Annotated in this window: 45 protein-coding genes and 1 riboswitch (2 of these 46 running past the window's edge); of the genes, 29 read left to right on the forward strand and 16 right to left on the reverse strand. The window is 55.3% G+C overall.

Annotation, left to right across the window (positions count from 1 at the left end):
* From MKX42_RS02740 to pgmB, 5 genes are all read left to right on the forward strand, one after another.
* Positions 1–677, forward strand: the 3' portion of a protein-coding gene (locus tag MKX42_RS02740; RefSeq protein ID WP_340751057.1) for a LacI family DNA-binding transcriptional regulator. 328 nt of this gene lie to the left of the window's left edge; only the last 677 of its 1005 coding nucleotides appear in the window; the start codon falls outside the window, past its left edge; its stop codon occupies positions 675–677.
* 357 nt (positions 678–1034) lie between these two features.
* Positions 1035–2465 (forward strand): ABC transporter substrate-binding protein, encoded by a 1431-nt coding sequence (locus MKX42_RS02745; RefSeq protein WP_340751058.1) that lies wholly within the window; start codon positions 1035–1037, stop codon positions 2463–2465.
* Between the two features lie 136 nt (positions 2466–2601).
* The gene (locus MKX42_RS02750; protein WP_076074754.1) at positions 2602–3717 is read left to right on the forward strand and encodes a carbohydrate ABC transporter permease; all 1116 of its coding nucleotides are present in this window, start codon (positions 2602–2604) and stop codon (positions 3715–3717) included.
* On the forward strand, positions 3717–4808 hold the full coding sequence (locus MKX42_RS02755; RefSeq protein ID WP_340751059.1) for a carbohydrate ABC transporter permease: 1092 nt from the start codon (positions 3717–3719) through the stop codon (positions 4806–4808). Before MKX42_RS02750 ends, MKX42_RS02755 begins: the two co-directional genes overlap by 1 nt.
* A 48-nt stretch (positions 4809–4856) precedes the next feature.
* Positions 4857–7910, forward strand: coding sequence for a beta-phosphoglucomutase (gene pgmB / locus MKX42_RS02760; RefSeq protein WP_340751060.1), 3054 nt, complete (start codon positions 4857–4859; stop codon positions 7908–7910).
* A 367-nt stretch (positions 7911–8277) separates the two neighbouring features.
* Here pgmB and MKX42_RS02765 read toward each other — a convergent pair whose 3' ends face one another.
* On the reverse strand, positions 8278–8649 hold the full coding sequence (locus tag MKX42_RS02765) for a hypothetical protein (protein ID WP_340751061.1): 372 nt from the start codon (positions 8647–8649) through the stop codon (positions 8278–8280).
* A 250-nt stretch (positions 8650–8899) separates the two neighbouring features.
* Complete coding sequence (locus MKX42_RS02770; RefSeq protein ID WP_340751062.1) at positions 8900–9877, reverse strand: LacI family DNA-binding transcriptional regulator; 978 nt, start codon at positions 9875–9877, stop codon at positions 8900–8902.
* 219 nt (positions 9878–10096) lie between these two features.
* Between MKX42_RS02770 and MKX42_RS02775 the strand changes: the two genes are divergently transcribed.
* Positions 10097–13060, forward strand: a complete 2964-nt coding sequence (locus tag MKX42_RS02775; protein WP_340751063.1) for an ABC transporter substrate binding protein — start codon at positions 10097–10099, stop codon at positions 13058–13060.
* Positions 13061–13072: 12 nt separating this feature from the next.
* Here the strand turns inward: MKX42_RS02775 and MKX42_RS02780 are convergent, their stop codons facing one another.
* Positions 13073–14464, reverse strand: a complete 1392-nt coding sequence (locus MKX42_RS02780; protein ID WP_340751064.1) for an aldehyde dehydrogenase — start codon at positions 14462–14464, stop codon at positions 13073–13075.
* Positions 14465–14494: 30 nt separating this feature from the next.
* On the reverse strand, positions 14495–15199 hold the full coding sequence (locus MKX42_RS02785) for a Crp/Fnr family transcriptional regulator (protein WP_340751065.1): 705 nt from the start codon (positions 15197–15199) through the stop codon (positions 14495–14497).
* A 132-nt stretch (positions 15200–15331) separates the two neighbouring features.
* Here MKX42_RS02785 and hcp point away from each other — a divergent pair, with 132 nt between their 5' ends.
* A complete protein-coding gene (gene hcp, locus MKX42_RS02790) occupies positions 15332–16984 on the forward strand; it encodes a hydroxylamine reductase (protein WP_340751066.1) in 1653 nt (550 codons plus the stop codon).
* A 92-nt stretch (positions 16985–17076) separates the two neighbouring features.
* Here hcp and MKX42_RS02795 read toward each other — a convergent pair whose 3' ends face one another.
* Complete coding sequence (locus tag MKX42_RS02795) at positions 17077–18051, reverse strand: aldo/keto reductase (protein WP_340751067.1); 975 nt, start codon at positions 18049–18051, stop codon at positions 17077–17079.
* 30 nt (positions 18052–18081) lie between these two features.
* Complete coding sequence (locus MKX42_RS02800; protein WP_340751068.1) at positions 18082–19701, reverse strand: flagellar assembly protein A; 1620 nt, start codon at positions 19699–19701, stop codon at positions 18082–18084.
* Positions 19702–19807: 106 nt separating this feature from the next.
* Positions 19808–19900: riboswitch (cyclic di-GMP riboswitch) on the reverse strand.
* 505 nt (positions 19901–20405) lie between these two features.
* On the opposite strand from MKX42_RS02800, the gene biuH reads away from it, so the two are divergent.
* The 8 genes from biuH to MKX42_RS02840 all read left to right on the forward strand — a co-directional run bounded on the left by biuH (position 20406) and on the right by MKX42_RS02840 (position 28909).
* Positions 20406–21089, forward strand: a complete 684-nt coding sequence (gene biuH, locus MKX42_RS02805; RefSeq protein WP_340751069.1) for a biuret amidohydrolase — start codon at positions 20406–20408, stop codon at positions 21087–21089.
* A 25-nt stretch (positions 21090–21114) separates the two neighbouring features.
* Positions 21115–22128 carry an ABC transporter substrate-binding protein gene (locus tag MKX42_RS02810; protein WP_340751070.1) on the forward strand — a complete coding sequence of 338 codons (1014 nt, stop codon included), beginning with the start codon at positions 21115–21117 and terminating at the stop codon, positions 22126–22128.
* 14 nt (positions 22129–22142) lie between these two features.
* A complete protein-coding gene (locus tag MKX42_RS02815) occupies positions 22143–22952 on the forward strand; it encodes an ABC transporter ATP-binding protein (RefSeq protein ID WP_340751071.1) in 810 nt (269 codons plus the stop codon).
* Positions 22949–23701, forward strand: coding sequence for an ABC transporter permease (locus tag MKX42_RS02820; protein WP_340751072.1), 753 nt, complete (start codon positions 22949–22951; stop codon positions 23699–23701). The genes MKX42_RS02815 and MKX42_RS02820 overlap by 4 nt, the downstream gene beginning before the upstream one ends.
* Positions 23698–24768 (forward strand): ring-opening amidohydrolase, encoded by a 1071-nt coding sequence (locus MKX42_RS02825; RefSeq protein WP_340751073.1) that lies wholly within the window; start codon positions 23698–23700, stop codon positions 24766–24768. The genes MKX42_RS02820 and MKX42_RS02825 overlap by 4 nt, the downstream gene beginning before the upstream one ends.
* Before the next feature lie 99 nt (positions 24769–24867).
* Complete coding sequence (locus tag MKX42_RS02830) at positions 24868–25296, forward strand: cupin domain-containing protein (protein ID WP_340751074.1); 429 nt, start codon at positions 24868–24870, stop codon at positions 25294–25296.
* Positions 25297–25312: 16 nt separating this feature from the next.
* The gene (locus MKX42_RS02835; RefSeq protein WP_340751075.1) at positions 25313–26950 is read left to right on the forward strand and encodes a PucR family transcriptional regulator; all 1638 of its coding nucleotides are present in this window, start codon (positions 25313–25315) and stop codon (positions 26948–26950) included.
* A gap of 6 nt (positions 26951–26956) precedes the next feature.
* Positions 26957–28909 carry an allophanate hydrolase gene (locus tag MKX42_RS02840; protein ID WP_340751076.1) on the forward strand — a complete coding sequence of 651 codons (1953 nt, stop codon included), beginning with the start codon at positions 26957–26959 and terminating at the stop codon, positions 28907–28909.
* A gap of 526 nt (positions 28910–29435) precedes the next feature.
* Here MKX42_RS02840 and MKX42_RS02845 read toward each other — a convergent pair.
* A complete protein-coding gene (locus MKX42_RS02845; protein WP_051478252.1) occupies positions 29436–30539 on the reverse strand; it encodes an FUSC family protein in 1104 nt (367 codons plus the stop codon).
* A 293-nt stretch (positions 30540–30832) separates the two neighbouring features.
* On the opposite strand from MKX42_RS02845, the gene MKX42_RS02850 reads away from it, so the two are divergent.
* Genes MKX42_RS02850 through MKX42_RS02865 form a run of 4 tightly spaced genes read left to right on the forward strand, consistent with a single transcriptional unit; the run spans position 30833 to position 34665 of the window.
* Positions 30833–31957 (forward strand): ABC transporter ATP-binding protein, encoded by a 1125-nt coding sequence (locus MKX42_RS02850; protein ID WP_340751077.1) that lies wholly within the window; start codon positions 30833–30835, stop codon positions 31955–31957.
* Complete coding sequence (locus MKX42_RS02855; protein ID WP_340751078.1) at positions 31947–32753, forward strand: ABC transporter permease; 807 nt, start codon at positions 31947–31949, stop codon at positions 32751–32753. The genes MKX42_RS02850 and MKX42_RS02855 overlap by 11 nt, the downstream gene beginning before the upstream one ends.
* Positions 32750–33595 (forward strand): ABC transporter permease, encoded by an 846-nt coding sequence (locus MKX42_RS02860; protein WP_340751079.1) that lies wholly within the window; start codon positions 32750–32752, stop codon positions 33593–33595. The genes MKX42_RS02855 and MKX42_RS02860 overlap by 4 nt, the downstream gene beginning before the upstream one ends.
* The gene (locus MKX42_RS02865) at positions 33592–34665 is read left to right on the forward strand and encodes an ABC transporter substrate-binding protein (RefSeq protein WP_340751080.1); all 1074 of its coding nucleotides are present in this window, start codon (positions 33592–33594) and stop codon (positions 34663–34665) included. Before MKX42_RS02860 ends, MKX42_RS02865 begins: the two co-directional genes overlap by 4 nt.
* Positions 34666–35236: 571 nt before the next feature.
* On the opposite strand, the gene MKX42_RS02870 is transcribed toward MKX42_RS02865, so the two are convergent.
* From MKX42_RS02870 to MKX42_RS02890, 5 genes are all read right to left on the reverse strand, one after another.
* Positions 35237–35911 carry a hypothetical protein gene (locus tag MKX42_RS02870; RefSeq protein ID WP_340751081.1) on the reverse strand — a complete coding sequence of 225 codons (675 nt, stop codon included), beginning with the start codon at positions 35909–35911 and terminating at the stop codon, positions 35237–35239.
* A 346-nt stretch (positions 35912–36257) separates the two neighbouring features.
* Complete coding sequence (locus MKX42_RS02875) at positions 36258–37652, reverse strand: transcriptional regulator (protein WP_340751082.1); 1395 nt, start codon at positions 37650–37652, stop codon at positions 36258–36260.
* A gap of 252 nt (positions 37653–37904) precedes the next feature.
* The gene (locus MKX42_RS02880) at positions 37905–38729 is read right to left on the reverse strand and encodes a class I SAM-dependent methyltransferase (RefSeq protein ID WP_340757602.1); all 825 of its coding nucleotides are present in this window, start codon (positions 38727–38729) and stop codon (positions 37905–37907) included.
* Between the two features lie 79 nt (positions 38730–38808).
* On the reverse strand, positions 38809–39660 hold the full coding sequence (locus MKX42_RS02885) for a 1,4-dihydroxy-6-naphthoate synthase (protein WP_340751083.1): 852 nt from the start codon (positions 39658–39660) through the stop codon (positions 38809–38811).
* Positions 39660–40337: a futalosine hydrolase gene (locus MKX42_RS02890; RefSeq protein ID WP_340751084.1), complete on the reverse strand. Its 678-nt coding sequence runs from the start codon at positions 40335–40337 to the stop codon at positions 39660–39662. Before MKX42_RS02890 ends, MKX42_RS02885 begins: the two co-directional genes overlap by 1 nt.
* A 561-nt stretch (positions 40338–40898) precedes the next feature.
* On the opposite strand from MKX42_RS02890, the gene MKX42_RS02895 reads away from it, so the two are divergent.
* The 9 genes from MKX42_RS02895 (at position 40899) to MKX42_RS02935 (ending at position 50800) form a co-directional block, all read left to right on the forward strand.
* Positions 40899–41372 carry a MarR family winged helix-turn-helix transcriptional regulator gene (locus MKX42_RS02895; protein WP_340751085.1) on the forward strand — a complete coding sequence of 158 codons (474 nt, stop codon included), beginning with the start codon at positions 40899–40901 and terminating at the stop codon, positions 41370–41372.
* 147 nt (positions 41373–41519) lie between these two features.
* Complete coding sequence (locus tag MKX42_RS02900) at positions 41520–41921, forward strand: DoxX family protein (protein ID WP_340751086.1); 402 nt, start codon at positions 41520–41522, stop codon at positions 41919–41921.
* 47 nt (positions 41922–41968) lie between these two features.
* On the forward strand, positions 41969–42919 hold the full coding sequence (locus MKX42_RS02905; protein WP_340751087.1) for a ring-cleaving dioxygenase: 951 nt from the start codon (positions 41969–41971) through the stop codon (positions 42917–42919).
* Positions 42916–43533: an alpha/beta hydrolase gene (locus MKX42_RS02910; protein WP_340751088.1), complete on the forward strand. Its 618-nt coding sequence runs from the start codon at positions 42916–42918 to the stop codon at positions 43531–43533. Before MKX42_RS02905 ends, MKX42_RS02910 begins: the two co-directional genes overlap by 4 nt.
* Positions 43534–44072: 539 nt before the next feature.
* The gene (locus tag MKX42_RS02915) at positions 44073–45302 is read left to right on the forward strand and encodes a multidrug effflux MFS transporter (protein WP_340751089.1); all 1230 of its coding nucleotides are present in this window, start codon (positions 44073–44075) and stop codon (positions 45300–45302) included.
* The gene (locus tag MKX42_RS02920; RefSeq protein WP_340751090.1) at positions 45299–46165 is read left to right on the forward strand and encodes a DMT family transporter; all 867 of its coding nucleotides are present in this window, start codon (positions 45299–45301) and stop codon (positions 46163–46165) included. Before MKX42_RS02915 ends, MKX42_RS02920 begins: the two co-directional genes overlap by 4 nt.
* A gap of 88 nt (positions 46166–46253) precedes the next feature.
* Positions 46254–46601 (forward strand): FlxA-like family protein, encoded by a 348-nt coding sequence (locus MKX42_RS02925; RefSeq protein WP_340751091.1) that lies wholly within the window; start codon positions 46254–46256, stop codon positions 46599–46601.
* 319 nt (positions 46602–46920) lie between these two features.
* Entirely contained in the window at positions 46921–49584 is a 2664-nt protein-coding gene (mprF, locus tag MKX42_RS02930; protein ID WP_340757603.1) for a bifunctional lysylphosphatidylglycerol flippase/synthetase MprF, read from the forward strand.
* A 151-nt stretch (positions 49585–49735) separates the two neighbouring features.
* Positions 49736–50800: a hypothetical protein gene (locus MKX42_RS02935; RefSeq protein ID WP_340751092.1), complete on the forward strand. Its 1065-nt coding sequence runs from the start codon at positions 49736–49738 to the stop codon at positions 50798–50800.
* Positions 50801–51202: 402 nt separating this feature from the next.
* Here MKX42_RS02935 and MKX42_RS02940 read toward each other — a convergent pair whose 3' ends face one another.
* The gene (locus tag MKX42_RS02940) at positions 51203–52993 is read right to left on the reverse strand and encodes an ATP-binding cassette domain-containing protein (protein ID WP_340751093.1); all 1791 of its coding nucleotides are present in this window, start codon (positions 52991–52993) and stop codon (positions 51203–51205) included.
* Complete coding sequence (locus tag MKX42_RS02945) at positions 52990–53802, reverse strand: ATP-binding cassette domain-containing protein (protein WP_340751094.1); 813 nt, start codon at positions 53800–53802, stop codon at positions 52990–52992. Before MKX42_RS02945 ends, MKX42_RS02940 begins: the two co-directional genes overlap by 4 nt.
* A 222-nt stretch (positions 53803–54024) precedes the next feature.
* On the opposite strand from MKX42_RS02945, the gene MKX42_RS02950 reads away from it, so the two are divergent.
* Positions 54025–54633, forward strand: a complete 609-nt coding sequence (locus tag MKX42_RS02950; RefSeq protein WP_340751095.1) for a biotin transporter BioY — start codon at positions 54025–54027, stop codon at positions 54631–54633.
* Positions 54634–55393: 760 nt separating this feature from the next.
* On the opposite strand, the gene MKX42_RS02955 is transcribed toward MKX42_RS02950, so the two are convergent.
* Entirely contained in the window at positions 55394–56878 is a 1485-nt protein-coding gene (locus MKX42_RS02955) for an alpha-amylase (RefSeq protein ID WP_340751096.1), read from the reverse strand.
* Positions 56879–56995: 117 nt separating this feature from the next.
* Positions 56996–57671, reverse strand: partial view of a DUF72 domain-containing protein gene (locus MKX42_RS02960; RefSeq protein WP_340751097.1) — the 3' portion only. 170 nt of this gene lie beyond the right edge of the window; the window shows 676 of its 846 coding nt (coding positions 171–846); the start codon falls outside the window, past its right edge; its stop codon occupies positions 56996–56998.

Genomic DNA, 57671 nt, shown 5'->3' on the forward strand with positions numbered 1-57671 from the left:
ATACTTTTCATGAGAAGCAAGTGGATGGTGTTGTGTTCGCCAGTGATATTCTGCACCCTGAGTATTATGAGAAGCTGGTGGGCTGCAGAATTCCATTCGTGCTGGTCTCCTCCCATTCCGATGAGTACGAGGTAGCGTCGGTGGAGGTGGATGATGAGAAGGCGGCGTATGATGCTGTGAAATTCCTGATTGAGCTGGGGCACCAAGAGATTGGGATGATTGGTTTCAATCATGATAATTCGGTGTCCGGGCCACCGCGGATGGCGGGGTTCGTGAGAGCCTTGAGCGAATCGGGGCTGGAGCGTAATATCGGGAAAATCAAGTACGCCAACCACCGCTTTGAGCATGCTTATCAGGCAACGCACGAGCTGTTCACTGAATATCCGGAGCTAACCGCAGTATTCTGTGTAGCGGATGAGTTCGCTATGGGAACGATCTCTTACTTAAAGGACCGCAATATTCTGGTTCCCGGTCAAGTGTCGGTCATCGGCTTCGATAATCTGCGGATGTCGGGGATGTTCATTCCGAAGCTGACAACAATCGCACAGCCTATCTATCAGCTGGGATACCGGGCGGCCGAGAAGCTGCATGAATTGTTGACCACGGGCAATGTGGCTGTCATGAAAGAGAAGATGGAACATAAGCTAATCGTAAGAGAATCCTCGCGTGAGAAATGAGATGTAGTTCCTGCGTGAAGCACGGCTGCCTGGGGATAGGGCAGCACGGTTTCATCGCATTATTCTGAAAAGCTTTTCAGAGTGGCGGGTTACAGGAATGTGAGCGAATCGTTTCGGGGACCGTTTCGGGAACTGTTTCAGGAAAGGTGCCCACAGCAGAAGGTACTAACGCACTATTGGAAGCGCATACATTAAAGTGGGATAAAGGAAATGTACGTTTGAATTAGCGGTATTAAAGCAGCCTATGGTCCGTGAATTACTATAAGGGGGTGAGTTGCTGCGCTGCCGGAAGGGGTTCCGGTAATGAAGCTGGCTTGATGCAGTCTCTAAAAACAATTAAAGGGGATGTATGAAACAATGAAGAAAGCTCCAGCACGTAAACTGTCACTTGCGATGGTGCTGTGTCTATCCTTCACCATGATGCTCAGCGGCTGCGGCGGCAATAACAACGCTGCACCAACGCAGGCCCCGGCGGCTACAGAAGCGCCAACAGCAGCACCTTCGGCAGATAACAACGCAGCATCAACGGATAGTCCAGATCCCGCTGCGGCAGGCAGCCCGTTGGACTTGGCGATGAAGGGTGAATACAAAGGCACAAAGGTCACGATGTTCGGACCGTTTGTCGATGCGGACCAGGTGAAGTTTGAGAGCAGCATTAAGGAATTCGAAGAGAAAACCGGCATTGATATTCAATATGAAGGCTCCAAGGAATTCGAAGCCACGATTAATATCCGGGTCGATGGCGGCAATGCGCCGGATATCGCGGACTTCCCGCAGCCAGGCCTGCTGGCCTCTATTGCCAAGACTGGCAAGGTCATCGATCTGACCGGGGTGCTGGATCAGGCGAAGCTGACGGCCAATTACAATAAGAGCTGGCTGGATATGTCCACCATGGACGGCAAGGATGGCAAGATTATGGCCGGGATCTGGAACCGCAGCAACGTGAAGAGCCTGGTCTGGTATCCGAAGAAGCAATTTGACGAAGCGGGATATACCGTTCCGCAGACTTGGGATGAAATGATGGCCTTGACGGAGCAAATCGCCAAAGACGGTGATCCTGCCTGGGCAATTGGTATCGAGAGCGGTGCGGCAACCGGTTGGGCGGCAACCGACTGGGTGGAGAACATCATGCTGCGGACGACGACGCCTGAGAATTATGACAAGTGGGTAAGCGGGGAGCTGCCGTTCACTTCGCCGGAAGTGAAGAACGCAGTGGAAGTAATGTCCAAGATCTGGCTGAACAAGGATTATGTCTACGGCGGTGCTAAATCCATTGTCACTACTGCCTTCGGAGATGCTCCGAAGCCGATGTTCGAGAATCCGCCCAAAGCCTGGTTCAACCTGATGGGGAACTTCATTACCAGCTTCTTCCCGGAAACGGCCAAGGTGGATACAGACTATGACTGGTTCTATCTCCCGCCGATTGATGAGCAGTACGGCAAGCCGGTCCTGGTGGCAGGCGACATCTACGCTATGTTCAATGACCGCCCGGAGGTGCGCGCGGTAATGGAATTCTTCACCACTGGCGAATCGATCAAAAGCTGGGTGCAATCCGGCGGTGTCATTGCCCCTATGAATGATGCTTCCCTGGACTGGTACCAGTCCGAATCCGACCGCCGGATGGCGAAGCTGGTACAGGATGCCTCGACCCTGCGCTTCGACGGCTCGGACCTGATGCCGGGCAAGGTGGGTGCGGGTACCTTCTGGAAAGGCATGACTGACTATGTGAGTGGAACCGCTACGCTGGATCAGGCCCTGGAGCAGATTCAGTCAGGCTGGAAGAACTAAGGACCAGGCAGCACGGGATTTAGACGCCAATAGGTTGAAGGGGCGGTCTTGAGCAATCAGACCCGCCCCTCAGCGGGTGTTAACGGGTGCTTATGAAGAGGGCTCTGCTCTAACGGAGCCTATAGGAGGAACCGATATGGATGCACAAATAAGGCCGGAGCCGGGTGCCGCCGGGGCGCAGGCCAGTCAGAGAATCAGCGGCAGGGCAGTGCTGCTGTCGCTGGGCGTCTTGCTTGCGAATATTGTGGTCAACGGGCTGATTTTCCTGTTTTTCCGCGATTCAACGCTTCAACCGCTGCTGACTGCGGTGCTCGCAGTGTTGTGGGGCGTGCTGGGCGTATATCTGATCTACTACACCTTGACCTGGGCAGTGGAGCAGTACCCGGACCATGTCCGCAGGAAGGTGCTGCCTTATGTTTTTGTCGGACCGGCTGTCCTTATTCTCGGGTGGCTGCTGATTCTGCCTGCCCTGCGGACGCTGTACTTAAGCTTCTTCAACGCGTCCTCCGAGAAGTTCGTCGGACTCAGCAATTACGCCGCGATCTTCAGCGATCGTCTGATGGCCACGGCTCTGCGCAACAACCTGCTCTGGGTGTTCGTGGGCACGCTGGCCTGTGTCTGCTTCGGGCTGCTGATTGCCATTCTTGCCGACCGGAGCAGCTATGAGCGGATCGCCAAATCTATTATTTTCATGCCGATGGCTATTTCCTTTGTTGCTGCCGGGGTCATCTGGAAGTTCGTCTATTATTATCAGCCGGGTGATGAGCAGATTGGACTCTTGAATGCGATTGTCACCTATTTCGGGGGTGAACCGCAGGCCTGGACGAGTATGCTGCAGCCGTGGAACAACTTCTTCCTGATTATCATTCTGATCTGGATGCAGACGGGGTTTGCGATGGTTATTTTCTCAGCGGCCATCAAAGGAGTACCCGAGGATATTCTGGAGGCTGCACGGGTGGATGGCGCGGGTGAGGTGAAGATCTTTTTTGGCATCATGATTCCTTACATCTCCACCACGATTCTGACGGTAACCACCACGATTATTGTCTTTACGCTGAAAATATTTGACGTTGTCATGGTGATGACAGGAGGTCAATACGATACAGAAGTTGTAGCGACGCAGTTCTACCGGCAGTTCTTCATGTACCGCAACTTCGGCTACGGCTCTACGCTGGCTATCGTGCTCCTGATCGCGGTATTGCCTGTTATTCTTATTAATCTGCGGCAGTTCCGCAAGCAGGGGGGATTCTAATGGTGGGCACCAAGAAAAAAAAGGGCAGCAAAACGGCCGTCAATCTGATTCTGGGCGTCATCTGCTTCCTCTGGATTCTGCCGACGTTCGGACTCTTCGCCTCCTCCTTCCGTCCTGCAGCGGATATTCTGCAGACGGGCTGGTGGAAGGTGTTCCCCCATCAGGAATGGAAAGCGGGCGGGACGGTGCAGCTCTCCAAGGAGGTGGATCTGCGGGAGCCCATTGAGGTGAATGGCAAGACCTATACGGATGAACAGCTCAAGGCAGGTGTGAAGGCGGATGGCAGCCGCCTGATGTGGGAGAACCGCAGGGCACGTACGGTTAATATGCAGGAGCAGGGCTGGCAGGCGGTGCCTGACCTTACGCTCGACAACTACAAGAATGTGCTGTCCGGCAAGGAGTATACACTCAAGGAAGCAGACGGCAGTGAAACGGTACAGAAGGGGAGCGGATTGTCGCAGGCGTTCTGGAATACACTTACGATTGCTGTTCCGGCGACGGTGATTCCGGTGCTGATCGCCTCTTTTGCCGCCTATGCCTTCGCCTGGTTACGGTTCCCCGGCCGCAAGACGCTGTTCGTCATCATTATTGCGATGCTGGTCATTCCGATTCAGGTTGCGCTAATTCCGGTACTCAAGGATTACACGGCGCTTGGGCTGAACGGCAGTTATCTTGGAATCTGGCTGGCACATACGGCCTTCGGGCTGCCGCTGGTTACGTACTTCATGTACAACTTCATCAGCCAGCTGCCGAAGGATCTGTTTGAATCAGCTTTTATTGACGGCGCGAGCCACTTTACTATTTTCAGCAGACTGATTCTGCCGCTGTCCGTGCCCGCGCTCGCTTCCATCGGGATCTTCCAGTTCCTCTGGGTATGGAATGATTATCTGGTGTCGCTGATCTTCATCGGGAACCAGCCGTCGGTGCAGGTCATGTCGATGAAGATCGCCGATCTGGTCGGCTCCCGTGGCAATGACTGGCATCTGCTGACCTCGGCAGCCTTTATCTCAATGCTGATGCCGCTGGCGATCTTCTTCCTGCTGCAAAAGTATTTCGTCCGGGGTCTGATGGGTGGCTCAGTCAAGGGCTGATCTACGGCTGGGACAAGAGAAGTCCGCAATCAGGAGGAGAATACGAAGATGAGACCGGAGACAAGTACGGAGATACGCACGGAGATGAAAATAAAGATGAAGTCCTGTGAGCATCCTCCCGCCTTATACCCTTACAGGGAGTGGAGTATTGAAGAGGAACACTACGAGGATGAATTCAATCAGCGGAGCGAGAGTGTCTTCGCACTCGGCAACGGCTATATCGGCATGCGCGGCAATTTCGAGGAAGGCTATCACGGTAAGGCGGGGACTTCGGTCGCAGGAAATTATCTGAACGGCTTCTTTGATTCTGAGCCGGTTGTCTATCCTGAGGGGGCCTTCGGGTACCCCTCCCGCAACCAGGCCATGCTGAATGTGACCGATGCCCGTATCCTCAGGCTCAGCATTGAAGGCCATGAATTCCGGCTGGATCAGGGAAAACTGCACCGGTATAAGCGCCGGCTGGATATGCGCAGCGGTATGCTGCACCGGGAGCTGGAGTGGGAATCTCCAGCCGGGCACCGGGTGCTGCTGGTGGTCCGCCGGATGGTTGCCTTGGCGCACAAGCATCTGGCCGCTATCGACTATGCCGTGACGGCGCTGAACTTCTCCGGGACACTGAAGTTCGATTCTGTGGTGGACGGCGAGATCCGGCGGCCGGAGGCGACGGATGATCCAAGGCTGGGAGCGGGCAGCCCGGTGCCCAGCCTGCTGCTGGAGGATACCGGTTATGACCAAGTCACCGGGGATCTGTGGATGAAGCAGCGGACCCGGCATACAAGATTCGCGCTGCTGACCGCAGTCGGCCATGCGCTGCGGGCGAAGTCCGGGCGGGAGATGAGCCGCCAATTGACCGGTCAGCGCATCTCGGTCTGTTATGCCGCTGCTGTGCGCAGCGGGGAGACTGTGACGCTTACCAAATATATAACGTATCATACCTCCAGAGATTACGGGGAGGAGGAGCTGCCCGGCCGGAGTGCTGAAGTCTTGGCGCTGGCCAAGGAGCTGGGCTTCGCCGGTCTTGCCGGGGAGCAGCAGGCGTATCTGGACAGATTCTGGGCACAGGCTGATGTGGAGATTAGCGGTGATCCTGCACTCCAGCAGGGCATCCGCTTCAATGCTTATCAGCTGCTGCAATCCGTGGGCCGGGACGGAGCAACGAATATCGGAGCCAAGGGCTTAACCGGTGAAGGCTATGAAGGGCATTATTTCTGGGACACGGAGATGTACATGCTGCCGTTCTTCACCTTCACGCAGCCGGAGATTGCCCGTGCGCTGCTGGAATTCCGTTATGCAACGCTCGGCAAGGCCAGGGAGCGGGCAGCGGTTATGTCGCAGAAGGGGGCGTTGTACCCGTGGCGGACGATTGACGGCGAGGAGAACTCCGCCTACTTCCCCGCAGGCACTGCCCAGGCGCATATCAATGCCGACATCGCCTACGGCCTGAAGCAGTATGTCCAGGCCACCGGAGATATGGAATTTCTGGTTAGCCGGGGGGCGGAGATGCTGTTCGAGACCTCAAGGTTCTGGGCCGATCTGGGCCACTATAACCCCGCGCGCGGAGGTGCCTTCTGCATTGATGCAGTAACAGGGCCGGATGAATATACGGCGATTGTCAACAATAACGCCTACACCAATCTCATGGTGCAGGATCAACTCCAGTATGCCTATGAGACGGCTCTGCTGCTTCAGCGTGAATATCCGGCGGAATACGAACGGTTGCGGCAAGCGCTCGGATTAACTATCGAAGAGGCTGAAGGCTGGAGAGCTGCCGCCGCAGGTATGTTCATTCCTTTTGACGAACCGCTCGGCATTTATGCCCAGGATGACACGTTCCTGACGAAGGAGAAGTGGGATTTCGAGCATACGCCTGCGGATCAGTATCCGCTGCTGCTCCATTATCATCCGCTGGTCATCTACCGGCATCAGGTGCTGAAGCAGGCCGATCTGGTCATGGCCCTGTTCCTGCTCGGGGACAAGTTCAGCCTCGCGGATAAGCTCCGCAACTATCATTATTATGAACCGCTGACGACCCATGACTCCTCGTTATCCCCTTGTATCCACAGTATTATGTCTGCGGAGATCGGAGACCTGGCCGGAGCATACCGTTATTTCGGCCGTACGGTGCGGATGGATCTGGACGATATCAACCGCAATGCCAAGGACGGGCTGCATATGGCGGCAATGGCCGGGTCATGGATGTCGATTGTGAACGGCTTCGGCGGCATGCGGCTGTCTCAGGGAGAGCTGGATTTTGCCCCTGTCCTGCCGGAGCAGTGGGAGAGCTACCGCTTCAAGGTTACAGTAGGCGGTCAGCTGCTGGATATCTTCGTTGAACGGGAGGCGGTAGTGTATACGCTGCTGGAGGGGACAGCGCTTGAGATCAGGCATAGGAAGCAGCCGCTGCGGCTGCTTCCGCAGGAGCCGGTGAGGGTTTCGCTGGCGCAGCGGCTGGAGGCTGTAATCTTCGATCTTGACGGTGTGATTACAGATTCCGCCGAGGCTCATTATCTTGCCTGGCAGGCCCTCGCGGATGAGCTGGGCGTGTCCTTCAGCCGGGAAAAGAATGAACGGCTGAAGGGCGTCAGCCGGATGGAATCGCTGGAGATCGTTCTGGAGGGCAGCAGCCTTGCGAAGCTGCCGGAAGCCGGGAAGCTCCGGCTGGCGGAGAAGAAGAACGATCATTACCGGCAGATGATCGGCCGGATCACCCCGGCGGATCTCCTGCCGGGGATCCGGGAGCTGCTCGATTCCCTGCGCGAGCGGGGAATCTCCGTGGGGCTGGCCTCGGCCAGCCTGAATGCGCCGCTGATTCTGGAGCGCCTCGGCGCAGCCCGGTGGTTCCAGGCCGTTGCCGACCCGGCTGTGCTCCGGAAGGGCAAGCCCGATCCGGAGATCTTCCTGCAGGCGGCAGAGCGGCTGGGTGTTCCGCCGGGCAACTGCATCGGCGTGGAGGATGCAGCTGCAGGCGTGGCCGCGATCCGGGCGGCGGGCATGAAGGCTGTGGGCATCGGCGCGGCCGGGCAGCTTGGCATGGCTGACCTGGTGTTGCCTTCTACGGCGGAGCTGGATGCCGGGAAGCTGCTGGAGCTGTTCGCGCGTTAGCCGCTTGCGGAAGGCGGCATCGGACAGCGAGATTGCTGTCCGTACAGTAAGGGAGCAGGGCGTGGCCGGATGTATGCGGAAAACCGCATACAATGTGTTGAGGAGAAATGGAACGTTATTTACTTAAAAGCTGATGTCGTTCATACAACACACCATTTACTAGAAAATTAAAAAGCCTCTGCAGCTATGCAGAGGTTTCCTTCGGTATACGCCGCGAGGCGGAATCTGAATGAAGCTGGAGGCAAATGCACGATCCAAGGTATACGAACTCAATTTGAGGCAGGGATAGTCGGATGAGTCATCACAATATGACTAAATCCTAGTCAGCAGAGGCCATAGTACGGGAGTGCTGGAGTACTATACTTGTTCAACTATCATTCGACGTTAATTCAACTCTTTCGGAAATGTTTTTACTTATTTCTTCAGGATTTTTAATGCCAATGATCAACTTTGATATTTTGAACTTACCAACTTTAAAGCTATCCAAATCGAAATGAAGAGTTTCTGGCTCATTCTCAAAAAAGTGCAGTTGATAGCCACCTTTTGATCTGAATAACCCATTTCTCTTTTCTCCTAATAAAGCACCATATAGTTTAAAAGCATTTGGTATCGGTCTGCCTGTTGTTATTCCCTTGATTGAAGAGTATGGAATTTGCAACCCTTTATCTAATTTTAAAAAGGGTGAGTTTCCAAGGTCGATATCTACGTAGGTTTCCATTAGTTGAATTGTACGTTCCATATTTTAAATCCCTCATTCCATTTATTTCACAACTCATAATTACATATAATACCACAAAACCCTCTTTTCATGAAAAAGTCTAAGCTCTGCCTGCTAGCTTAACGCATGCCGCCAGTCCACAACTTTAATTTTCAGTCTAATAGATGCATTCGGGAAGGAAGGTGTGTGTGCAACAAGGTGAACTAAACACATAAACGCGGTGACGTATGGGGGTTTGTTCGATAGTAGCCCTCTCAGGTATTGGCTCGCCTCAAGTAGTAGCCCCCTCCTCCAGCGCCACGGGCAGAATGTGCGCAGCGGCCACGCTGTGGCCCTGCACCTGCTGCAGGATCAGGTCCACGGCCAGCTGGCCCATCGCTTCCATCGGCTGGCGGATGGTGGTGATATGCGGGTCGAGCAGGCTGCGGAGCGCGATGCCGTCATAGCCGACGATCTTCACATCCTCCGGGACGCGCCGGCCTCTGATGCGGCAGGCCTTCAGGGCATAGGCGGCGATGATATCGCTGCCCGCAAAAATCCCGTCCACCTCAGGATGCTCCAGGAAGAGCTGCCCTAGCAGCTGCTCGTAAGCTTCGAAGTCGAAGCTGTTGTTGTCGGTATGGAGGGTAATGTACTCCAGGCTGTGCTGCTTCGCCATATCCTCGAAGGCCACGCAGCGCAGATGGGATAAGATATTCAGCTTGGGATGCCCGCCGATATGAGCGAGGTGCCGGCAGCCTTTTTGGATCAGAAGAGTGGTAGCCAGCTTGCCTCCCTCATAATTATCCGAGCAGACATAAGGGATATCCGGTGAGATCTGCCGGTCAAACGTCACCAGCGGCAGATTCATCTGCCGGTAGGCATCAACCTCCAGCGTATGGCTGCCCATAATAATGCCGTCCACCCGGCTTGCCCGCAGCATGTGGATGTATTCCTGTTCCTTCTGCTTGTCCTGCCACGAATTGCAGAGCAGCAGCTTATAGCCTTCGCGGTAGGCATGTTCTTCAATATGACTGGTCAATTCGCCGAAAAAAGGCAGAGATACATGCGGAATAATCAGTCCGATGATGTTGGATTTCGAGCGGCTAAGGGAGCGGGCCAGTTCGTTCGGCCGGTAATTCAGCTCCTCCATCGCCTGGTGCACCTTGTGCTTTAATTCCTCGCTTAAGTAACCCCTGTTGTTCAGTACCCGGGATACGGTGGTTGCCGATACGCCAGCCTTCAGCGCAACGTCTTTGATGGTCGGCATGGCCAGGCCTCCTGTCTGAGCGGTCAACTGCAGATTCATTCTAACGTGAGAGGCCGGCTCTGTCCAATATCGACGCCTGCTGTCGCTTTTTGTTGTTTCTAAAAACATCTTTTCCCCCTATAATTGTATCAAAGCAGTCCCCGTAATGAAGCCCCATGTATACATTATCCTTCAACTTGTCAGATTCCGATTATGAGATAGATGAACGGGAGTGTGCGAATGAGTGTAGATCATATTCATCTCAGGTTGTTAAGAAGCTTGCTTGTGCCTCTGCTGATCTTCCTGTGTACATCAGGCCCGGCAGGAGCTGCATTCGCCACAGCCGAGGAGCTTCCCGCCCGGAACGTGCTGGTGCTGCATTCCTATCAGAAGGGCTTCGCCTGGACCGATGACCAAAGTGCCGGAATAGAGGAACGTCTCAAGGGCACAGCTAATCCTCCCGTCATCTACACTGAATATATGGACTGGAAAAGGTACCCCACGCAGGGGAACCTCGAACATTTCTACGAAACCATCCGCTTCAAGTATCAGAACATCCCTATTCATACGATCATCACAACGGACGATGCGGCGCTGGGCTTCGCGATGAAGTACCGCCATGAGCTTCTGAACGATGCTCCGATTGTTTTCAGCGGGGTCAACGAGCTGGGGGTGGACAGCCTGCCGGATAAGCGCAGCATGACAGGCGTTATTGAGAAAATCAATGCAGCGCCCACCATCCGCATGGGCATGGACCTTAACCCTTCGCTGAAAAAGGTGTATGTCGTCTTCGATAATTCGGAGAGCGGACTGTCAACCGGCCGGATGGTGATGGATCAGATTAGCTCCTTGAATCCGGGGCTTGCGCTGTTCCCGATGAACCGCATGTCCATGGAACAGATCAAAGCTACGGCATCGGCATTATCCCCGGACAGCATTGTGCTGATGACTACATATTATAGTGACTCTACCGGAAGAATTGTGGAGTTCGACAGGTTCGCAAGCGAGCTGGGCAAGAGCAGCAGTGTTCCGGTGTACCATATCTATGATTTTGCATTGAACCATGGCGCCTTCGGCGGGAGCCTGATCAGCGGCAGAATGCAGGGGCAGACGGCAGCCGACCTGGCGCTGCGTATCCTGAAGGGGGAGCGTGCCGGGGATATCCCGGTGGTGACCGACAGTCATGTACGCAAGGTGTTTGATTACAATGAGCTGCAGCGGTTCAAGATATCACCGGATCAGCTGCCGAAGGGCAGCGAAGTGATTAACGAGCCGTTCTCCTTCTATCAGACCTATAAGGTGCTGGTGCTGAGCATTGTGGCTGCTTTTGCGGTGCTGGTGACCTTCATTATGGTGTTGTTATTCTATGTGCAGCTGGTCAGAAGGATTAGAAGCAACCTGGAAAAAAGCAATGAACGCTTTAGCCTGGCAACCTACGGCTCGGATGCGGTAATCTGGGACGTTGATATGTCTACGATGATTTACTATTTCTCGGACAGCTGGTATGAGGTGCTCGGATATGCCCGGGATGAGCTGAATGAGAGCCGCGGCGGCTGGCGGGATATCCTCCATCCGGAGGATGCCGAGCAGGAGAACCGGCTGCGTATCCAGCATCTGGAGGGTCGTTCTTCTTACTACTACGCTGAATACCGGATGCGCAGCAAGGCAGGCGAATACAAGTGGTTTCAGGCGCGGGGCAAGGTGCTGCGTAATGCGGGCGGCGGATATATCCGTTTTGCCGGGTCGATGGTGGATGTAACGGACCGTAAAGGCTATGAGAGCAAGCTGCAGACGAGCTATCAGGAGCTGGAATCGACCTATGAGGAGCTGACCGCCCTGCAGGATGAGCTGCTGGAGCAGTATAACAAGGTGGTGGAGAATCAGGCGCTGCTGCAGACCAGTGAGGAGAAATACCGGCTGCTCGCTTATAATGACGTACTTAGCGGTCTGCCCAACCGACTGTCGTTATCCGAGGAGCTGGAGCGGTTCATTGAAGAGCATTCCGGCGGTCATGCGGCGCTGTTCTTCCTGGATCTTGATAACTTCAAGTACATTAATGACTCCATGGGCCATACCTTCGGGGATGAGCTGCTGGTGCAGGTCGGCGAACGGCTGCTTAGCCGCGCTGACGGGCGCAGTAAGCATTTCCGCTTCGGCGGCGATGAGTTTGTGATTCTGTTCAAGGATATAGCTGAGGCGGGTGAGGTGATCCGTTATGCGGATTCCCTGGTACAGGGCTTCAAGGAGCCGTTCCAGTTACATGCGAGTGTGGTGCATATCTCCGCGAGCATCGGAATTGCCCAATACCCGGAGAACGGGAAGAATGCGGAAGAGCTGCTGAAGAATGCCGACATTGCCATGTATAAGGCCAAAGAAGCGGGCAAGGGCAGCTATATGATCTATGGGCAGGAGATGCAGCAGTATTTTGACGAACGGATGATTATTGAGAACCACTTAAGAAGCGCGATCTCCAATAATGAGCTGTCGCTGCATTACCAGCCGCTGGTGGATACCGGCACAGGTGAGATCTGGGGCTTCGAGGCGCTGATCCGCTGGAACAGCCCGGTGCTCGGCTTCGTCTCCCCCTTATCCTTCATCCGAATTGCCGAGGACTGCCGCCTGATCGTGCCCATAGGTGAGTGGGTGCTGCGCTCCGCCTGCCGGTTCACCAAGGATCTGCAGAATCAGGGCTATGAGGGCTATCATATCTCGGTCAATATCTCCGTCATTCAGCTGATGCTGGATGACTTCACAGACATGGTGCTGAGCGTGCTGGTGGATACCGGGCTTGCTCCGGAGTATCTGGAGCTGGAGATTACGGAATCGATCTTCATGGAATCCTTCGAGTCGATCAGCTCCAAGCTGGAAGCGCTCAAGGAGAGGGGCATTGGCATTGCGCTGGATGACTTCGGAACGGGCTATTCCTCACTTAGCTATCTGAAGCAACTCCCGATTACTACCCTGAAGATCGACAAGTCCTTCATTGACAGCATCGATACCCCGAACAATAGGTCACTGGCCAGCTCCATCGTCACCATCGGCCATGATATGGGACTGAATGTTACCGCTGAAGGGGTGGAGACCCCGGAGCAGCTTGCTTTTCTGGAGCGGACCCGCTGTGACAAGATTCAGGGCTACTATATCAGCAAGCCTATTCCGGAGAAAGAGGTCGCGGGCTGGGTCGCTGGGCGGATAGCGGGTTGAGGTGGGTTAGCGCTATTTCAGCAGCTTCCGCGCCAGCTTGACCTTGTTGCCGTAGGGCGGGTAGACAATGCCGAGGTCCAGGCGGGTGCCCCGCTTAACAATGCTTTTATGATGGGAGAAGAGGTCGAAGCTGTATTTGCCGTGGTAGCCGCCAATCCCGGAGTTCCCGACACCGCCGAACGGCAGCCTGGTGCTGGCTACATGGGAGATAGTATCGTTAATGCAGCCGCCGCCGAAGGACACCTCGGTCATCACCTGCTGCTCCACCTGCTTATCGCGGGTGAACAGATAGAGGGCGAGCGGCTTCGGACGGGCATTGATGCTCCGGATGGCCTCCTCCAGCCGGGTATACTCCAGTATCGGCAGCACAGGCCCGAAGATCTCATCCTCCATGGAAGCGTCACTCCAATCCGCCGGATAGATCAGGGACGGCTCGATATACAGCTCCTCTGGGATCACTGTCCCGCCCAGTATCAGCTTATCACGGTCCCGCTCCAGCATCCCCCCGATCCGCCGCAGCTGGCGCTCATTCACGATCCGTCCATAGTCTGTGTTACGCCGGATGTCGGTGCCATAGAAATCGGTGACGCAGCGTTTCATCCGCTCAATCAGCTCCGCTGCCACCTCGCTGTGGACCAGCAGATAATCAGGCGCAATACAGGTCTGCCCCACATTGATCAGCTTCCCCCAGACAATCCGTTTCGCGGCGGTTTCCAGGTCGGCGCTCCGGTCGACGATTACGGGGCTTTTGCCGCCCAGCTCAAGGGTGACGGGCACCAGGTTCTTCGCCGCCGCTTCCATGACAATTCTGCCTACAGGCACGCTGCCAGTGAAAAAAATATAATCGAACGCCGCATGAATCAGCAGATTCGTCGTTTCCTTCTCGCCCTGTACTACCCGGATATAGGCGGGATCAAAGGTCTCCCGGATCATATCCTCGATGACAGCGGAGGTAGCGGGTGTACTCTCGGAAGGCTTCAGTACGGCGCAGTTACCGGCGGCGATAGCGCCGATTAACGGCTCGATCAGAAGCTGGAACGGGTAGTTAAACGGCCCGATAATTAGCACCGTCCCGTAAGGCTCGGCTATGATTCTGCTCCGCGCCGGGAACAGATGCAGCGGTGAGCCTACCTTCACCGGCTTCATCCAGCGCCGCAGGTGCTTCATCATATAGCCGATGCTGTCCAGCGTGAATCCGATCTCTGTGGCATAAGCCTCGAACTCGCTTTTATGCAGATCCTGGTTCAGTGCAGCAATAATCCGGGCTTCGTTCCGTGTGATGGCATCCTTCAGCTTCCGAAGCTGCTCCAGCCGGAAGGCGGCGCTTCTCGTGGCTCCGCTGGCGAACCATTGTCTGTGCTCAGCCAGCAGCTGTTCGATCTGTTGTGCAGTGTATGGTGGCATGCTTGTATCCTCCTTGGTGATTTAGGGTTCCTATAGATTGCCTGCCGAAGAGGGCAGAGTCTGGATGTAATCCTGCATCCGGCTCCGGTTCAGCAGGGTGATTTCATTGCCCTTGAATTCGATCCAGCCCTGGTCGCGCAGGAATCCCAGCTCCCGCGACAAGGAAGGACGGGCGGTATTCATATGCTCGGCCCATTCCTTCCGGCTGAAAGGGAGCTTCAGCCGATCTGACTCCTGCTGCTCTCCCTGCTCCAGCAGGAAGTCTACGATACGGCGGCGCAGCGGTCCGGCGGACAGGTTCTCGATCTTCCGGTTCACGAGCACCAGCCGCTCGGACAGATTCTCGATGAAGCGGGTGAGGATATCGGTGTCGGCCGCGAATAATCTCAGCAGCTCCTGCTTGCTGATGAACATCACCTTGCAGGGGCCAGTGGCTGTGACGGTGGCGGGCACGGTGTTATTCCTGCGGAACAATACGGCTTCGCCGATGGTCTGCCCTTCCTTCAGATGCGCGATGGTCACACTGCTGCCGGTGGGATGTGTCTTCTGCACTTCAATGCGGCCTGAGAGCAGAATCCCAAGCCGGTCGGCCGGGTCACCCTCTGCCAGAATAATCGCATTCTTATGGTAGGAGCTGACCGCATAGGCCAGCGTATGCAGCAGCTGTTCGATCTCATCTGCGGATTTTCCGCGAAATAGCAGGCAGGCTTGCAGCGAAGCAGGCTCTGGTCTCATACTTTTCCTCCCGATGTGTAGTGATTGGTAACATTCGTTACCGATTGATAGACGAAAGTCTACTACAATTATTGGTAACTGTAAAGGCGAGGCACAGAGCGGTTCCATTAATGATAAGGAGTGATTCAGGTAATGAGCGAAATGTTTTGTTTCCAGTGTCAGGAGGCAGCTAAGGGGACCGGGTGTACGATTCAGGGGGTGTGCGGCAAGACGAGTGAGGTAGCGAATCTGCAGGATCTTCTGGTGTATACACTCAAGGGCATTGCCATCTTCGCGCGCAGCGGGCGTGAGCTGGGGATTACCGATCCGGTGACGGAGAAATTTATCATAGAGAGCTTGTTCGCTACGATTACCAATGCCAACTTCGTGCCGGAATACTTCACAGCGAAGATCCGGGAAGGACTGGCCCTGCGGGATCTGTGGCGCAGCAGAGTGGCTGATGCCGGAGTGATGGCCTATTTGTCGGAGCATGACGCGGCGAACTGGAGTGCGGTGACGGATGAAGAACTGACGGACAAGGCGAGAGCGGTGGGTGTGCTTGCTACAGAGCATGAGGATATCCGTTCCTTGCGCGAGCTGCTGACCTATGGTCTGAAGGGAATGGCTGCTTACATGGAGCATGCTGCGGTACTGGGCTTCTATGAAGCAGGAGCCCATGCTTTTATGGAAAAAGGTTTGGCAGCTGCGCTGGATAACGATCTGAGCGGCGGTGAGCTGACGGCTCTTGTGCTGGAATGCGGCAAGTTCGGCGTGGATGTGATGGCGCTGCTGGACCGGGCCAACACCGCAGCCTACGGTAATCCGGAGATCACCAAAGTCAATATTGGAGTAGGTACGAACCCTGGTATTCTGATCAGCGGTCATGACCTCAAGGACATGGAGGCGCTGCTGAAGCAGACCGAGGGTACCGGAGTGGATGTGTATACGCACAGTGAGATGCTGCCGGCCCACTACTATCCGGCCTTCAAGAAATATAGCCACTTCGTAGGCAACTACGGCAATGCATGGTGGAAGCAGAATGAGGAATTTGCCAGCTTCAATGGTCCGATTCTGATGACAACGAACTGTATTGTACCGCCAAAGGACAGCTACAAAGACCGGCTGTACACGACAGGCAACACCGGTTATCCGGGAATTCAGCATATCGCGGCAGGCGCGGACGGAGAGAAGGATTTCTCAGCTCTGATCGAGCAGGCCAAGAGCTGCAGTGCTCCGGTAGAGATTGAGACAGGCGAGATTATCGGCGGCTTCGCCCATGCAGCTGTAATGAACGTGGCGGATCAGGTGGTTGGAGCAGTAGAGAGCGGCGCCATCAAGCAATTCTTCGTCATGGCCGGCTGTGACGGACGGATGAAGAGCCGGAATTATTACACTGACTTTGCGGCAGAACTGCCGGGTGATACGGTGATCCTTACCGCAGGCTGTGCCAAATACAAATATAACAAGCTGGCGCTGGGCGATATCGGCGGAATTCCGCGCGTACTTGATGCCGGCCAGTGCAATGACTCCTATTCTCTTGTGGTTATAGCGCTTAAGCTGAAGGAAGTCTTCGGTCTTGCGGATATTAACGATCTTCCAATCTCCTATAACATTGCCTGGTATGAGCAAAAAGCGGTGATTGTACTGCTGGCCCTGCTGCATCTGGGCGTGAAGAACATTCATCTGGGTCCTACACTTCCGGCCTTCCTGTCGCCTAATGTAGCTAAGGTTCTGGTAGATACCTTCGGTATCGGCGGTATTACTACCGTCCAGGAAGACATGGAGCGGTTTATCGCTGCGGTATAATACAAATTCATCATGAGCCAAAAAACACAAAAGCGAGTCTCCGTATACAGGGGCTCGCTTTTGTGTATGGATATGAACGTCACTGTCAGCGCTTACGGCAGCCGGTAGACTGCAAACGGCTCGCCGGTGCGGAAGGCGGCACTGGCCTGGTCGAGCTGCTCAATTATCCCTGCATCCGGCGAAGCAGAGAGGCTCTGCAGATTATGCTGTACCTGCTCTACTGTAGTTGCGCCGACAATCACCGTGGAGACGGCGGGCCGGTTCATCAGCCAGGCCAGGGATAGTGCCGCAGATGAAGTGCCCAGCCCCTCCGCAATGGCCTGAACCTGTTCCCCAAGCGAGATGCGCTCCGGGGTAAGGAAGCGGCGGAAGTTCGGATCGGTCTCTGCTCTGGAGCCGGCAGGGGCCTTGCTGCTGCCGGCATATTTGCCGGTAAGAATGCCGCCCGCCAGAGGGAAGTAAGGGATGATGCCCAGACCCTGATCCAGGCAGAGTGGAAGCAGCTCGGCTTCGGGCGTGCGGTCAGCCAGTGAATAGCTGCACTGAATGGAGATGTATTTCGCGAAGTGCCGGGCTTCGCTGATCCCGAGCGCCTTCATCAGCTCCCAAGCGGCATAATTGGAGGCTCCGATATAGCGCACCTTGCCACTTGAGATCAGGTCATCCAGCGTACGCAGGGTTTCCTCTAGCGGTGTGTAGGGATCGAAGGTGTGAATCTGGTAGAGATCCACATAATCAGTCTTCAGCTTGCGCAGGCTGCCCTCCAGCTCCTGCATCAGATGATGGCGCGAAGAGCCGCTGCCGCCCGGCCCTTCATGCTTCGGCAATCCGGCTTTGGTCGCCAGCACTACGCTCTGGCGTCTGCCTTCAAGTGCAAGGCCAATGATCCGCTCTGATTCCGAGTCGGCATAGATATTGGCTGTGTCGATGAAGTTGATTCCTTGGTCCAAGGCGGCGTGAATAATGCGGACCGAGGTCTCCTGATCTGCCCGTTTGCCGAAGGAATTAGTTCCAAGACCCAGGGCGGACACCTGCAGGCCGCTATTGCCCAGACGGTTATATCGCATGCGCTCACTTCTCCTTATATAGTAGTAGTCTTAGCAGGAATCACGCACAAGCAGCTTGCCGCCGGACTCCAGGCGGCTCTCCTGTGACCGGGCAAGATTAATCACCGCATGCTCCTCCTGGAGCAGCTCAATCTCCTCGCCCAGCTTGAGGAGCAGCCTGGAGAAGCGGCTTAGGACACTGTCTGTGATGTAGCCGGTGAATTGTCCCGGATGGGCGAATACCTCGAGTATATGCCAGAGCTGGTCCGTGCAGGAACCGAACGCTCCGTTCATACGGCTCAGCGCAGCCTGGAGATCGCGGATCAGGCTGCCCAAATGGCTGTATTTATCCTCCAGCAGCAGCATGACTACCAGACCATAATTCACGGATTGCTGGCGGGATTCCACATTCTTGGCCAGCTGGCGCGCTGCCTCAAGCAGTCCGTCTGTCTCTGTCCGCAGCAGGCTTGCCAGGCTATGCAGGCGATGCTGCATTACCCCGGCATATCCTGCGTACAGGCCGCTGCCGGTAACCTGGCCGCTAACATAAATACTGCCGGTGGCTATAATGGTAGATTGGAGGATATCGCCATAGACGTACACATTCCCAAGGGCTTCGATCCGTACAGGTCCTTCCAGATCTCCCGGTACAACGATGTCGCCTGCGAACATAACATCGCCCGCAGGGTCTGTCAGCTCCCTGGTCAGCAGATAGACCGGAGGGAAGTCACAGATCCGGACGCTGCCGCTTCCTCCGCAGATCCGGGGCCTGCCGGTGTGCCGGGCTACGATTTTACCACAGGGAAGGAGCTTGGCATGATTACCGGCAGCAAAGTAGATATCTTGCGGCGGGGGAGGGGGCAGGACCCTTCCGTCTGTGTCGAGGCCGGGAATGCCTTCTTCCGGCGGCAGCTTGCGTGCGAAGACTTCGCCTGCAAAGGTAAAGGGGGCTCCGGGGAAACGGAGGTACTCCAAGGAATCCGCTGGCTCCTGAGCCGAAGCTCCCTGTCCCCGAAGCATTCTGTTCCCCTCCAGTGTATGCTCCGGCAGCTGGAATTCCAGCCGGGCTTCCTTGCCGGGCAGCGGGGCTCTTCCTTCAGCGATGCATACGGGAAGATATGTAGGATTCTCCAGCTCCGCGTACAGGGCGGGAATGTTCAGGTTGCGTAGAATGAAACGGTTGTCCAGTGAGGAAATAATCTGTTCTATGGTGAGCGTGGACAGCAGCATCGCCGGGTTGGGCTGGGCACGGACGACCGCCTCAAAGGCGGCGGGACAGTTGACCAGGTTCCAGGCGTACTTCTCTGCACGGTATAAAGTGAAGTGGACCTTGAGCTTGTCAGGCGATACGGTAATTTCGTACTGCGGCTTCTCGCAGATCTCCCAGGTAATATAATCTGCCTTGGTCACCTCAGTTGGCTCTGTAACGGTCTTCCAGTTGATCTTCAGGACAACAGGGTGGATCGCAGAAATGCGGGCGGGAGCGCCTCCGGGGAGCGGGGGAGTAATGAATATCTGGTTGTCCTGCACGAGGATAATTCCATTCTTATCTCCAGTTGTCCCGTCAGAAGTCCGGCCCTCCACAGAGAATGAATCCAGGAGACCTTTACGTTCGAGCATCAGGGACTCTACGAATTCATATCGGCTTGGTTCGATATCCTGCTGCGGCATGGTTGTAACCTCACTTTTCGTATGATCAATGGCAATTCGTACAGAAAAAGAACATCATCAAGCCTCGGAGGCTTCCCCTCCTGAACAGCTGGCTTAAGTGGTCTCTATTGGCAGCCTGGCAACCGTAAACGCGGATTCTGGCGTTCTTAGGCCCATAGCTTTGCGTCCTGCCCTTTCGGGGAGTTTGCCTTTAGAAATAGATCAATGATATACATCCTGTAGAGGCGATGAATTGTGGTCGACTGTAATCGACAAAAAGAATCATGAATAGTTCTTATGTGTCATTAACTTCTGCAAACAAGCTTAATTCTAGTACTTAAAGAGCTATTTTTCAACTATATTATGCCTATTTATCAAAAAACTCGAAATATGCAGCTCTATTTCGACAAAAAAACTGGTTTCCCAGCACTTACAGCTTATGGAAGAGGAAGATGAGAGGAAGTGTGGGTATTCAACTGTTGGGACACCCTGGGCTTGGCAAAACTCGGAGTGTTCCTTTTTCGATAAGCAGTGTTGTAAGTGTTTGTGTTATGTATGTGTTAACTATGTGAATAAACACAAACATTCAGTACATTATTTCGTAATAAAACCGAAGACATCCCAAATTCATTGTAATATAATCTAACTCATACCAAGGGAACGCGGATTAATGTTAACTAAATTAACATTAATAGAGATAGCGCATCAGGAGAGGAGCATAAACCATGCAGATTGCAGCAACACCTTACATCTGGCCTTATGACGGGGCTGTGGACCCGGCGAAGACAGCGCTGATGATTATCGACATGCAGACGGATTTTTGCGGCAAGGGCGGTTACGTCGAGAGAATGGGTTATGACCTCTCATTAACGGCGAGGGCGATTCAGCCCATTCAGCGGCTGCTGGCACGTATCCGGGAGATTGAAGGGTTCACCGTGATCCATACCCGCGAGGGACATAAGCCGGATCTGTCGGATCTGCCGGCGAACAAACGGTGGCGCAGCCGCCAGATCGGGGCCGAGATCGGCTCCGAAGGACCGGCGGGACGAATTCTCGTGCGGGGGGAGCGCGGCTGGCAGATCATCGAGGAGCTGGCGCCTGCCCACGGAGAGTACATTATAGACAAGCCGGGCAAAGGGAGCTTTTACGCAACGGACCTGGACCTGATCCTGAAGAATAAAGGAATTACCCATCTGATTCTGACCGGTATTACGACCGATGTCTGTGTACACACCACGATGCGGGAAGCCAATGACCGCGGGTACGAGTGCCTGATTCTTGCAGATTGTACGGGAGCGACGGATGAAGCGAATCACCTGGCGGCACTGAGTATGGTTCAAATGCAGGGCGGGGTGTTCGGCAGTGTAAGTGATTCACAAGCGGTGCTGCGTGCGCTGGAGCAATACTAAATCATTCATAAACGGGGGAATAACCATGTGGAACAAGTCCAGAACGAAAGCGCTGATGCTGTTAACCTCGCTGATGCTGCTCCTGACCGCCTGCGGTAACAATACGGAAGCCGGGAAGGCTGAAGGCCAGGGGGCGGAAGGCCCGGGCGAGCTGAAAAAGGTGGTGCTCCGGCTGAAGTGGATTCACCAGGCGCAGTTTGCCGGTTTTTATACCGCGGTGGAAAAAGGCTTCTATAAAGAAGCGGGGCTGGATGTTGAGATTCGCCCGGGGGGCTCGGATTTCCCGGCTGTGCAGATGGTAGCTTCCGGCAGTGAGGAGTTCGGAGTTACGGGTGCCGACCAGGTCGTCATCGCCAGAGAGAAAGGCGTTCCGGTCAAAGCGTTGTCCGCGATCTACCGCAAAACCCCGTTCGTCATGTTCACGCTCAAGGAGTCCGGGATCCAGACGATGGAGGATCTTGTCGGGCAAAAGGTAGGCATTAAGCTGGGCGGCAACGAGGAACTGACCTTCCGGGCCATGGAGAAAAGCGCGGGCATCGACCCTTCGCAAATCGAAGAGATGCCGGTCAAATATGATCTGAGTCCGCTGTTAACCGGTCAGGTCAAGGCCTGGCCCGGCTATGTCATTAATGAAGTGCTGGCTGTAGAGGAGCAGGGCAAGGAAGTGAATATTATCGACCCGAACGACTATGGCATCAATTTCTATGCCGATACCTTGTTCACTACGGAGTCTATCATCAAGAAGGACCCGGAGATGGTCGCAAGCTTCGTGCAGGCATCTATGCAGGGCTGGGATTATGCGGTCAAGCATCCGGAGGAGGCGGCGGAATTCGGTCTGAAGTATGGCGAGAAGCTTGATCTGAAGCATGAGGTCAATATGATGAAGGCCAGCATTCCGCTGCTTGATCCGGAGAAGCTTCCGCTGGGCTCGATGGACGAGGCGTCCTGGGAGACCCTGCAGAAGAATCTGGTCGAGCTGGGCTTTGTGAAAAAGGAACAGGATATCGGCGGATTGTTCACCAACGAGTTTTTGAAATAAGGAGGGACCCGATAATGACAACAGCGATCAAAGAACAGCTGGATGCTGCCGCCGCGCAGCATCCCGGTACCCGGGAAACGATGCTCTCCCTGCGCAATTGCTCTCTTTCTTTCGGCAAAGTGCCTGTGCTGGATCAGGTCAGTCTTGACGTCTACCGCAATGAGTTCATTTCGATTCTCGGACCGAGCGGCTGCGGGAAATCTACAACACTCCGGCTGATGCTGCGATTGTTAAGCCCGGAGGCCGGTGGAGAGGTGGCGTATGCCTCACCTGATCTGTCCCTGGGCATGGTCTTCCAGAAGCCGGTACTGATGCCGTGGCTCAGTACGCTGCAGAATGTAATGCTGCCGCTTGAACTGGGCGAAAAGAAGAAGTTCAGCAAAGCCGAGGCACGTGAAAAAGCGGAAAGTGCCCTGCGCCTGGTCGGCCTCCAGGATTATCTGAACCACTTCCCGCATCAGCTCAGCGGCGGGATGCAGCAGCGGGCAGCGATTGCCCGGGCTCTGGCGGCCGATCCGACGGTGCTGCTGATGGACGAACCGTTCGGCGCGCTGGATGAGCTGACACGCGAGAAGCTGAATTTCGAGCTGCTGCGGCTGTGGGAGAGCCCGGAGACCAGTCTAAGCAGCATTGTGATGGTCACCCATTCCATTCATGAATCCGCGCTGCTGTCAGACCGGGTCGTCATGATGTCTCCCCGGCCCGCCGGTGTGACGGATATCATTCCGGTGACGCTGCCCTCCCCGCGTGAGGCGGGCATGGAAGAGCTGCCGGAATTCCACCGGATTGTCAAGGAACTGAGAAAGCGGGTGAAGCATCTATGACGGTCAAAATCAAAGACACCCTGTACCCGGTCACGTTTGCGCTCGGCTTCCTGCTCCTATGGGAGCTGGCTGTACGTGTCCTGTCGGTTCCTATGTATCTGCTGCCTGCACCTACGCAGGTAGTCTCGGCTATTAATGGCTCGCTCTGGTCGCATACGCTGGTTACGCTGGGCGAAGCTCTGACCGGGTTCATTCTCGCCAATATCCTCGGCCTCGCTACCGCAGTGATTTTCGTGCATTCCAAGCCGATTGAGAAGGGGATGTTCCCGCTCGCCATCGCCCTTAAGACTACGCCGCTGGTGGCGCTGGCCCCGCTGCTGGTCGTTTGGCTGGGGACCGGATATACCTCGAAGGTAATCGCTTCGATGCTGATCTGCTTTTTCCCGATTCTGGTGAACAGTGTTAAGGGTCTTAAGGCCATTGAATACGAAGCCTGGGAGCTGTTCTCGACCTACAAAGGGACGAAGAGCGAAATCTTCTGGAAGCTGCGCCTGCCGACGAGTCTGCCTTATATCTTCTCTGCCCTCAAAATCTCCACCTCGCTGGCCATAGTCGGTGCCATAGTCGGCGAATTTGTCGGAGCCAATAAGGGACTCGGTTATGTAGTGCTTGTCTCTTCCTATCATATGGATACGCCGGTGATGTTCTCGGCTATTATTGCTTCGGCGGTGTGCGGCCTGCTGCTGTTCTGGTGTATCGGGCTGCTGGAGAAACGGGTTATTTTCTGGACAAGGAGCGATGATCTATGATGAACTGCTCGGTCATTCGAATCCCAGCAGGCGCGCCGCATGATATGTCGGGATTAAGCGCAGCGGTGGAAGCAGGCCTGTTCCGGCCGGAGGAAGTGGTCGCGGTGCTGGGGAAGACGGAGGGCAACGGCTGTGTGAATGATTTTACGCGGGGTTATGCTGTGATGGCCTTGAAAGGATTCTTTGCTGAAGCGGCAAAAGGAGGAGCTGCCGGCATCTCTTATGTGATGTCCGGCGGTACGGAAGGGGTGCTCAGCCCGCACTTCACGGTCATCAGCCGCAGCGGACAGGGGGAGCCGGGGGTGGCCGGTGATGGCCTGAAGTCGCTCGCCATTGGTGTGGCAAGAACCCGGGGCTTCCGGCCGGAGGAGCTGGGACGGCTCCCTCAGGTGGACGCCGTGGCGGATGCCGTGGACCGTGCGGTTAAGGAGGCGGGCATCACCTCACCGGAGGATGTGCATTTTGTACAGATCAAATGTCCGCTGCTTACCGCTGAACAGATCTATGAGGCACACAGCCGTCAGGCGTCCCTGGTGACAGAGGATACGTACAAATCGATGGGGTATTCCAGAGGCGCTTCTGCACTGGGTGCCGGGGTCGCGCTGGGTGAGGTGGATCGTGCGTCTCTACAGGAGGAAGATATCTGTACAGACTGGAGTCGATTTAGCGCGGTAGCCTCCACTTCGGCGGGCAGTGAGCTGTCCTGCTGCGAAGTGATTGTGTTCGGGAACTCGCTGTCTGCGGACGGCCCGTACCATATCGACCATGCCGTGATGCAGGATGCAGTGGATGGCGCTGCACTTCAGGGCCTGCTGGACCGGTATCCGGGTGAAGAGCTGGTGCAGGTGCTGGCCAAAGCTGAAGCTGATCCCGATGGTATCATCCGCGGACGCCGCCATATCATGCTGGATGACTCGGATATCAATCATACGCGCCATGCACGGGCTGTAGTCGGGGGTGTGCTGGCCTATGTCGGCGGCGACCCGATGATCTACGTCTCCGGCGGAGGCGAGCATCAGGGGCCGAAGGGCGGAGGGCCGGTGGCGGCTGTGTTCCGCCGCAGGTAGCAGAGCTATATAGATTGAACTAAAAATTTAAGTTAAGGAAAAGTGGCGGAGGGGAATATAGGATACTACTACATTTTATCCATCATGGGGGAATCGAATATGCATACACAGGAAACGAAAGTGCTGAGCGCAGCAGATATGACATGGGAGCTTATGCCGAATCACATAGAACTGTATCACCGGGAGATTGTCTCTGCAAAGGAGGCGGACCGCCTGGGTATCCGGATGAGTTCGATTCTGTGGGAAAAGCTGGGGATCGGCGGTCAGGTCTTGCCGCACTATCATGATGTAGTCGAAATCATTCATATTACCGTAGGAGAGGTCAAGCTGCTATGTGACGGGGAGTGGTACAGCTACCGGGCCGGAGATACGTTCCATGTGCCTGCGGGCGTAGTCCATTCTGTTCGGAATACAGGGGATTCTCCTTCGGAGCAGATCAGTATTTTTGTACCGGGGGAGGCGGAGGTGCCGGCTAACAGCTTCTTCGGCACTACACTAATCGAGGATATCTATTCTTCCAAGCTATAGTAAAGGCGGCGGAGCCATGGGCAGCAATGTAATTACCGGTTTGACCTGCAGCGATATTCTGCTGATACCCGACTTGAAGGAAGCGGCCCTGCTGGCCGGAGCCGGCGGCCTTGGGCGTTATATTAACCGGGTCAATGTAATGGAGGTTCCCGATGTTATTGACTGGGTCCGTCCGGGAGAGTTCCTGATTACGAGCGGCTTCCCCTTTCATAACCGGCCGGAGCTGATCGCAGAGATTATTCCGCAGTTGAACCAGAAGGGAGTGTCCGCGCTCGGGATCAAAACCAAGCGTTATATCGATGAGATTCCGCCGCGGGCGCTGGAGCTGGCGGATCAGCTGGGCTTCCCGATCTTCGAGCTGCCCGCCTCCACCTCCTTCTCCGATGTGGTCCGCGACATTATGGAGCGGGTGCTGGTGCAGGAGGCGCGGGAACTCTCGCAGCTGCAGAGCCGGTTCCAGAAGCTGTCGAAGCAGCTTCTCCATGGCGACGGGATTGAGGATTTCCTGCTGACCCTCGACGGGATGCTGCATAATCCGGTCGTCCTGCTGGATGATACGGATCAGGTCTTCTGTTCTCCGCAGGCGGAAGCGCTACAGCTGGAGGAGCAGCTTCCGGCCTGGATACAGCTTCTCCAGGAAGGCAGTCTCGGCATTACTTTCCTCACAGTTGGAGAACGGCGCATCCGTGCCTATGTCTCGGCCGTCAATGACAAGGGAGCAGATCCGTGTCTGCTGGTGCTGCTGGAGTGGAACAGCGAGCTGTCGGTAGTGGATCAGTTAACGATTGACCGGGTCGGTGTGCTCGTCGGCCTGGAGATGATCAACGCCGGGGCCCGCCGGGAAGTGGAGCTGAAGTATGTGGACCAGTTCCTGCAGGACTGGATCAGCGGGCGGATTGCCGCTGCCGAGGATCTGAAGCTGCGCGGCGCGGCCTGCGGCTGCCCGCTCCCGGAGCGCCCGCTGCGTGCTGTAACCGCCGGATGGCTGGAAGATAAGCCGGAGCTTAAGCAGCTGCAGCAGGTAGTGAAGCGGGTTCGTGCCCGGGCAGACCTTCAGCATGTGAAGCTGACCATCCTTGAAGGGGAACTGGTCCTGACCGTGCCGGAGCAGCCGGAGCTTCCGCTGGAGGAGACATTGGGGCGTCTGCTGGCCGAGATGAACCGGGTGTTCGTCAGCGGGACCTGCGCTTTCTGTATTGGCGATCTTGCGGACGGCCCCGATCAGGTGCGGTTCAGCTATGAATCCTCCCGCAAAATCGCCCGCATCCGCCAAATCAGCGGCTACAGCGGGTCTTATGTGGATTACCGGAAGCTGGGCGTCTTCCGGCTGCTGTACCATCTGCCCGAGCTGGACGAGATCAGCGAGTACAGGGATCAGTATATTGCTCCGTTGCTGGAGTATGACCGCAAGCATAACGCTTCGCTGCTCCAGACGCTCCAGCTGTATTTCAAGTGCAACCGCAACGTCAAGCGGACCTCCGGCGAGCTGTTCACTCATTATAATACGGTCACCTACCGGATTGACCGGGCCTGTGAGCTGCTGGGACTCGGCCAGGATGACGGTGACGATATGCTGGAGCTGCAGCTCGCGCTGAAGCTGCATGAGATGGGCAAGGGCCGCAGGTCCGGCACCGATACGCAAAGAAGGAGATGAAGCCTGATGACAGCAACAACAGAATGGCCCGTGAAGCTGACTGCCGGTTGGCTGCGGGAGCAGTATTTGAGCGGCACGCTGGACCCGGAGGAGGTCATCCGGGAGGTCATCCGCCGCGCTGAGCGGGACAAGGACATGAACATCTGGATTGAACCGCCCGCCGAGGCACAGATCGCTCCCTACCTGGCAGCGCTCCGAGAGCTGAATCCGCAGGAGCATCCCCTGTGGGGCGTTCCGTTCGCGGTGAAGGATAACATCGATGTCAAGGGGCTGCCCACGACGGCGGCATGTCCTGAATTCGCTTATCAGCCGGAAGCGGATGCGGCAGTTGTGGCGAGATTGGTGGCTGCGGGGGCGATTCCTGTCGGCAAAAGCAATCTGGACCAGTTCGCCACCGGACTCGTCGGTGTGCGCAGCCCTTACGGCGAGACACATAATGCCCTGCGTCCCGAGTACATCAGCGGCGGATCCAGCGCCGGTTCGGCGGTTGCCGTGGCCCGGGGCCAGGCGGTATTCAGCCTGGGCACCGATACCGCCGGCTCGGGCCGTGTGCCGGCCGCGCTGAACGGGCTGGTCGGCTTCAAGCCCAGCCTGGGCGCCTGGCCGGTGCGGGGCGTAGTGCCGGCGTGTGCCAGCCTGGATTGTGTCACCGTATTCGCGCACAATCTGGAGGAAGCAATCACGGTGGACCGCGCAGCACGCGGCTTCGATGCAGCCGATCCGTGGTCACGTTCCGTGAAGCGGGAGGCTGCCGCTCTGCCGGGCAAGCTGCTGGTGCCGGAAGCGCCGCTGGACTTCTACGGGCCCCATGCGGACGAATACCGCCGGGCCTGGGAACGGGCTGAAGCGGCCGTGCAGGCGCTGGGGCTGCCGATTGAACGGGTGGACTGTACGCTGTTCTCCGAAGCGGCAGCCATCCTGTACGATGGCCCCTGGGTAGCTGAGCGATGGGCGGATCTGGCCGGATTCGTAGAGAGTCACTGTGAAGCTGTGCTGCCGGTAACGGAGTCGATTCTCTCGTCCGGGGCAGCGGAGCGCCACACTGCTTCGAGCCTGTTCCAGGCCATGCACCGCTTGCAGCAGTATAAGCGGGAAACGGAGCTGTTACTGCAGGATGCGGTGCTGATCCTGCCGACCTGCGGCGGAACCTGGACCCGGGAGCAGGTAGCGGCGAACCCGGTAGGGGCCAACTCCGATATGGGCCGCTACACCAATCACTGCAATCTGCTCGACCTGTCGGCGGTAGCAATTCCCGCCGGGGAAGCGGCAGAGGGTCTGCCGTTCGGTATTACGCTGTTCGCTCTGGCAGACAGCGAGCATCTGCTTGCCGGAGCCGGTGCGCGGCTATTGGCGGAGGGGCATATGCCTGAGGAGGATGGTGAGCGTGCGGGGAGTGCTGCTGGGAACGAGGCTCAATTTCTGGCAGAGCGCCAAACGCCGGAGTCGGAGGGTAGCGTAGGTACTAGTGGTACTGCTGGGGCTGCTGAGGCAGACGTTGGTGAGGATGTAGGTACTGGTACTGGTGCTGCTACTGGTGCTATTACTGGCGCAGCTAGTGGTGCCGAATCACCAAATCCCGGCATGGTTATCCTGGCGGTTTGCGGGCTGCATATGCGCGGCTTCCCGCTGGAGAAGCAGATGCTGGAGCATGGCGCCCGCTTCTGGCAGGAGGCGCGGACCGCAGCCTGCTATGAGTTGGTTAAGCTCCCTACCGAGCCGGCGAAGCCGGGCCTGCTGAGACAGGTGGCAGGGGGGAGCGCAATCGAACTGGAGCTGTGGCAGATGCCAGTGGAATCGCTGGGCGCATTCGCGGAGCTTATCCCGGCTCCGCTGGGCCTGGGACGGGTGGCGCTTGCCGATGGCCGCGAAGTGACCGGCTTCATCTGCGAAGGCTATGCCGCCGCTGGAGCCGAGAACGTTACGGCTTACGGGGGCTGGAGATATCTGCCTGCTGAATAAATACCGCTTTCAGCGTACAGCCCTGCGAACCGATTAACTGCTGCTTTCGGCGTTCACCTATGCGCGCGTTATACTAAGGAGGAATTTGTGTATCCCATTTCGTGTCACCGGTACATTCGCAGTATTTAGGTGGATTTTGTCCACTTCCTGCTGGAGAGATACCGCCTATGGGAACAGCAGATGGATAAACAGCACTTATTTTGCCCGGTTTTAACGTATTTCATAGATTGCGGCGGATTAGATGTACTTTTTCCAACTGCTTCAGTCAAATCGGCTGATTTGGCTGTATTAAGTGCCTTTTTTCCAACTGTTACTTCACTTGAGTAGCCCGTCTATGCCACCCGGGCTACTCAAGTGAAACTACTCAAGCCATCCGAGCTACTTTACCCGCGCGCACCCCATCCTACCAGCAAGGTACATCAATTGCAACGCTCTGCATCAAGACGGCAAATGTTTCGGCGGCGATTTTGAGAGCCGGGCAGGTGCAGCGCGACCTGGACAACACAAAAAAAGGACCCTCCCAAGCTTATAGTTTGTGGAAGAGTCCTTTTTGTATGAATTGGATGGCGCGTGCAGGCTGTGCCTTGACATGCTGTGGTACGGTGGAAAGGGCCGCATAATCGGCGCGTTCGATCTCTTCAAGAATCCGGTTCAGGTGGGAGAACACCGCACCGAGATCACGGAAGGCCGCGAGCGGGCACTGATCCTGCAGCTCCGAGAACCAGGCGAGCTGCACATCGCGGGCTCTTCTCAGACTCTCGGGGAGTGACCGTCCGCTGCATTCGGCATCCGATAGCGTTCGTGTGCCGTACAGGGCGATACAGTCTGCCGTTGCGGTTACAACCTCCAGCATCCAGTCGGCTGCGGCATAATGGGCCGGCAGCAGGGCGATCTCTTCGCTTATGGCTTTGACATAGGAGTGGACCTTGATGAGATGGGTGGTCGTCTGTGTTAGCTTGCCAATGTCCTTACGGCACTGGTAATGAGACAGCGTGTAATGCATCTCCTTCTGCAGCCGGTCGCTCTTCTTCAGCAGCTCGCCGGAGCTCTCAAGAGCAGCCTTGGCCTGTGCGGCATCCCGGCCGCTTGCAGCGAATCCGGTTAAGGCATCGGATAAGGTCAGGCTGCCCTTCAGCGCCAGGTCCTTGACCTTGACGAAGCTCTTGGGCGGCACGATAATCATATTGATGATGAGGGCAATCAGCACGCCGATCAGCGTCTCGGCGACTCTCCAGACGATATATTGGTCATGATAGAAGGTGAGTGCAAGCACCGAGGTGACACCGACCTGGGAGACGGCCTGGATATTGATCCGGCAGGCGGTAGCCACCCCAATACCAATCAGCAGCATCAGCAGAATCGACAATGCGCCCACATCGAAGAACTTGCCTACGATCAGGCTGACGATGCCGCCAAGGACCACGCCGGTCATACGGTAGACGCCTTTTTCAAGGGAGGCCTTGACGCTGCTCTGGGTAATCAGAATCGCCGCCAGCGGGGCGAAGTACAGGTAATGGTCCCCGTAGATAATGTGCACGGCCAGCCACGAGAGCGAAGCGGCGAGTGTAATCCGTATCATATATAAGGATAATCCGAACTTTTCAAGGCGCTCCTGTAAGCCCTCGTTCATGTTTGTCATCTTCTTTCATGTAAATAGGAAAAATTTTATGGTTTTCATCCGTTTTCATTATAGCACCTCAAAACAGGCCGGAGGCGGGCAAGATTTTACGAACTTGTTAAGTTTTTGTGCGTGATTTCACAATGTAAGCTATCGCATATATTGCAGGATTCCTTTATGCTATATATATTGAAGCCTGTCGAACCAAGGCAGGAATTGTCGCTTATCCGTGCTGGGCATGCCGCTGCCGGATTGTCTCCCGCAAGAAGCGGGTAAAATAGGTTGTACTACATAAGTAAGGGAGGTTGTTAGCTATAGCTACCCCGGAAGGCACTATTATTTCTTTTGACCAGGTGATTAAGCAATACGACGACGAAGAGGCTGTACTCAAAGGCGTGAGCTTCGAAATTGAACGCGGTAAATTCTACACGCTGCTGGGCCCTTCGGGCTGCGGAAAAACGACCATTCTGCGTCTAATCGCCGGCTTCGCGGAGCCGACTGAAGGTTCGATCTATCTTAACGGCAAAAAAATCAACCACATTCCCGCCAATGAGCGGCAGGTCAATACGGTGTTTCAGGATTATGCGCTGTTTCCGCATCTGAACGTATTCGAGAATGTGGCGTTTGGACTGCGCATCAAGAAGCTGAAGAAGGATGTCATTCAGCAAAAGGTGCAGGAAGCGCTGCGCTTCGTCAACCTGGTCGGCTATGATCAGCGGGCCATTAATGAAATGTCCGGCGGGCAGAGACAGCGTGTCGCCATTGCGCGCGCCATTGTCAACGAGCCGCAGGTGCTGCTGCTGGACGAGCCGCTGTCTGCGCTCGATCTGAAGCTGCGTACGGAGATGCAGTATATTCTGCGGGAGATGCAGCAGCGGCTGGGCATCACGTTCATCTTCGTCACCCATGACCAGGAAGAGGCGCTGGCGATGTCCGACTGGATCTTTGTTATGAATGGCGGCAAGATTGAGCAGAGCGGCACGCCTAATGATATTTACGATGAACCGATTAACCGGTTCGTGGCTGACTTCATCGGAGAGTCGAACATCGTGCCGGGTGTGATGATTGAGGACTATGTGGTGGAGTGGGGCGGCCACCGGTTCGAATGTGTCGATGCCGGTCTGAAGCCGAATGAAGCGGTGGAGATTGTGATCCGGCCTGAGGATCTGGAGATTGCCACCCTGGAAGCGGGCAAGCTGAAGGTGCGTGTGGATTCCCAGCTGTTCCGCGGGGTTCACTACGAGATCAGCTGCTATGATGGCTCGGGCCATGAATGGCTTGTCCATTCCACCCGTAAGGCGGAGGTTGGCTCCGAGATCGGGCTGTATTTTGACCCGGAAGCGATCCATGTTATGCGGTTCGGTGAAACGGAGGAGGAGTTCGACAAGCGTCTGGAGGCTTACGCCGAGGTGGAGAGCCATGATGAGTAAGGGGAAGTCGTATTATCTCATCCCGTACTATTTGTGGATCGCGTTGTTTGTTATTGCACCGGTGCTGCTGGTAGTCTACTATTCCCTGTTCGATCTGGAGGGGAAGCTGACGCTGAGTAACTACGCCAATTTCTTCACCCCGGTCTATATGAGGATGATGCTGAATTCGTTCTGGTACGCTTTTCTGATCACGGTGTTCTCGCTCCTCGTGGCTTACCCGGCCGCTTATCTGCTGACGCGAACGAAGCACAAGCAGCTGTGGCTGCTGCTGATTATTCTGCCGACCTGGATCAACCTGCTGCTCAAAACATACGCTTTCATCGGGATCTTCGGCACCTTCGGTCCGGTCAATAATTTCTTTGATCTGATGGGTCTGGGCGAGCAGCAGATACTGTTCACGGGCTTCAGCTTCGTGTTTGTGTCGGTCTATATTTTCATTCCATTCATGATTCTGCCGATCTTCAGTGCCCTGGATGAGATGAATCTGTCGCTGGTGGATGCCGCGCGCGATCTGGGTGCATCGGGATGGACGACGTTCCGGCGGGTGGTTTTTCCGCTGACGATCTCGGGCGTACGCTCCGGCTGTATGGCGGTATTCATTCCGGCGCTGTCGCTGTTCATGATTACGCGTCTGATTGCCGGGAACCGGGTCATTACGCTCGGCACCGCGATTGAGCAGCACTTCCTGGTCACACAGGACTGGGGTATGGGCTCGACCGTTGCGGTGTTCCTGATCGCCATTATGGCGCTGTTTATGATTCTGACCGGCGGCTCGCGGAAGGGGGTGCGCGGATGAAGAACAGACGCAGGGTTAAGAACAAGAACGGCATCGCCAATATCTATCTGGTGCTGGTCTTCCTGGTGCTGTACGCGCCGATCTTCTATCTGATGTACTACTCGTTCAACAGCGGCGGCACGATGCACAAGTTCGAAGGCTTCACGCTGGATTATTACCGTGAAGTGGTTGCGGATACCCGGCTGATGATTATTGTGATTAACACACTGGTCATTGCCCTCCTGTCATCGGCCATTGCGACCATAATAGCGGTGATCGGTGCGCTGGCGATCCATCATGTCCGCAGCCGCCGGGCGAAGAACACGCTGCTCTCGCTGAACAATGTGCTTATTGTCAGCCCGGATGTCATCATCGGAGCCTCCTTCCTGATCCTCTTCACAATTGTCGGGATCAAGCTGGGCTTCACCTCCGTGCTGCTCTCGCATGTGGCGTTCAGTATTCCGATTGCGGTCATTATGATCCTGCCGCATCTGCAGGAGATGAGCCCGACCCTGACGGATGCCGCCCGCGATCTCGGCGCTACGCGCCGGGATGTGCTCACGAAGGTCATTCTGCCGATCATCAAGCCGGGAATCTTCAGCGGTTTCTTCATGGCCCTGACCTATTCCCTGGATGATTTCGCAGTTACCTTCTTCGTCACGGGCAATGGTTATTCCACTCTGTCGGTGGAGATCTATTCCCGGGCCCGGCAAGGGGTCTCGTTGTCGATTAACGCGCTGTCGACCCTGATTTTCCTCTTCACGATTCTGCTGGTCATCGGTTATTACTACCTGAACCAGCGTAAGAGCCGCCCGGCGGTACAGATTGCCGAGCCGGTGGCCGAAGCGGGGGTGCCTAGATGAAGCAGCTAGTCAATACGTTCCTGGCGATTCTGATCGTTGCCTTTGGACTGATGTTCCTGGCCTCCCGGCTGAACTCAGCCCAAGGCTATTCGGGCGGGAATACGCTCACGATCTACAACTGGGGTGACTATGTGGACCCCGATCTGCTGAAGCAGTTCCAGGAGGAAACTGGAATTACGGTCATCTACCAGACATTCGATTCTAATGAAGCGATGCTGACTAAGGTCGAGCAAGGCGGCACGATCTTCGATGTCGTAATCCCGTCTGACTATGCGATTGCTAAGATGCGGGAAGAGAATCTGCTGCTGCCGCTGGATCACAGCAAGCTGCCGAATCTCGCTAACATCGATTCCAAGTTCATGAATCTGTCCTTCGATCCCGGTAACAAGTATTCGGTTCCTTATTTCTGGGGGACGGTGGGGATCATCTTTAACCCCGACATGACAAAGGGCATTGATTTCAGCAGCTGGGATTCCCTGTGGGACAAGCGGCTGAAGAATAATATCTTCCTCGTGGACGGAGCCCGTGAGGTCATGGGTATGGCGCTGAACAGCCTGCACTACTCTGTCAACGACACGAAGGAGGAGCATTTGCAGGAGGCGCTCGTCAAGCTGAACAAGCTGTCTCCGAATGTGAAGGCCATTGTGGGTGACGAGGTCAAAATGCTGCTCGCGAACGAAGAAGCGGCGGTCGGCATTGTCTGGTCCGGCGACGCTTCGGAGATCATGGATGACAACGACAAGCTGGACTTCGTCGTGCCGGAGGAAGGCTCGAACAAATGGTTCGACAACATGGTCATTCCGCGTACTGCAGGCAATGTTGAAGGCGCGCATAAGTTCATCAACTTCATGCTGCGGCCGGAAGTCGCCGCACAGAATGCAGAATACGTCGGTTATTCCACGCCGAACGTGCCTGCGCTGAAGCTGCTGCCGGAAGACATCTCCGGCGACGAGCGCTTCTACCCGCCCGCTGAGATCACTGACCGGCTGGAGGTCTACGACAACCTCGGCAAGCGGATGCTTGCCCACTACAATGAACTGTTCCTGATGTTCAAGATGAATAAGAAGTAGCTGGCAGGATGTAAGCTGGCAGTGAAGCCCCCGTTTGTGCTTATGCGCAGGCGGGGGTTTTTGCTTAAAATATAAGAATTTATATGTTTCACGCTATGGATTATCCTTCTATTTCCCGCTGAAACGGTACCGTCCTTTAAAAGGACGGCAAAGCCGTTTCCACTTGATGGGTGTGCTAGGGGGGGGAGTTGTGTTGTGTAGTGTAGGGGATAAGAGTCGGGCAATGGCGGCGTGGTGGAGTGGGGACTGACGAGGATTGAAGAAGAGAAGTACTGGTGGCTGATAGTTTGATAGAGGATAAGAACGGGTGCTACCGATGCTTGTGGAGTAATCTGTGTTTGTGGAATCGGGTGATAGTGCTGTAGAAGCAGGTAACAGATGGATTTTATCCACCTACTGATGAGTATTAATGGATTGTGGGGGAGAGAGTTGGAAAAACAGCACTTAAATTTCCCCAGATCGCCCCATAGCGGCAAAACCAAGAGTAACAGATGCTGTTTTTCCACTTGTTGCCGGTCATTCCTCAGGAATCAGGAAATTAAGGTGCGTTAATCCAATTGTTTGCCGAAGGCTAATTAAAATATTCCAGTACGCCGCGCTTCAAATCATATCGTGCGGTTCGTTCCTGATTGCTGGTGGGAACCGGTATGAGCCAGCCTTTGTCAACTAGACTGTGCAACGTCCGGATGGCGGTTCTGTAATCGATGGAGAAATGCTGTTTCACATCCTGCGGGCGGATCGGCCGGGCCAGATGAAGGGTTAGCCGGATCACTTCTTGCTCCAATAGCCGTATACGTGATACCGGGGCTTCGGCAGGCTGATATTTGCCCAGAACCATCCGCAGCAATGTCATGCAGAGCTCGGGCCGCTGTTCAACATCATCGTATGCGAAGGAAATCACATGATAGCCCATAGCATAGAGGAAGGTCTCGCGGTTCAGTTCGCCGCAGTATTTGTTGCGGTCCATATCGCGGACATGCGCTGCATACCCCTTGATCTCTATCAGGAGCTTCACATATCCGGGCAGCCAAGCAAAGTCAGCGAAATAAGATCGTCCCCGCCAATCCAGGACCTCGTACTCCGGATGAAGCCCGTCAAAATGGCCCCGCAGCGGCCACCATACCTTATGCAGGAATAGGCTCTCGGCATGCCGATGCCCCCGTTCCAACCGTGCCCGACGTTCTCCATCAGCTCTGCTGTCCAAGTGTCCGCTGATAAACTGGTCATGTGCTTCTTCAAAAGTCATGCTCCTCATCCTCTCCGGAAAATAGAAAACGCCCCGGCTTTCCCATAAAGGGCAACCGGGACGTTCTTCGTCTCGCTGATGTTAAGTATAGGGTAGAGCTTGAATGCAGTGAGAAATGCGGTAGTCGATGGCGTTCCGCATACGGTAAATAAGAAGTGTTCGTGATTGTCTGACGACAGTCCAGTAAGACATATAGCTTATGTGCAGACTTTAAGAAATCTTCAAAAACAGTAAGGATATTTAGCTACCGCCAACACCGTGAGACATAGTTTGAAATGAACTTTGTGTGTCACTGCCTGAAGCAGCCTCAATTATCTCAATAGAAGAAATAATCACAGTAACCATACTACATATAACTAGAAGCTTTAAAAGCCTTTTGATCATTTGTATTACGCACCTCTCTAATTAGGAGTTTGTATGTCTCGATTTCATCATCACTTGCTATATGTCTGTATTGTTCAAATAGATCTACGCAGGTGATGACTACACTCTCGTTGTTAATTTTAGCAGAGGATTCCAAACTTTTTAAGATAAAGATAATACCTTCACTTCGATTATTTTTTACATAATAGGTGGCCAATTCTGCTAGAAATCGGGCATGCTTGTCTGCCATAACTTGCTGGTTGTATTCCCGGAATTCCGATTTATAAATTCGGTAAGGGATATGCTCAGAGAAGCGTTCCAGAATATCATCCACATTCCAATCATACCGGTTCGCTGACTTAACAATATGGTACATAGCTGTAAATATCTCGTCTGGCTGCGTAGAGATATACTCCACATAATCAGATAATACCTCTAGCTGTCCATCAAGCAGACGATATAGGAAGATATTTGCCTTCCCCCACTCCCTGAACTGGGCTAATGTCCGAGCTGCTTCATCATCCTTCTCTTGTATCCAGCTACCATCTATATAGAGAGGGACATGCTCAATCGCAGATTTGTAATCCCCATATTCCATATAAATGCTCGAGATTAAAAGCCGGGCATTTAGAATATATAAATACAGCGGCTTTGAAGGCAATTTTTCGTTGTCCGGTTTACGTTTCGAGCGGTGCTGTAGATTGTAACGGAGGGTAGCGAGATCAAGCATTTTCTCGGCAAGCTCGTTCACTTTAGCCCACTTCTGCAGAGAGTAGTAGACATCCAGCAGGTCTTTCAATCCGTCCAGTTGATCCGCCTCATTCAGCCGGTCGATGAAGCACTCGAACAGGATGGCTACCCGCAGATTGCTGCTCTGGTCATCACCGAGGCCAATTCGGAATAACCTGTATTGGCATACGGCGAGCCGGTCGGAATTCTGATATTTCTCACTGGTGCTCACATTCTCATACAATAATGCTGCTGCGTTCCACAATCCCTGCTCGAACAGCCCTTCTGCAACTTCGAATAGCATAGGGGCATAGACCAGATTCTCCAGCAGGTTCCTAACTACCTGTTCGACACAGTCAAGGCGGCCGAGCGCCGCTGAACGCACAAGAAACGGCCGCAAGCGCCGCCAGGTGGGAGCTGAATGGTGAAAGCATTCGTCCACATATAAGCTATAGAAGTGGTCCTCCGGCAGGCCCATGCCCCGGGTAATGCGCTCCAGATGATCCATGGCAATCGGCTGACGGTCTTTAACGACACGGCTGAGTGTGCCGGAATTGATTCCTGACGAAATGGCAAACTGATTAATGGACAGGCTCTGATTAGACAAATATGCGGTTACCTGATCGCGAATCGTGGTTGTGGACTTCATACAAACACCACCTGACCTAATCCCAGTAAATAGATTTTTAATTCATTGGTGTAATAATATGTGATAATATTCCAACGGTCAATAGAGCGGATTAGTAAATACGGTGAACAAAAGGAAGGGCAGACTGGAACTATATCCCTGGCTAAGCTTACCGTGACACATTGAAACGCCCCGGTTCCTTTGCGGGGATAACCGGGGCGTGCTTGATTCAGCTTGTTCTATTAGACCGAGCTAGGGTGCTAACAGAAATGGTTATTTCACGGCGATCCGCATCCGGTAGCTAATCTGCACCTGCAAGGTCCGGCCCTGGAAGAATGCCTCTACCTCTGCCGAGAATTCGGCAATATCCTGCACAAGTGAGGTCGGGCTAAGCTTCAGGAGGGACTGGATGCCGCCCTGGCTGAGGGCCAAGCCGATATAGCGCTGTGCATCGCATGATTCTGTATTGTGAAAAACAATCTCTCGCGCATACGTAAACCGTCCGCTGGCTTTGATCCGGCCCAGATGTCCTTCTTTATCCCATTTGCTGGCCTGATCGGTGTCCGGCTGAAGCTCTGTAAGCAAGGCATCTGAAGCTGCAATCAGCCGGTTATACCGGGCTTCGATGGCAGGCTGCAGCACCAGAGGCCAGTCACAATCGTAGGCGGCGAAGACGCCGCCGGGCCACAGGCAACGCGAGATCTCCTGAAGGGTGCTGTCCGGGTCCATCCAGTGGAACGACTGCGAGCAGGTGATGATGTCCACACTCCCCGTGTCAAAAGGAAGCTGGTTAGAGTAGCCCTGCACAAAACACACGTTATTCGCTCCGCTGCCGAGAAGACGCAGCTTATCCTGAGCCTTGCTGAGCATATCCGGGTTAGGTTCCACTCCGGTTACTTCATCGGCGGCATCTTTCCATAGAAAGGTGGACAGGCCGGTGCCGCAGCCAATATCAGCCACATGGGCAGGGCGGCGGCCCAGGTAATTGCTTAGCAATGTAATAACTAGCGGCGGAGCTTCAGGCCGGTAGCGGTCATATTCATCCTGGTACCCCAGGAAACGGTCGATATTCGCCTTGCTGTTGTCTGAAGGGATAATAAGAACAGCCTCCTGTGCAAGAAAAGTGGAGTTGCAGCTTGAACACCGGGGAATCCATACCCGTACAACCGTATTCGTGCTAACGCAGCAGCGCCGGGTCAACGGCAGGGACAAGCCCTTCCGCAGCGGCCCGTGTCAGCAGTGCAGAGATGGCTGCATAGCCATCCTCGCCCAGATTCATTGTGAATCCGTTGACATAGAGGTCAATATGGGACTTGGCGACTTCCGGCGAGAGCTCCTGGGCATGGCTCAGCACATACTCCTGGCAGTCCAGGGGATGGTCCCAGGCATACTGGAGTGAGCTGCGAATCCAGCCGGTAATGGCCTCATGGTCCAGATCGCGGCGGGCAATAATCGCACCGAGCGGAATCGGCAAGCCGGTATCGCTCTCCCACCAGCTGCCGAGGTCAGTCAGCAGGTTGAGATTGTAGGACGGGTAAGTGAAACGGGCTTCGTGGATAACGAGTCCGGCATCGATCTCTCCCTTCTGCACGGCAGGCATGATCTCGTCGAACGGAAGGACGACGATCTCTGCCGGACCGCCTGGAACCTGCTGCGCGGCCCACAACCGGAACAGCAGGTAAGCTGTGGAGCGTTCGCTCGGGACGGCAATTCTGCGGCCGGACAGCTCGCGTGGATGCTTGATCGCGCCTGCGCCTTTGCGGGTTAGTACAAGCGGGCCGCAGCCCCGTCCCAGCGCACCGCCGCAAGGGAGCAGCTTGTACCTGTCCAGCACCCAGGGAAGGGCGGCGTAGGAGATTTTGAGCACCTCAGGCCCGGCACCGTCTGCAGCAAGCCCGTTCGTAATATCGATATCGGCAAACATTACATCCAGCTTGGGTGCGCCGGGAATCAGGTCATGCGCCCAGGCATGAAAGACAAAGGTATCGTTCGGACAAGGGGAATAAGCAATATGAAGCTCTTGTGTCATTACAGCACCTCCCGTAAAATAGCCGCCGCCGCTGCCAGCGCGTCCAGGGCTTCATTGATTTTCCACGCGGCCCGGTCGCGCGGGCCGACCGGATTCGAGATCGCGCGCAGCTCCAGCGCCGCGATCCCCAGCGCTTGGGCGGCCACGGCAACCCCGTGGCCTTCCATCGCCTCCGCCGCCGCCTCCGGGTGGCGTGCGGCCAGAGCCGCGGCCGTCCCGGCGGTGCCGGTCGCGGTCGATACGGTAAGCACAGTCCCTGTGCTTACCGTGAGGCCGGCCGCTGCCAGCGCGGCCGCAAGGGCCTGCACCGCAGCGCCCGGTGCAGGCACGGACACGCTGCCGAAGCCCAGCTCGGCAGCGCTGCGGAAGCCCTCCGGCGTCTCTGCGCCGAGGGCCGCGTCCCGCATCTCGCTGGCGACGACCAGCGAGCCTACGGGTGCCCGGCCCGGAAAGCCGCCGCCGATCCCGGCGCTGACGACGCAGCCGTACGGGCCGGCTGCCAGAGCGGCGGCGGTGCCCGCCGCTGCCGCTGCGGTGCCGGCGCCCGCCGCGATGACGTCGAAGCGGCGGCTGCCGTGCAGGCCGCGCAGGACCGCCTCGCGCTCAGCCGCGACTGCCGTCACGATCAGCACGCGCGGCGCGTCGGCCCCGGAATGATGATGATCCTTCGATTCCATAATCAGCCTCCTTTTGTAGCTTTGGTATAAGTTAGGACAAGATTCATTTGAAGTATTAGGAATAACCAATAAGTTGCTTCTTATAAAATCCGTTTGCTCCGGTGTATACTCACCTTTTGAAAGTCTACGCCGTTTTGAAGAACAGGTCAAATATGCAGGGCGGGAGATAGATGGATTTTGTCCACCTGCTGAGGAACGAATAGACCCTGCTAAAACAGCAGATGGATAAATGGAACTTAATTAAGGAGGATTCACCCAAAGCGGCGGCAGTTACCTCTATTAGATGTTGATTTGCAGTTGCTTAAGTACAATTTACGAAAATAGAAAAATTAAGATACAGTTTTCCACTGGATTGCTGCGGGAGTTGGAGGAACTGATTGTTGTGCGGGTTGGGGGAGTATTACCGCAGGAGTTAGAGTATATGTCGCAGAAATCGGGGTGAGCAGAATGAAAATAAATTCACCTCACACACTTGACAGACTGCTCCCCATAACGTATAGTTATCTTAACTTAAAGATAATTAATTTAAAGACAAACACAGCCGGACAGGAGGTGCAGCGAATGAGCAGCAAGAATAAGACGGCAGGAACAGAAGCAGACACTACGCAGGAACAAGAGCAGGCAGCATCGCTTAAATTGTTCGTCGTTCTATCGAAGGCGTACAAGAGCCTGATGGATCAGGCGGTGAAGGATATGAAGAGTCACGGGCTGGCATCGGCGGAGTTCATGGTGCTGGAGGTGCTGTATCATAGAAATCGGATTCCACTTCAGCAGATTGGCGAGAAGATCCTGGTTACCAGCGGAAGCATCACCTACAATATCGACAAGCTGGAGAAGCGGGGGCTGTTGAAGCGCGTTCCTTGTGAGGATGACCGCCGTGTTACGTATGCCGAGATTACAGAGGCGGGGCGTGAGCTGTTCGATAATATTTTTCCGCAGCATATTAATTCTATTCATAACCTGATGAGCGGACTGGATAGCGAAGAGAAGGCTCAGGCGACACTGCTGCTGAAGAAGCTGGGCAAGGGCGTATAGAAGTCAGTCTGTAGCAGCCCAGCTGCGGTAAGGTTGTCTGCTTGTTATCGAGCTGAACTAAGGGAGAGAATAATAACTCAGCAAATTTTTTTAGCTAATATCTTAACATTAAGATAATTAAAACCAAGAGAATGGAGAGTGTTTAAAATGGTTAGTGTAGGTTTATTGTTGATGAGATTGGTGATTGGTGTAGCGTTTATCGGGCATGGTGCACAGAAGCTGTTCGGCTGGTTCGGCGGATATGGGCCTAAGGGAACAGGCGGCTGGATGGAGTCAATTGGTATCAAGCCGGGCGTGCGTATGGCGGTGCTGGCAGGTCTGATGGAGCTGTTCGGTGGCCTGCTGTTCACTCTGGGTCTGCTGACTCCGGTGGCTGCGGTATTGATTGCGGCAACGATGCTCGGTGCCATTGTGAAGGTGCATGCTCCTAACGGATTCTGGTCGACGGCAAACGGAATTGAGTTTCCGTTAACGGTGCTGGTGGTCGCTGTAGGTATAGCGCTGACAGGCGCGGGTTCGATTTCACTGGACGCAATATTCTTCAACTAAAATAAAAATAAGCGCATCACCATCATAACTAACAGGAGGGTTCACTCATGACTATGCATACTGCAGGGATTCACCATGTTACCGCTTTTGTAGGAGACGCACAGCGTAATGCTGATTTCTATGCCGGAATTCTGGGCCTGCGGCTCGTCAAAAAAACCATCAATTTCGACGCCCCCGAGGTCTACCACCTCTACTTCGGCAATGAGCAGGGTGCACCGGGTACGATCATCACCTTCTTCCCATGGGCTCATGGCCGTAAAGGCAGAATCGGCGGCGGCCAGGTCGGTTTGACCACGTATGCAGTACCGGCCGGCTCTTTCGGATTCTGGGAGCAGCGGCTGGCCGCTTACCAGATCTCTGTGACTAAGGTTACCCGGATCGGCGAGTCTTATCTCTCCTTCGCAGATTATGACGGACTGCGGATTGAGCTGGTGGAGCGGGAAGAAGGTGCGCTGAGCACCTGGTCGTTCGGCGGCGTTCCGGTAGAGCATGCGGTCAAAGGCTTCGGAGGTGCTGTCCTCTACAGCACAGCACCGGAACGCACAGCTGATACACTCTCCCGCACACTGGGGATGGAACGTATTGCTGAAGGGGACGGTTATATCCGGTATAGAGCTTCCGGCAATATCGGCAATATTATTGATCTGAAGGCGACTCCGGTTCCGCAAGGCGGCGGCGGGACGGGTACGGTTCACCATATTGCCTGGCGGGCCGCAGATGACAGTGAGCAGCTGGAGTGGGGCCGCCGGGTTCAGAGTCACGGCTACCAGCCGACTCCAGTGCAGGACCGCCAGTACTTCAATGCCATCTACTTCCGGGAAGAAGGCGGAATTCTGTTCGAGATTGCAACCGATCCTCCAGGCTTCGCCCGTGATGAAGCACCTGAGGCGCTGGGGCAGAAGCTGATGCTTCCGGCGTGGTTTGAGCCGCAGCGTGCGGCAATTGAAGCGAATTTAAGCCCGTTTGAAATCCGTGAACTGGAGGTGAAGCCGGTATGATTCATGTATTTGAGCAAGGTTGGGACGTAACACAGCCAACGCTGGTTTTATTCCATGGCACAGGCGGCAATGAACGTGATTTGCTGCCGCTGGCCGAGCTGCTGGCACCTGGAGCATCTGTGCTGGGTATCCGCGGCAATGTGCTGGAGAATGGCATGCCCCGCTTTTTCCGGCGGCTGGCGGAGGGGATTTTTGATGAGGAGGATCTGATCTTCCGCACCCATGAGGTGAAGCAGTTCCTGGAGGAAGCGGCTGCAAAATATGGCTTCGATGCCGGTAATCTGGTCGCTGTCGGCTATTCCAACGGTGCGAACATCGCGGGCAGCCTGCTCTTCCATTACGGAGCCCTCTTCCGGGCGGCAGTGCTGCTGCACCCGATGGTTCCGCTGCGTGGCCTGGCGATTCCTTCGCTACAGGGCGTTCCGGTCTTTATCGGGGCAGGAACCAATGATCCGATTATCCGCTCCGAGGAGACCCGGGAGCTGGAGGCTCTGCTTAGCGGCGCCGGAGCAGAGGTTACCTCACATTGGGGCAATCAGGGGCACCGCCTGAGCGCCGCCGAGGCAGAGGCGGCAAGAGACTGGCTGGCTCCTCTGACGGGTTCAGTGAAGTAACAACAGCACCACCCGGAATAACCGCATGCGGGCCTGCCGATCACCGAGAGGATTGGCAGGCCCGCATGCGGCTTTCTGTTGTATTCGAAGTGATGCTTATCGTCTATTGTGTGCTGTCGGTGGATGGGAGGGCGGACAGGATGTACGTGAAAACCGAACACAATGGGCAGAGTTGGGGGGCGGGCTGCGAATGTTGCATTTCGTGCAGGATTTGCTGATAAGCCGCCCGACTTGAGCAACATTGTTGTATTTTCTGCAGGATCTCCATGTAGGCCTGCCGATCCACTCCTCCTAAGCCACACCAATCAAGCCGCCTATCAAACCCGCTTTTATCAGACAGCACCTACTCATCTGCTCCCTCTGCATCAGTCCCCCTAATTTCACCGTCCACCCGCTGCCGCGCTTTCCCGCCGAACCATAAATTCATTGAACAATCCGGCGGTAATCGGGTAGTATGAAGAAATATATAAACGGACCTGAATATAAATGGCTCTGCCGTCTTACTAAAGGTTACCGGCAAGAAAGGATGTATCCTGTTCATGATGAAGCAAAATTCGGTGACAAGCCTGGCCGAGGGCGCGCCGTCCAGAAGCCAGCGGCTGCAGCTTGCCGTGATTCTGGGAGCCATCGCTACCATTGGTCCGCTGTCGATTGATATGTATCTGCCTGCCTTGCCTGCTCTTGGCCTCTATTTCGATACCAGTCCCGCCATGATTCAGCTTACCCTGACCTTCTTCCTGCTGGGGCTGGCTTCGGGCCAGCTTGTAGCCGGCCCGCTCAGTGATGTGCATGGGCGCCGGATTCCGCTGTTGTTCGGAATGGTCATCTATGCAGTGTCTTCGCTGCTCTGCGCGTTCAGCCCGTCCATCGGACTGCTGATTGTGCTGCGCTTCATTCAAGGCCTGGCCGGATCGGTAGGGGTGGTAATCTCCCGTGCGGCGGTCCGCGATATGTACAGCGGCTCGGAATTAACCAAGTTCTTCTCGCTGCTGATGATTGTCAACGGACTGGGTCCGATCGCTGCTCCGGTCATCGGGGGGCAGCTGCTGAGAGTGACGGACTGGAAGGGTGTATTTATCGTCTTGTTCGTATGCGGGCTGCTCTTCGCGGCGGTCATTCTCCTGCGGCTGCCGGAGACCCTGCCTAAGGAACGGCGTATCCGCAGCGGGCTCAGAGGGACCCTGCGTACCTTCCGCATCCTGCTCGGGAATGCCGGATTCATGGGCTACGCGCTCTCCCAGGGCTTTGTTATGGCAGGAATGTTCGCTTATATCTCAGGTTCATCCTTTGTTCTGCAGACGATTTACGGGGTATCCCCGCAAATGTACAGCCTGATCTTCGCCGTGAATGGCTTGGGTATTATTCTGACCGGGCAGATTGCCGGGCGGATGTCGGCCAGAGTGGGTGAGCGTAAGCTGCTGATCTGCGGCCTTCTGCTTAGTACCTCCGGAGGTATTCTGCTGCTGATTACCCTCCTCGCCGGAGGCGGACTGCTGCCGATCCTAATCTGTCTGTTCGCTGTGGTTGCAAGTGTAGGTCTGGTGGGTACGACGAGCTTCTCGCTGGCGATGCAGGATCAGGGGGAGACCGCTGGCAGCGCCTCTGCGCTTCTTGGTCTGCTTCCCTTGCTGCTGGGGAGCTGTGCGGCTCCGCTGGTCGGACTTGGCGGCAGCGGCTCGGCTCTGCCGATGGCCCTGGTCATCGCGGGAGCGGGTCTCCTGTCGGTTCTGTCCTATCTGCTGCTGTGCAGAAGAGAGGCCAAGCTGTGAGCCGCAAGGACTTTGCTACCCTGCTGCTGCTTGCTTTTGCCTGGGGAGCCTCCTTCCTGTTCATGCGGATTGCCTCGCCGGAGCTTGGTCCTGTCTTCACAACAGAGCTGAGGGTTACGATAGCCGGTGCTGCTCTGCTGCTCTATGCGCTGCTGACCCGGCGCAGGCTGGGCCTCCTGAAGTACTGGAAGTCTTTCCTGCTGCTCGGGGCAATTAACGCAGCGCTTCCGTTCACGCTGATCTGTATGGCTGAGCTGCATCTGAGCGCCTCGCTGGCGGCGATTCTGAATGCTACAACCCCGATGTTCGCGGCACTGGCGGCGTGGGGGACCCGGAAGGAGAAGCCGGGGGCGGCCAAATCGGCCGGATTGATTATAGGCCTTGTAGGTGTTGGTGTGCTGGTCGGCTGGAGCCCGCTCCCGCTGACCAGCACGGTTCTTTTATCCGTAGGCTATTCGCTTGGAGCTGCGCTCTGTTATGCGTTCGGAGGATTGTACGCGTCACGCGTAGGCTCCGGTCTCTCTCCGCTGGCGCTCGCTGCGGGACAGCAGCTTGGCGCAAGTATGGTGCTGCTGCCGCTGGCGGTGATTTTTGCCCCGGATCATTTGCCTTCTTCCGCTGCTGTATATTCTGTCCTCGGCCTGTCGCTGATCTGTACCTCGGTGGCATATCTGCTGTATTTCCGGCTGATTGCCAGTGTCGGCCCGGTCAAGACCGTCAGCGTTACCTTCCTCGTGCCTGTATTTGGCCTGTTGTGGGGCGTGATTTTCCTGCAGGAGCAGGTCTATGCCAATACTATTGCCGGGCTGGTCATTATCCTGCTGAGCGTTATGCTGGTGAACCGGAGAGCGCGGAAGGATTAAAGACCGGATTTTCAGCAAACTTTCAGCGCATTTTAAGTTCATTGTAGAGAAAAGGAATATATTGAAGAGGTGAAAGGAGGGACCGCCCGTGAATGTCTCATCCGTAGCCGCTTCAGCCTCCGTATCTTATACCTCCTCCAGCGCCAGCGACACCGCTGCACTTGAGAAGCAGAAGGCGAAGCTGGAAGCTGAGCTTGAGAAAGTAAGCGCAAGCCAGGACAACGAGCAGGCCAAAGAAACACAAACCAAGCAGCTAGAACAGCAGATCAAGCAGATCGAAGCACAAATTGCCCAGAAGTCACAGGCTTCTGCCAACAGCGCTGCTGCGTCTCCGGACAAGCCTTCCGGTAACAATAATAAGCTGACAGCAGCATCCGTTCAGGAGATTGCTAACGCAACCACCGACAGCTCAGGGAGATTCGACATTAGAGTATAACCTTGAGCGAGAACAGCGTGCCTATGAAGAGAGCCGCCATTGCCGTGATGACAGGCTCTCCGTTAGGGGATGATAAAAGCACCCGGACTAATCGCAGTCCGGGTGCTTTTATGCAAAGATAGATGTATACACTTCACACCATCACTGGAACAAATATAGCCCATGTGCAGGGAATATCCTCCGCCTGCCGTCTAACTCTTGTAAGCGTGTGACCATTATACGGGAGTTCTGCTGCGGATCTTGTTATAATGGGTTCGTATGAAGAGGGCTGAATATGTTCAGGCAACAAGAGCGTTCGGCAGTGAGGACAGGTGAAGTCATGCATACTGTAATCAAAAATAAATTGGAACGCTTCAAAATCGTACGGCTGCTGATATCCATTTACCGGATTAAGGCGGTGCGGGCGCTTTTTCCGCTGCTGATTATCGGGCTGGTCTATCTGGAGGGCCAGCATGAGCTGAAGCAGATTCACTTAGGCAAAATCATCCGAGATCTGAAATCCGTTCCCGTGCCCTCTATTATGCAGATGCTGGGAATATCCCTGCTGTCAGTGGCAGTTATGAGTACTTATGATTACTTGATCCGGCGGCATTTCCGCCTGCAGATCGGCTGGCTGCGGACCTTCCGTTATGCCTGGATTGCCAATACGTTCAATAATATGATCGGGTTCGCCGGTCTGGCTGGCGCGGGGCTTAGAACGCTGCTCTATAAGCGGAGCAGTGTGCCTGCGTCCTTGCTCGCGCCGGCCATTGTGTTTCTGTCACCACTGATGATTACGGGGCTGTCGCTGCTCGGGTGGGGGACGATAACCGGACTTCTGCCGGCGGACCGGCTGTTGGAGGCGCATCGCTGGCTGGGTTTTGCAGTCTGGGGGATAGCGCTGTATCTGCCGTTCTTTGTACTCCTCCAGCGCTCTGCGCTCTTCGCCAAATGGGTCAACCGGGGTGAGGGGAGAACCGCCTGGCTTACCGTGGTTGCTTCTGTGGGTGCGTCCTTCCTGGAGTGGGTGTTCGCCGGGCTGACCTTCTGGTTCATTGCCGGTGAGATGCTCGGAAGCGCTCCGTTTCTCACCGTCTTCAGTATCTATGTTGTGGCTGCAATAGCGGGAATTCTAAGTATGGCTCCCGGCGGCATCGGCGCGTTCGATCTGATTGCGCTGCTTGGACTTACACAGCTGGGTATCAAGAGCGACCACGCTATGGCAGTCCTGGTCATCTACAGATTATTCTATTACATTATCCCCTGGCTGATCGGGCTGGTGCTGGCTGCGCTGGAGTTCGGGCTGCCGGGTACGAAGGGCGCTGAACGCAGCGGCGACAGAGTTGAAGCCCCCCTGACGGTCTGGCAGAAAATATGGGGCTGGCCCGGCCAATATACCTTCCTCAGCGATCTGGGCGTATGGGCACTCGGCAAGCTGGTCTTGGCCAGCGGTCTGCTTCTGCTGCTGTCCGCAGCTACGCCTGAGCTGCTCTACAGGCTGAAGGTGACAGAGGAACTGCTGTCGCTGCCCATGATGCGGATCTCGCACCATCTGTCCGTGCTGATTGGTTTTATGCTGATTCTGCTGTCGCGGGGAATCTCCCTGCGTGTCCGTAGGGCTTATGTCTGGACGAGCCTGCTCCTATTGGGCGGGGCGGTCTTTGCATTCACGAAGGGGTTCGATTACGAGGAGGCCCTGTTCCTGCTGGTGGTGGCGATGATTCTCTGGATCTCACGAAGCCGGTTCTACCGGGTCAGCGTTCCGTTTAGCGCCAAAAGCACCTTATGGTGGCTGCTCCTGACTTCGGCTGTAGCCCTCAGCTATTACGGGCTGGCGAGTTATACCCATCACGGCTTCCTGAAGCATCTCCCGCCCGGCATCCAGCCGGAATGGCTGCGGCAGCACAGTAATGTGGCCGTTACGGCGGCCGGCGGACTGATCTTCTCCTGGCTGCTGCTGACTATGCTTGTAGCCCTCAGGCCGCAGCACAAGGCAGATACGCTTCTCGCGGATAAGGGTATGGCGCGGCTGGAGCGCTTTCTCTCAGAAGGCTGGGGCAATGCCTTGAGCCACATGCTGTTCCTTGGCGACAAAAGCTTCTATTGGGCCCAGGAAGGCCGGGTGCTGTTCGCCTTCGCCAGAGTCCGGGACAAGCTGGTGGTGCTGGGTGACCCGTTGGGGCCGATGGATCTGCTTAACAATGGAATCAGTGAGTTCAGGCAGGCTGCGGACTTATATGGCCTATCTGTAGTCTTTTATCAGACAACCCCGGCGCATCTTCCGCTCTATCATGAGCAGGGCTACCGGTTCTTCAAGCTGGGGGAAGAGGCGCTGGTCCCGCTGGCGGACTTTGGTATTAGCGGTTCGCGGAACGCCAGCCTGCGTAATGTGAAGGGGCGGTTCGAGCGCGAGGGCTACCGTTTCGAGATCACAGAGGCGCAGCATTCGAAGGAGCTGCTGCAGGAGCTTCGCCTGTTGTCAGAGGAATGGCTGGCCGGGCGAATGGAAAAAGGCTACTCGCTGGGCTGGTTCAGCGAGCCGTACCTCCAGCTCGCACCGCTGGCGCTGCTGCGCGGACCGGAGGGCCATCTGCTGGCTTTTGCCTCCATGGCTCCTGGCTATGACGGACAGAAGACGGTCTCGGTGGATCTGATGCGCCATCACAAGGATACCCCGAACGGGACTATGGATTACCTGTTCCTGTGCCTGCTGGAATGGGCGAAAGCCCGCGGATACAGAAGCTTCAATCTCGGGTCTGCCCCGCTGTCCAATGTCGGGGGCCGTTTTGGAGCGCTGCGGGAGGAGAAGCTTGCCCGGCTTGTTTTTGAACGCGGCGGCCACTGGTACGGCTTCTCCGGTCTACGCCGGTATAAGGAGAAGTTCAACCCGGTGTGGGAGCCGCGTTATCTGGCCTATCCCGCTGCTGTGACTCTCCCTCTGTTGACCCTGGATCTGGTGAGGCTGGTCTCCAGGCATCCGGAGGAGAAGGGACGAGATCAATAGCCTGCTGGTGATTGGCGAATAAGCCTTGTAGTAGAAGGAAGGCCGGATACGGCGATAAGGAGTTGCAGAAAATATTTGATTTTCTGCAACTTTTTATATACTCGGGCGTCATAAACAAGGATTCAAAATCGCGTAACAGGAGGATTACTCTATGTTCAAGAAGGTATTGGTTATTTCCGCGTTGATTATGGGCCTGCTGATTTCCGCCGGTCCGGCGAATGCCAGTCCCAAAGAGCAGCCGCTTAATGAGCAGACCGATGTGGTATGGATTAGCGGAAATGCAGTGGCACTTGTGGATCATGTGAATAATAAAGCAGATATCGTTGACTTACATACAAACACTGCAATTACGATATCAGAGGACTCCAGCCGTATCCTGGACTTACAGGTGATGAGCAGTCCCCCGAAAATTGTGCTGCTTAAACAAGGCAAGGGCACTAAAATATCGAAATCCGTATTCTCTTCTAATGGAAGTCTCCTCAGCCAAAGGGATATTCCGCTTAAAACGGCAGGGGATAAAGTGAAATGGGTAGCTCCAACCGGCAAAACCAATGAACGGATCATGGTCCAGGCGGGAAATGCCTTCAGCCTCTATCAGTATCCCTGGGTGAAGCCGAATGTAACTTACAATGCCAAGTTCGATGACAAGGGATATGAGAATGTATCCGTAATGGATTGGGATTTTCAGGGATACCCGTATTTGGCGGTTAAGTATCAGGCACAAGGGATTATGAGCACGGACTATCTGGTGAAGCTGGTTAATTTGTATTCAAGAAATGAGACGGTAATCAAGGACTTCGATACGGACTTCTCCATTCAATCCAGCGGTAACTCCTATGCAGCATTTACTTCTTACACCTATCAGCCCGTGCCGGGGAATGTCAGCCGTCCTGCAGCCGATGAGGCTCAGAAGGTCTTCCTGTTATTCAGTAAAGCTACCGGCAAAGAAACAGCTTCTGTCAAACAAGTCTTCAAAGAGGAAGGCGACATTTCCGGGTGGGTTACGGAGGCTATTAGCGGCCAGGTATTTGTGGGGGATCTGCAGGGGCGCTCATGGTCCCTATTCTCTCAGGGAGGTGCGGTGCTGGTGAAGAATCAGGAATGGCCGAAGAATGGCACCACCAAATTTCTGTACGCTAATGCGAAGTCGAAAACAGCGTATTTCCTGGATTATTCCTCCGGTGATATCTCGGTCCTTGCGAGTACATTGAAGTAAATAAAGCTGCTGTAGCTGCAAAAAAGGGGAAGTGCTCGGAAGCAGGCTGAATGAGTAAATGGTGTGCCAAGATTGTATGCGAAAAACAGCATACAATGGGCAGTTAGAGGGTGCGCGAGTCAAATGTATGCCAAAAACAACATACAATTTACTGGCATGCAGGCGCACAGGCCGAATGTATGCCGAAAACAGCATACAATGTGCTGCCGCGCAGGCGCGCGGACCGAATTAGGCCCAAGGTGAGCAAAAATCAGGGGCAAAAGTGCCCCTGATTTCACCGGATGCCCCACAAGTGGGCGGATAGGTAAGGTGGGGAGAACTGTACTAGCTGCGCAGCCGTAGAAGTTCTTACACTATCCATCCGCTATGGTGATTTTGTTCGCTGAATCGACCCGTACCCGCTCAGCTAATACGCGCTACCCACCATAGTATAGCTGCGACCGTCAGGATACCTAGCGATGCCAGCGTGTCACGCCTGCTCCAGCGGAGGTGATAGACGGGGGTCCGCTGCTTGGCGGGATCATACCCCCGCGATTCTACGGCTGTTGCCAGCTCGTCACCCATGCCTAAGACAAGAATCAGCAGAGGCACGATAATTAGGGCGATCTGCTTTGGAGACCAGCTGGTCACCCCGCGGGCGCGCCTTCCGCGTGAGACCAGCGCAAGCTGCAGCTGGGCCAGCTTGCCGAGAATCCATGGCACGAACTGCAGGGTCACGGATACGGCAAGCGACCAGTTACGGGTGCGGATGCCCAGGGCCCGCAGCGGAGAGATGCCCCATTCCAGACCCTCGCGCAAGGGGGCACCGGTGGTCGTCTCGGTGAACAGGAAGCCCAGGGCAATTAACAGCAGGAAGCGCAGCGCGTTGATTCCCCCGCGCACGAGTCCTTCATAGCTGAAGCTAAGCGGCCCGAATGCGAAGTCGGGAGAGCTCCAGCTAAGCCCGGACAGGAGCCAGAGGAACAGGAACATCAGCAGGAACGGGCGGAAAAAGCGGAACGCCCGGCGCCAGGAGATGTGAGCTGAAGCTGCGAGCCCGGCCAGCAGACCGGCAGTAAGCAGCAGCGGGAGCAGAGTGTTCATCCCTAGCAGGACCAGCGAGCCGAGAATCATCCCCAGCCATTTGGCCCGGGGATCGAGTCCTTGCCAGCCGGGCCTGCGAGGGGTGTTCTGTGCTTGTCTTGGATTGCCAGGCCTGATTATTGACTGGTCCGTCTGCGCCCCGGCAGGTTGAGGAGGATTCCCCCGGTGCCGTTTATCTTCTGCACTGTATTGCGCGCGGTGTTCGCTGGTTTTGGTATTCTGGCTGCTGGGTGGTATGGCGCCGCTGCGGACAGAACCGCCAGAGTCTACCGGCTGGCTGTCCGTCTGCGGCATAGGCAGCGGGTGCTTTTCCAGTGCGGTCAGCAGCTCCTCCAGACTATCCGGGACTGCTTCCAGCAGGCCATACTGCACCGCTCTGCGTCCCATAGAAGCATAGACGGGAGACGTGAGTCCGGCGTATACCAGCAGGCTGGGATCGGCAGTCAATGCCGGAGCAGGACCATCATAATGGATAGCACCCTGCTTCATCACGATGACCTTGTCGGCAACCGGCAGGAAACTGTCCAGATCATGGGTGCCGATGATCAGGGTCAGGCCGCTACTGCGCAGCTGCTGTACCATTTCGAGCAGTGCCTGCGCTGCCTGGGGGTCCAGCCCTGCGGTCGGCTCATCCAGAATCAGGAGCCCGGGCTGTACGGCCAGGGCGCCCGCAATACATACGCGCCGTTTCTCGCCCCCGCTAAGCAGAAAGGGGGAGCGCCCGGCGAATTCATCGTAAGCCAGCCCGGTCTTCGCCAGGGCTCTGGTGATGATCTCCGTCCGCTTCTCCTTGGACACCCTGCGCTCTATCAGGCCGTATTCAATATCCTTATGCACTGTACCCGCGAACAGCTGCGTCTCCGGCTGCTGGAATACCATGGATACCGCTTCGACGGTCGTGTTGCCCGTCTTCTTCCCGTCATCGTAAAGAATCTGCCCGGAGGAAGGCTGTGCAAGACCCGCGAGCAGACGGAGCAGCGTAGACTTGCCGCTCCCGTTCACCCCGCAGAGGACGGTCAGTGTACCTGTAGGGATATCCAGAGAGATATCCTGAACGGCTGGCTTACTGCCTTCATAGCAGAAGGAGAGTTGCTCCGTATGAATTCTCATAGCAGCTCCTCCAGATCCTGTCCGGTCAGCGGCAGCAGGTGAAGCGGCCAGCCCTGCTTCTGCAGCAGCTTCCCGACCCGGACGGCCGGAGAAGGAAGCCAGCCGAGGGTCTCCGGCAGCTCCGAGGTATAGAACAGGCTGCGCGGGCTGCCGTCATAGAGCAATTGCCCCTTGCCCAGCACCGCGATGCGCGGGCTTGCGGCCAGCTCTTCCATCCGCTGCGTGACCCAAAGGACGGTAGTGCCCGCCTGCCATAGCCCCTGAGCCAGCTCCATAATATCTGATCTCCCCTCAGGGTCCAGCATCGAGGTAGCCTCATCAAAGATAATCATTTCGGCTTCCAGTGCCAGGCAGCAGCCTATCGCCAGACGTTGGCGCTCTCCGCCGGATAGCGTAGATACCTCTGCCTGCGCTTTATGGCTTAGTCCTATCTGCTGTAGAATCTCATGGATTCGTGCAATCATCCGCTCCCGTTCCAGTCCCCGGTTCTCCAGCCCGAAGGCGATATCCTCGAAGGGGGTGGAGCCCACCGTCTGTGCTTCGGGATTCTGAAATACAAGCTGCACACGTTGCTTCACAGCCGTCCGGTTCTCCGGCAGGCGCAGGTCCAGTCCAGCCACGGACAGACTGCCGCCGGAGGGGGTGTTCAGTCCGTTGAAGGAGCGGATGAGCGAGGTTTTGCCGCAGCCGTTGGCTCCCGTTATCGCTACCCATTCTCCAGGCTCTATATGAATGTTAATCGCTTGCAGTACCGTACGGCGATGCTGCCCCTCCCGCACGGACAAGCTTATATTATGCGCCCTGATCATCCTCATGCCTGCTTTCCGTCCAGCTCTAGTCAACAATTGCTACCCATTATAACAAAGATTTCAGGATTGCTGTATCTGGAGGGTGATGTTATAGTGATCCCAAGTGGAAACGGCTTTGCCGTCCTTTTAAAGGACGGTACCGTTTTGGCGAGAAATAGAAGGATAATTTGTAGCGTGATACATATAAATTCTATATTTTTAAAAAGGGGGAACCTCCCGGCCATGAAGAAATGGACCACCCGCGGCCTGATATTCAGTGCTTTATTTGCCGCTGTCATGATAGCTCTGAGTTATTTGAAAATCTCGCTGCCCTTCTCCACGGTACCCATCACCATGCAGACCCTCGCGGTAATGCTTGCTGGTTCGATCCTTGGGGCCCGTTACGGGGCGCTTGCTGTACTGATCGTGATCGGACTCGCCGCTGCCGGATTCCAGGTGATGGGCGGAAGCGGAGGATTGGCGGTCCTGGTTGGCCCTACCGCAGGATATATCTTCTCCTGGCCGTTCGTGGCCTGGCTGATCGGCTTTTTCGCCGAACGTATTAAGCAGGACAAATACACCTTCATGAAGCTGCTGGCCGCTAACTTTATCTTCGGGGCACTGTTAGTTTATCCGGGCGGTGTGGGGTGGCTGGCCCATTCTACAGGCATGGATTCACTCGGCAAGGCACTGACGGCAGGCATGTGGCCGTTTCTTCCGGGCGACCTGCTCAAAGCAGTCTTGTGTTCGGCTGTAGTAACAGCGGTATGGAAGGTATATCCTATCGAACGTATTCTGAACAATGACACAGGCGTCTGGGCTGGAGAGGACAACACAACCACAAGCCGCTAACCGCAAGCTGCTAACCAGTAAATGCAAATGCTAATTGCAAGCTATGTCTTGCTCAGCATAAATAGGCGAATTCATAGCCCTTGCGGCGTGGATTCGCCTATTTCGCTTTGTTTACAATAGGAATTCTGTGGGCGTTCATCACATGTTCAGCGTTGTGGATAAACTGTTGATAACATCGTGGATAAATCTTTCTTCAGCAGAATCGCACGCAGGACAAATTTGCTTTTACACCGGTGGCTCCAGCTCACCCATATGACTCCTCTGCTAATGTGAATCCCGTGCTGAAAGTGGGCCGGATGAGTAAATGAGAGGGATAAATCCCATTGGTGGGGCTGAAAATGAGCCGGATGAGTAAATTAAAGGGATAAATCCCGTTGGTGGAGCCGAAAGTGGGCCGGATGAGTAAATGAAAGGGATAAATTCATAGGTGGTTCTGAAAATGGGTCGGATGAGTACCAGATGAGGAAATGAGTGAATTGTTTAGGTTTATAGAGAGTAATATATTTCTTTTGTGGATAATATGTGGATAAAATGGGAGGGGTTTGCGAAGGCAGTGAAGTCGCAGAGGAATAGATGTGTTGGAGTACTAAAAGTAAAATGAGTGTACTTGAGGTGGTTACTTGATTTAAAGAACAAAAGTGAGCCTGCGAATGAAATGAGGAACACTACTGCACTTGAATTCACTACCCGAGTAGCTTCTCACCTATAAAACAATGCCGTCCCCCTAACAACAGGGACGGCATTCATCATCTTTACAAGCTCACTCCTCCGCGCATGCATCGGCCGGCTTCGGCTCGGGCAGCGCCCAGACGGAGACGCTGCCGCCGTTCACCGGGAATACGGCCCAGCCGTCTTCGCCGATGGTGACGGACTCGCCGCGGTTATGGGTGAAATCCTCCCATACCTCTCCGCTGCGCGCTTCGCCCACGAACATCCGCTTCTCTCCATTGTCTCCGTTGGAGATGACTACAGCGCAGCCGGAGCCTTCGATCTCCTGAACGCCGCGGCGGACCCAGCCGATGGTGTTCGGATGGTCGAAGTAATCGTCCTGCTCCCCGTAGGCCTTGGTGTAGCGGGCGCAGAGCAGAGGGTCGATGGCGTCCTTCTTGCCTTCCATCGGGGCAGGACCGCCGATGCCGTAATAATCCCCGTAGAAGACCACGGGATATCCGTCGCGCCGCAGCAGAATCAGGGCGTAGGCGCTTTGCTTGAACCAGTCGCCCACCCAGGATTCCAGCGCCTCATGAGGCTGGGAATCATGATTGTCGACGAAGGTGACAGCATTCGCGGGATGTGTCTGGACCAGCGTATCATCGAAGATATGCGTCAGGTCGAAGTCCCGGCCTGCCAGTGCGGCGGAGTACAGCTTGTAATGAAGAGAGACATCGAACAGATCGATCTGGTAATCTACAGTGTTCAGGAATTCGCGGCAGGCCTCCAGATTGGAGTTCCAGAATTCACCGACGATGTAGAAGTCCTCGCCGCGCTTCTTTTTCATCTCCATGGCGAATTCCTTGATGAACTCATGGTTGATATGCTTGATCGCATCCAGGCGGTACCCGCTGCATTGCAGGGTGTCAACCAGCCACTTGCCCCAGTTCAGCATCTCATTCTTCACATCTTCATTGAGGTAATCGATGTTGGCGAACATCAGATAGTCGTAGTTGCCGAATTCGTCATCCACATTCTGATTCCAGCCTTTACTCGTGCCGTCAATCCGGAAGACGCCGTTGCGGCCTTCCTTGGCATCGAAATCGGTTCCGTTGAAGTGGATGTGATTCCACTTGAAGCTGGAGTATTCCTCGCCGCGTCCCGGGAAATCGAATTTGGTCCAGCCTTCAATCTCGAACGGCTCGGAGATATCCTTGTTGCGGTCGTTCGGGTCCACCTCAATAACCTCGAAGACCTCGGTCTCATCCGCTCCGGCTTTATGATTCATGACCAGATCCACGTAGACCGCAATGCCGTTCTTCAGGCACTCGGCAATCGCGTCGATTAACTCCTGCTTGGTTCCATACTTCGTGCGCACATCACCCTTTTGATCGAATTCACCGAGGTCATACAGATCGTAGACTCCATAACCGGTATCTTCGGGCGAGACGGCCTTGGTAACAGGGGGAACCCATACCGAATCAATGCCCGCCGCCTTCAGTTCCGGGGCCATCTGGGCAAGGCGTTTCCAGTGTTCTCCGTCCGCCGCGACATGCCATTCAAAAAATTGCATCATAGTATGATTTCTCTTCATATAGGTAGACCTCCTTTACATGTGTAAGACGACTCCGACAGTTACCCTGATCTGGAGATATTGATAATACTGGCACTTCAGCAAGGAGTAGAAGAGATATATGTAGACCTCTGTACATCAGGTGAATAAGTCCAGCTGGCGCGGGGCCAGCCCGCCGTCGATCCCAAGCAGCGATTGCAGCTCTTGGGCATTAGGAGTGGCATCCCCGGCGGAATTATTATTAAATACCACGTAGATATTCTTACAGGTCTGTTCAAGCTCCAGCAGCCGGTCCCGCCACTGCGTTAAATCTTCGGTGCTGTAACGGTACAGATAGCGAAGCTTGCGCCAGTCCGGGTGACTGCTCTGGTTCCAGCCTGCGGTGTTGCGCCCGTGCAGCCGTACGTAGGTGAGGTCCGGCCGGGTGGCGACAGGCACAATCGGGATGGAGCCGGAACCTGCCTGCGGCTCGTCGGCTATCGTATGAATCCAGCCTTCCTGCGCAAGGAACCGGAGGGTCCGCTCACGCATCTCAGGGCTGTACCAGGAATCATTACGGAATTCGATGGCAGCGGGCACATCCAGCAGCCGCTCTTTCGCCTCACGCAGGAAATCCACGTTGTCTTTGGTGCAGTCGAACCAGGGCGGGAATTGAAACAGGGCCATCGCCAGCTTGCCCGCTGAGCGGACAGGAGCGATAGAGGTATGGAAGGCCAGGTACATCTCCTCCGGCGTATCGTAGTAATTCTTTTCCCCCCGCAGATGTCCGGTCATACCCTGATAAGCCTTCACAATGAACTGGAACGCCTCCGGC

Origin of the sequence: Paenibacillus sp. FSL R7-0204 (assembly GCF_038002225.1) — a bacterium.
Lineage (GTDB): Bacteria > Bacillota > Bacilli > Paenibacillales > Paenibacillaceae > Paenibacillus_AQ.

What these genes read in the sequence shown, in the direction of transcription:
- MKX42_RS02745 (WP_340751058.1), top strand. Translation starts at nt 1,035, where the DNA reads ATGAAGAAAGCTCCAGCACGTAAACTGTCACTTGCGATGGTGCTGTGT.
- MKX42_RS02750 (WP_076074754.1), top strand. Translation starts at nt 2,602, where the DNA reads ATGGATGCACAAATAAGGCCGGAGCCGGGTGCCGCCGGGGCGCAGGCC.
- MKX42_RS02755 (WP_340751059.1), top strand. Translation starts at nt 3,717, where the DNA reads ATGGTGGGCACCAAGAAAAAAAAGGGCAGCAAAACGGCCGTCAATCTG.
- pgmB (WP_340751060.1), top strand. Translation starts at nt 4,857, where the DNA reads ATGAGACCGGAGACAAGTACGGAGATACGCACGGAGATGAAAATAAAG.
- MKX42_RS02765 (WP_340751061.1), bottom strand. Translation starts at nt 8,649, where the DNA reads ATGGAACGTACAATTCAACTAATGGAAACCTACGTAGATATCGACCTT.
- MKX42_RS02770 (WP_340751062.1), bottom strand. Translation starts at nt 9,877, where the DNA reads ATGCCGACCATCAAAGACGTTGCGCTGAAGGCTGGCGTATCGGCAACC.
- MKX42_RS02775 (WP_340751063.1), top strand. Translation starts at nt 10,097, where the DNA reads ATGAGTGTAGATCATATTCATCTCAGGTTGTTAAGAAGCTTGCTTGTG.
- MKX42_RS02780 (WP_340751064.1), bottom strand. Translation starts at nt 14,464, where the DNA reads ATGCCACCATACACTGCACAACAGATCGAACAGCTGCTGGCTGAGCAC.
- MKX42_RS02785 (WP_340751065.1), bottom strand. Translation starts at nt 15,199, where the DNA reads ATGAGACCAGAGCCTGCTTCGCTGCAAGCCTGCCTGCTATTTCGCGGA.
- hcp (WP_340751066.1), top strand. Translation starts at nt 15,332, where the DNA reads ATGAGCGAAATGTTTTGTTTCCAGTGTCAGGAGGCAGCTAAGGGGACC.
- MKX42_RS02795 (WP_340751067.1), bottom strand. Translation starts at nt 18,051, where the DNA reads ATGCGATATAACCGTCTGGGCAATAGCGGCCTGCAGGTGTCCGCCCTG.
- MKX42_RS02800 (WP_340751068.1), bottom strand. Translation starts at nt 19,701, where the DNA reads ATGCCGCAGCAGGATATCGAACCAAGCCGATATGAATTCGTAGAGTCC.
- biuH (WP_340751069.1), top strand. Translation starts at nt 20,406, where the DNA reads ATGCAGATTGCAGCAACACCTTACATCTGGCCTTATGACGGGGCTGTG.
- MKX42_RS02810 (WP_340751070.1), top strand. Translation starts at nt 21,115, where the DNA reads ATGTGGAACAAGTCCAGAACGAAAGCGCTGATGCTGTTAACCTCGCTG.
- MKX42_RS02815 (WP_340751071.1), top strand. Translation starts at nt 22,143, where the DNA reads ATGACAACAGCGATCAAAGAACAGCTGGATGCTGCCGCCGCGCAGCAT.
- MKX42_RS02820 (WP_340751072.1), top strand. Translation starts at nt 22,949, where the DNA reads ATGACGGTCAAAATCAAAGACACCCTGTACCCGGTCACGTTTGCGCTC.
- MKX42_RS02825 (WP_340751073.1), top strand. Translation starts at nt 23,698, where the DNA reads ATGATGAACTGCTCGGTCATTCGAATCCCAGCAGGCGCGCCGCATGAT.
- MKX42_RS02830 (WP_340751074.1), top strand. Translation starts at nt 24,868, where the DNA reads ATGCATACACAGGAAACGAAAGTGCTGAGCGCAGCAGATATGACATGG.
- MKX42_RS02835 (WP_340751075.1), top strand. Translation starts at nt 25,313, where the DNA reads ATGGGCAGCAATGTAATTACCGGTTTGACCTGCAGCGATATTCTGCTG.
- MKX42_RS02840 (WP_340751076.1), top strand. Translation starts at nt 26,957, where the DNA reads ATGACAGCAACAACAGAATGGCCCGTGAAGCTGACTGCCGGTTGGCTG.
- MKX42_RS02845 (WP_051478252.1), bottom strand. Translation starts at nt 30,539, where the DNA reads ATGAACGAGGGCTTACAGGAGCGCCTTGAAAAGTTCGGATTATCCTTA.
- MKX42_RS02855 (WP_340751078.1), top strand. Translation starts at nt 31,947, where the DNA reads ATGATGAGTAAGGGGAAGTCGTATTATCTCATCCCGTACTATTTGTGG.
- MKX42_RS02860 (WP_340751079.1), top strand. Translation starts at nt 32,750, where the DNA reads ATGAAGAACAGACGCAGGGTTAAGAACAAGAACGGCATCGCCAATATC.
- MKX42_RS02865 (WP_340751080.1), top strand. Translation starts at nt 33,592, where the DNA reads ATGAAGCAGCTAGTCAATACGTTCCTGGCGATTCTGATCGTTGCCTTT.
- MKX42_RS02870 (WP_340751081.1), bottom strand. Translation starts at nt 35,911, where the DNA reads ATGACTTTTGAAGAAGCACATGACCAGTTTATCAGCGGACACTTGGAC.
- MKX42_RS02875 (WP_340751082.1), bottom strand. Translation starts at nt 37,652, where the DNA reads ATGAAGTCCACAACCACGATTCGCGATCAGGTAACCGCATATTTGTCT.
- MKX42_RS02885 (WP_340751083.1), bottom strand. Translation starts at nt 39,660, where the DNA reads ATGACACAAGAGCTTCATATTGCTTATTCCCCTTGTCCGAACGATACC.
- MKX42_RS02890 (WP_340751084.1), bottom strand. Translation starts at nt 40,337, where the DNA reads ATGGAATCGAAGGATCATCATCATTCCGGGGCCGACGCGCCGCGCGTG.
- MKX42_RS02895 (WP_340751085.1), top strand. Translation starts at nt 40,899, where the DNA reads ATGAGCAGCAAGAATAAGACGGCAGGAACAGAAGCAGACACTACGCAG.
- MKX42_RS02900 (WP_340751086.1), top strand. Translation starts at nt 41,520, where the DNA reads ATGGTTAGTGTAGGTTTATTGTTGATGAGATTGGTGATTGGTGTAGCG.
- MKX42_RS02905 (WP_340751087.1), top strand. Translation starts at nt 41,969, where the DNA reads ATGACTATGCATACTGCAGGGATTCACCATGTTACCGCTTTTGTAGGA.
- MKX42_RS02910 (WP_340751088.1), top strand. Translation starts at nt 42,916, where the DNA reads ATGATTCATGTATTTGAGCAAGGTTGGGACGTAACACAGCCAACGCTG.
- MKX42_RS02915 (WP_340751089.1), top strand. Translation starts at nt 44,073, where the DNA reads ATGATGAAGCAAAATTCGGTGACAAGCCTGGCCGAGGGCGCGCCGTCC.
- mprF (WP_340757603.1), top strand. Translation starts at nt 46,921, where the DNA reads ATGCATACTGTAATCAAAAATAAATTGGAACGCTTCAAAATCGTACGG.
- MKX42_RS02935 (WP_340751092.1), top strand. Translation starts at nt 49,736, where the DNA reads ATGTTCAAGAAGGTATTGGTTATTTCCGCGTTGATTATGGGCCTGCTG.
- MKX42_RS02940 (WP_340751093.1), bottom strand. Translation starts at nt 52,993, where the DNA reads ATGAGAATTCATACGGAGCAACTCTCCTTCTGCTATGAAGGCAGTAAG.
- MKX42_RS02945 (WP_340751094.1), bottom strand. Translation starts at nt 53,802, where the DNA reads ATGATCAGGGCGCATAATATAAGCTTGTCCGTGCGGGAGGGGCAGCAT.
- MKX42_RS02950 (WP_340751095.1), top strand. Translation starts at nt 54,025, where the DNA reads ATGAAGAAATGGACCACCCGCGGCCTGATATTCAGTGCTTTATTTGCC.
- MKX42_RS02955 (WP_340751096.1), bottom strand. Translation starts at nt 56,878, where the DNA reads ATGAAGAGAAATCATACTATGATGCAATTTTTTGAATGGCATGTCGCG.